This is a genomic window from Candidatus Zymogenaceae bacterium (assembly GCA_016931225.1).
Classification (GTDB): Bacteria; Desulfobacterota; Zymogenia; order Zymogenales; family Zymogenaceae; genus JAFGFE01.
Genome location: JAFGFE010000024.1, coordinates 1 through 57671 on the forward strand (window position 1 = coordinate 1; position 57671 = coordinate 57671).

Here is a 57671-nt window from a genome sequence, read left to right on the forward strand (position 1 = left end):
ACGGTAGCCGAGGAAAGCGTAGCGTAGTATAGTAGAACCGTCTTGCAGGAAGGCAAACTGTCAACACAACTCGTGACTACCGCAATTCATAGCATTCAATAGGCCAATACATCTTAATTCTCTTTCCTTTGTGTTTGACAATATATTTCAGTAATCTCTCTGATTTAATCGATGAATATACAAACCTTTCTGTATTTACCATTGTCCCAAAATTGAGATCTCTTGTAACCTTGTTGCTTGTTTTGAAGTGAGCAATTCCTTTTAACTCACCTCTATATGCAATACTGGGCGTCATAGGAAATGTAGCTATCACATTCTGACTTTTCAATCTTTCAGGATCAAGGGACCAACTATTTCTATCAGGAACTTTATAAAATAACGGACTATCTGAAGTAAAGAATTTCTCACTATTCGCCTCAATAAAAGTCCAATTCATCATATAAAATAGTGCTGAGTAATAACCTGCCTTTTTTAAACCCAATATCAAGCTATCCTCACTCTTGAGAGATAATTCATGACCACTTACAACAAATTCTTTGAATTCTTTAAAAGAAGGAAATCCCTCTATTTCACCGAAATCATCCTCAAAACTTTTTTTAAACTTATCATATTTTTTTTCATCTTGAGCAACTATACGGTTAGTCATGTTCATATGTTCATAACAACTCTCTTCGAGCCCTGATCTAAAATGCGGTGTTCTAACTGCAGTTAAACCAAGAAATCGTGAAAATATTTTTCTTTCCTTATCAGTAATTCTGATTTTTTTTAGTTCTTTTGTGCTACAGATTTTGTTAAAAAACTTTTTTGTTTCACTCTCAATAACACTAAACTCATCTTCAAGTGTATTCGTATCGCGTGTGCCATCAGGTAAAGTTATAGCATGATAATATTTTCTATATCCTTCATTTAGTGGTGTAGATTTTCTTATTTCCTCTTTTTCCTTATCATAGACCCACAACGTATCCTTACCCTTGTATGGGTCAATAAAGTATTCTAAATAGAATACTGGTACGTAATGATGCTTCTTTTTCGTGTTGCTCATAAGAGAACCATCATTTTAAACACTGCATCAAGTATAACACACTTTATACTCAACCATTATGAATAAACACGAAAGAAAAAGCCGCCTTATCAGGCGGCTTACAATCCCTTCCCCGTCTCAACAATCCCTGCCCTTTCCTACGCAAATTCGTTGAACTTCTCCTTGGGCACCCCGCACACCGGACACTTCTCCGGCAGGACGCCGTCCGAAACGTAGCCGCAGACGGTGCAGACGTAGTAGGTGGTCTCCTCCTCCTCCATCAGGTGCCCCATGGCCTCCTTGTAGAGCTTGGCGTGCACCTCCTCCACGTCCCGGGACTGGGAAAAGATCGTCAACGCACGCTTGTCCTCCACTTTTGATGCCAGCTGTATCAGGTTGTCGTAGGCAACTCCCGCCACCTTGGTTTCTGATTCGAAGCTCTCCTGCAGGTTCTCCTCGGTGCTCTTGATCTCTTTCAGATACTTCAGCACCCGGGCGCCGTGGATGGTCTCGGAAAAGGCGATCACCTCAAAGAGCTTCGCCATCTGGTCGTAACCCTCCTCTCTCGCCTTTTCGGCGAAGAGACGAAGCCTCAAAACCGCCTTCGCCTCACCGATGTACGCCTGGAACATCCCATCTTTTATTTTCTCGTCCATACGTCCTCCCGATTCGTGTGTTCGTGCGAGTATGGCTTCCGTTACAAAGCGGGTGCTATTGTATCAAACGGCGGACGTCTTTTCCAGATGAAAATCAAAAGATGAATGACCAAGAGGGATAAACTTCCTCCCTTCGGGGATACACCGGAATCAGCATGTCGTATTGTGTTTCTATTGCACGGCATGCGGATAGTCTCTCATTTCGCCCCGGTTGGATTCGCCTCGCCCGTTGACTTTCATCGTTAAAAGACATAGAATGATATATTATTTTAAAATCAAGACGGCGGCGATCCACGCCCTCACATTCCAGTCGCCGTCACACGAGAACATGTACACAAAGGATTGGTAAATGCTGTTTCAAAACATCCTCAACGACGTGACCGGTTTTTTTACCATACTCCCCTGGCTTCCCCCCGCTCTGTTTATTGTGGGAGGGCTTGTTTTGGGGATCATTTTCGAAAAAATCATCCTCAAAAAGATAAACAAATTCGTCAGCAGGACCGATTGGGAGGTCGATGACTTTCTCGTCCAGTCACTGAAGGGCGTGACCGTCCTCTTCTTCGTGGTGGGCGGCATTTACGGCGCCCTGGCGTACTTCGACCTCCCGGAGAAAACAAGCATCATCGCAAACAAGGCGCTTCTGGTCATTCTCATCCTGGCGATCACGATCGTCGCGGCCCGGATTGCCGTCGGTCTGACCCAGTTTTACAGCAACCGCATCAAGGGGGAGTTTCCCTCGTCTTCGATACTGACGTATGTCATTTACGGGATTGTGATCATCATCGGGGTGCTCATCATCCTTCAATCCCTGGGTATCTCCATCGCGCCGCTCCTCACCGCCCTGGGCGTCGGCGGCCTGGCGGCGGCCCTTGCGCTGCAGGATACGCTCTCCAACGTATTCGCCGGGATACAGATTATCATCTCCGGCCAGATCAAGCCCGGGGACTACATCGAGCTCTCCGGCGGCGAGGCGGGATACATCACCGATATCTCCTGGCGTTACACCGTTATCCGGGCCATCTCCAACAACATGATCATCGTGCCCAACTCCAAGCTCTCCACATCGATTATCACGAACTACCACAAGCCCCAGCAGGAGATGTCCGTGCTCATGCCGGTGGGTGTTGCGTATGACAGTGACCTGGAGCATGTTGAGCGGGTGGCCATCGAGGTGGCCCGGGAGGTGATGAAAGAGGTAGAAGGGGGGGTGCCGGAGTACGAACCCCTGGTGCGCTACAACGAATTCGGCGATTCTTCCATCAACTTCAACATTGTGATGCGCACTCAAGAGTACACCAACCAATACCTGCTCCGACACGAGTTCGCAAAGCGGCTCCACCGCCGGTTCAACCAGGAAGGCATCGAGATACCGTTCCCCATCAGGACCATCTACATGGCGGAAGACAAAGATGACACCTCGAAGTAGACATCGGCTTTCGGTGCTCATTGGGCTGGGAGCAGCGGTGGTGTTCTTTTCTTTCGCATCCGCCCAACAGACACCTCCTCTCGAAACCTGGGGAAGCGTACAGGGAGTCACCCTCACCGCACCGTTTTCGGATATGGAAACGCGCGAGCTCCTTGACATTTCCCTGGGCGCCATGCCCCGGGACCTGGTACGGGACGGTCTTCCCTGGTTCGGGGCGGTCAGGGATGATTTTCTGGGAAAGCCGAGAAGCCACCGGGGGCTGGACTTTTACGGGGAGGGAATGGAAATCCGCGCCATGGCCGACGGCCGGATCATCGCCAACAGCACGACCAAGACGGCGGGGTACTACGTGAAGATCGACCACGGCTCCGGTGTCAAGACCATCTATATCCACCTGGATGAACCGTACGACGGCCCGGACACGATCAAGCGGGGAGACGTCCTGGGCATAACCGGCACGAGCGGAAACGCCGTCTCGCCGCAGCTTCACCTGGGCGTCTCCGTCGACGACGTCTACATCGATCCCATCGACATCCTGTATGAATCGTCGGGCGAGGAGGCGAGGGAGACGATCGATTATTACCGATCCCTCATGAGCGCCAAGGAGGCGGCCCGCGATCGGCTGGTGGCGGCCTTTTTAAGCGATGATGAGACGACGCGGACGGCCGAATATGAAGAGGCGTTATTCATCCTCTCGATCATCGCCCACGACCGAAACATCTCTCTCTGGCTGGAGAATGCGGATCCGCCCACCGATCGATGATCGCAGATCAACTCTTAACCGGCTCGCTTGGAAAGGATTCTATCCATCAGGAGCGCCCTCCCCTCGTTCCGGTTCACATCTTCCGTGTTCATCATGGCGGGCCGGGCCACCACAAGACCGATATCGTCGAAGCGGGAATGCGCCGATTCGACCAAAGCCACGATCCTCGCTGAAATCCGATGGGGACAGCCGATATCCTGGGGGAGGGCCACATGTCGGGTAATGAAATCCGCGGTGTTCAGCCCGTGGGATCGGGCGAGATCGGTGATCCCGTCGGTGGAAAGCACAACGATACTCCGATCATCGAGGGATATCAGCTCCGTTTGAAAAAGATGCGGCGATCTGCCGATAAGAAAATGGTTGGTGTGGGAAAGCTGCGTCACCTCGCCGGTGTCCGACGAGAGGGCGTATACGAGGCTGTCGCCGGTGTGAAGGAGTATCGTCTGCCCGTCGGAGCCGAAGATCAGCGCCGAAAATGTGGTGCTGTCGTGATAGTCGGATTTCTTGACCAGCTCGTTCGTCCTGGTGACGATGTCGTCAAACCGATCCCCGACAGCGATCCGCGCGTCTCCCGCACAGCATACATCTATTACTTCCGCGATGAAGCGCTTCAAAAACCGGGACGACGCGGTGGGATTCTTGTCCGGACCATCGGCCACCGCAAGCACGCCCGCGACCAGGTCCACGAAGACGGCATCACCCACGTGCCCGTTGTACGATCCCCCGGGGATGACACGGCGTGCGCCGGGGATCAGCGAAGCGGAAACCGCCCCCTGTCGTGTAAATATGTCAACATCATCAAGATTCATAGCGAAAGGCCGTTCCCCCGTCCCACCCCCGCTCGTGCGGGATATTCAAAAAACAATGGAAGTAAACAATCTATTGTACTCGAACCTGTGCAAAATGCAACCCGAATCGTAACTCCAAAAACAGAGTGGTCATACCGCACGCTGGGTGAGGAGATCTCCTTCGTATCACCCCGACCGTAACCGGTGAAAAACAGTCTTGCCAAGCCCTTCCGATCCGAATTTGAAGCGATCGAATCGCGCGCACATTATTCGATGCTTCCACCCGTCCCGTCTGGAGGTACCCTCCCCCGCCGGACGAAACATGATATACCGACCGATCGCTAAAAATTTCCTCAACGAAACGAATGGAGTGGACAGGCGGGCCGTCGCCGGGGAAGGAATCGATCAACGGCCGCTCATGCGGTATTTCCTGATAAACGAGGCAAGGAATAATCCGAGGAACATCAGGAGAAGGAGTATTTCACAGGTCAACGCGAACGAGCCGAGAACCGGATCGATCACGCTGTATGAATGGTTGATGACCCTGTTGAAAAAGAGGGAAAACACCACCGAGACACCCGCACTGTAATCCCCGAGGAAACCATCCAGGAAGAGCACCCCATTGCCGAATCCCTCATACTTGATCATTCCTCCAGGGAGATATGACGGGACGGGCTCCGCCATGGGATTGAGGACGATGATCGATCTGTTGTCGGGCCCCTCCACTATTTCCGCGGTGATATTGTTGGGATACGTGATGGGATCGACACCCTCCGGCGCGATACCGATCTTCAAGAAGACCAGGCCGAACAGCGCCACCACCGCCGCCGCCCAGAGGAGGGCGCGAAACGGCCGCTCGCCGTAGAGACAGAAGAGGCGATACAGCCGCAATACAATCCTGGACCACGGTTTTTCCCCCGCCTCCCGACGGCGCATCTCCAGGGAGCCGGCGAAAAAGTCCCCGGCGTCGTGATATCGATGGGCGGATATGTAGTTCTGGCCCATCTGGTTGTACAGGCCGTATACGTCCCAGTGGTTATCCTCTTTCGGTGCTGTCAGAACCAGAAGCCGGTTTCTCAAACGAAAAAGCCCCCGTTTCACCGGAGATGAGAGTATCTGGTTGTCAACGGAATACTCCGGCATAACCCGTTCAAGGGCGCGCCGGATACCGTCCCAAATCGGTATGCCCTGAATGAATCCCGCCAGGTGCCGTACAAATCTCCCCCGGTGCTGAAACAGCTCGTCGAAGAGCTTCATCCTTCCCGGGGCGTATGAGGAGCCGTATGATCGCCCGTTCCAGGTAACATCGACAAAATGTATGCCCTGAAGGTTTGTTCGCAGGAATCGACACCGCCCCAGGTCAACCCGCTCGAAGGTGACACGATGCGGGTGCTCGAACAGGATGTCTGTAAATTCCCCCCAGACGCCGGGCCAGAATATCCTCCCCTCGAAGACGGTCCTGCCGGTTCCGGAGAACTGGGATCCCGAAAAGGAGACGCCGCCCTGACAGGCGAAATCCGGATTTTTGAAAAATACCGCCCCATCTCCCAGAAACTGGGCCTTGGAAAAGTTCGCCTGGCCGCTCCCCTCAACGACCATGCCGGAAAAATCGTTCTTCGCCTTCGAGGTAAACTGGGCCATGGAAAAATTCACCCCGCCGTCGCAGGAGAAATTGGCCTTGCTGAAATTGACGCCGCTCCGGGCGGAAAACGTCGAGAGGGAAAAATTCGCCTCGCCGGCGCCCTGGAACTTGGCGCCGCCGAAATCGGCTACGCCGCCGCCCCGAAACTGCACCAGGGAAAAATTCGCCCCGCCGTCGCCCAAAAAACGGGTTCCGTTGAAATGGATTCCCTTGCCGTCGAATTCGGCGAAATGGAAGTCAACGATGACGGCGCCCGAAAAATCCGCCAGCTTGAAGTCCGCCCCCCCCTCGGCGGTGAACTTCGCCCAGGTAAAATCAACCCGGCCGCTGCCGGTGAATTCCGTCCGGGAAAAATTAACGGCACCTGTGCCCTCGAATCGTCCCATTCTGAAATTCGCGCCGCCGTCACCGGTGAAGTGCGCCCCGGAAAAATTGACGCCGCCGTCGGACAGGAAGGCCGCCTCGATAAAATTCGCGCCGCCCTCTCCGGTAAACCGGGCGCCGGAAAGCTGAACCGGACAGAGGAAGGTGGCCTTGGAGAACGCAGCATTGATGAACGTCAGTACGCCGTCCCCTTCAGCCTCCCGGGTGAAATCGGGAAAAGAGAAATCCGCAGGGAATACAAATCCGACAAACAGGTGTTCGCCGGTTTTGTACAACTTCAAAAGCTCTTTGGTAAAGTCGTCTGTGTTCTTTTTTTCGCTGGTGCTGTGGAATATGCAGAATGATTCGCCGGAGGGATCTTTCTTCGGCATTGCCTTGTGCGGACACTGATAGGAAACGTATTTTTCCTTTGTCAGATCGAAGTAGTTCGTTGTATAGTCGCACATGGGTAAAACCGCCTCCGCGCATACGTCAGACAGGCGCACAAAACGCCACAGTCATGAGAGCACGCCGTCTGCATATATTTATAGCACAGAAACGGGCCTTGCGTAAACAAAAACTACAAAAAACTATTACGTTTTCTCTCAAGTCAAATGGTAACTTCCGATTTTAGTATACGGTGGGTACGATTTTCGGTGTTATGATCGGATGGATGACCGACCGTACACAAAAAAGGACAAGAACGTGCGCTTCGGTGCGGGGTCATGACAATGGGTATCAAAACGGTTTTATTATTTTTCCTTTTTCCGGAACACCTCTCCCGTGCATAAAAGCGTTTGCCTTATTCGTATAATCAAGATATAGTATACCCCAATGTCATTTTTTTATCGGGAGGTGGACATGAAAAAGGGAATGATCCTCATTATATGTATCCTTATGCTTGCTTTTTCCTCCTTCGTAATCGCCCAGGACGCGGTGACTCCGCAGGACGTCGTCGACAAGGTCACAGAGGCCGCGGCGTTCCTGGCGGAAAACGGAGAAGAGGGCCTGAGCGCATTCAACCAGGCCGACGGTCCCTGGGTCTGGGGCGGCACGTATGTGTTTGTATTCGACTGCGATGCGGGAGTCATCGCCGCCCATCCGAACAACGATCTCGTCGGTGTGGAGCTGGGATCCCGGGAGGATGTGAACGGCTTCAAATACAACCTCGCCCTGTGCGAGGAGGCGGGCAAGCCGAACGGCGGCTGGGTTGAATACTGGAGGCCCACCGATACCATGGACGCCGAGGGAAACCAGGAATACCGACGGAAAATCTCGTACATTGTGAGCGTGGACGGACAGCCCTATCAGGTGGGCGCCGGCATCTACGAGCCGGACATGACCGTCGACGAACTGAACGCCCTGACCGAATAGTTCTGAATACCATTCATACGGATACAAGACGGCCGGTGAATCGAGCGAAAGCGGCGATGATTTACCGGCCGTCATATGCCTGTAGTGAAGCGCTCGGCGGGGGAACATTGATGACCCGGTACCGCCTCCGGATGTCGTGGTGCAGGGTGATCAATTCGATACAGTAAAAAAATATGGAAGAGACGAAAAAAAGACGCATCATCGTCGGATCCGCGCCCTTTTTCCCGCCCCTTGAGGCGGGGGAACGGCTCACCGTCGTCATTGAAGGGATACGGCTGAGAGAGGTCGTCAAGGCCATTGAAACCGCAGATGAAGTCGTCAGCTTTTGCGGTCACGAAGACTCGGCGCATTACCTGGGAGTCGAGCTGAATCGGGAGGCGGCGCCCCGGGAATATTTCAGACACGGCATCGTATGGGTGGGAATTCGTCCCGTCAAGCGGCCCATGCCCGGGGAGGAGGTTGATGTCTTCAGCGAACGATTCGTGGGATGGCGCATGACATTCCTTGAAGAAGACCGGTAAGCGCACGTTATATCAGCCCGATACACAATCGAACATCGAGCATTTTCCGATACAGGAGTTCTTCATGAAACGGATCGGAGCCGCAGGCAGAAAATGGCTCAACGGAACGCATATGTTTTTTGCATCGGCATGGGTGGGGGCGGCCGTCAGCTTAACGACTCTTCGCTTGTTTTCACTGAACACCGGCGTGCAGGCCAACGGCGATATCCTCTATGCCGTGAACGCATGTATAAAGCTGATCGATGATGCGATCATCATACCGGCGGCACTGGGGACGCTCCTGACCGGTTTTTTGATCAGCCTGTTGACTCCCTGGGGTTTTTTCACGTATCGGTGGGTGACGGTCAAGTGGGTGGTGACACTCTCGACGATTCTCTTCGGCACTTTTTTTCTCGGACCCTGGGTCAACGAGCTGACGGCGCTGGCCGATACCCTCAGGGCGGCGGCCTCGTCCGAACGGATATTTCATATCCTGCTTTTTCGCCACACCCTCTGGGGCGGCGTTCAGACCGTGATTCTCATCGCCGCGGTGTTTATCTCCGCCGTCAAGCCATGGGGCAAGAAAGGGTAAAAAGGCACCGCCGGGCCGGCGAATTGATCGATGGGGGATCTCTTTTTTATGATAGTATCTCGATGGGAGCGTAGCCGGTGACCACCTTCTTTATGCCGATGCCGGAAAACAACACCGTCAGCTTGTATCGATCCCCCTGGGGCTCGATCCCCTTGATGACGCCGATACCGAACTCCGGGTGCCGGATGCGCCCGCCGATTATATAACCACCCCCGCCGCCGGTATCGTCCGAGAAGTAGTCGTCGACGGTCATGTCCCGCTGGGCGTAGGATCGATCTATCACCAGATCTCCGCCGTAACTTTTTGGAGTGCTCTCCCACGTTTCTCCGTCATCCCTCCCCCACAGGTGAGTGCCGGAAGATTCATATTTCAGGTATGCGGGGTCGATCTCACCGATGAATCTCGATACAGCATTAAATCTCTGGGAGCCGAACACCCTCCGGCGCCGGGCCGACGTCGTGTAGAGCCTCTCCTTCGCCCTGGTCATTCCGACGTAACAGAGCCGCCGCTCCTCCTCGATATCGTCCTGGGATTCCAGGGTTCTGCTGTGGGGAAACAGCCCCTCCTCCATACCGACCAGGAAAACCACCGGAAACTCAAGGCCCTTCGCGCTGTGTATGGTCAAGAGCGATACCCGGCCGATTCTCTCATCCATTTCATCAACGTCACTGACCAGAGCCACCTGGTCCAAAAAATCGATCAGCCCGGCCTCGGGATTTTGTTCCTCGTACTCGCTGACCGCCGTGGCGAATTCCCTCAGGTTGTCCACCCTTCCTTCCGCCTCCACCGTCCCCTGGGATCGGTAATGATCGAGAATACCGGATTCGTTTATGGCCGTCATGACCGCTTCGTACGGGCCGCCCGCCACAGACACCCGCTCGACGGCATTGAGAAACGACGCAATTCCCTGAGCCGCTTTTCCGGCTATCGTCTTTTCCGCCAAAGCCCGTTTGCACGCGCTGAACAGCCCCACGTCGGCGTCAGATGCGATACGCTCCAGCCGCTCGATGGTTTTACTCCCCACCCCCCGGGGAGGGGTGTTCACCGCCCTGAGAAAGCTGACGACATCACTCGGCGATGCGGAGAGCCTCAGGTACGCCAGGACGTCCTTTATCTCCTGACGCTCATAGAAGCGGACACCTCCCACCACCTGGTACGCTATCCGGGCGGACAACAGGGCGTCCTCGAACAGTCTCGACTGGGCGTTTGTCCGGTAAAACACGGCGAAGTCGGCCGGATCGTATTCCTCGCCGGAGATCAGATCATCAATGGTCTCCACCACGAAGGCGGCCTCCGCGTGCTCGTCCTCCCCCTCGGCATAGACGACCGGCTCCCCCGTGTCGTTCTCGGTATAGAGGGTCTTCCCCTTTCGTCCCAGGTTCTTTTCCACCACGGAGTTCGCGGCGGCGAGGATGTTCTTCGTCGACCGGTAGTTCTGCTCGAGCTTCACCACAACGGCGCCGGGGAAATCCCGTTCGAAATCCAGGATGTTGTTGAGATCCGCCCCCCGCCAGCGGTAGATGGACTGATCGTCGTCACCCACGACACACAGGTTTCCGTGGAGGGCCGCAAGCCGCCGCACCAGCTCGTACTGGGCGGTGTTGGTGTCCTGATACTCGTCCACCAGCACGTGGAGAAACCGCTCCTGGTATCCGGCCCGCACCTCCGGGTGTTCATCAAACAGCCTCACCGTCTGCATGATGAGATCGGAAAAGTCCATGGCGCCGGATTTTTCCAACTCGCGCTGGTATCGTGTGTAGACCTTCCCGATCCGGGCCGTCATCGGATCCCGGGCCTGATCGAGAAACGCGATGGGTGTAACCAGCTTGTTTTTCGCCTGCTCGATGTAGTAGCCTGCGAGCTGGTGGCTGAGGAACTTTTCGTTGATCTCCAGCTCCTTCAGGCACCGGCGCAACAGGGAGCGGCGGTCGGCGTCGTCGAAGATCACGAAATCAGGGTTGACCCCGAGGATGTTCGCCTCAATCCTGAGAACCCTCAGACAGAAGGAGTGGAAGGTCGAAAGCCACATCCCTCCCGATCGATCGGGCACAAGACTCAGCACCCGCTCTTTCATCTCCCGGGCCGCCTTGTTGGTAAAGGTGACGGCCAGTATGCGGTCGGAAGGTGTGCCGTTTTCGATTAGATAGGCGATGCGGTGGGTCAGTACCCTGGTCTTGCCGCTGCCGGCCCCGGCCAGTATTAAAATAGGGCCGCCGGGCATGGTCACCACCCGCCTCTGGGTTTCGTTGAGATGTGAAAGAATACGCTCTGAGTGTGTCACGATGGTATGATGTCCGCCGTCCGGAAAGGACGGTGTGTGTTGAATGAATTGAGAGTGGGCTACAGGTTTTTCAGCTTGTCGAGGTCCTGGTCGCGGCCCAGAATGACCATGATGTCGCTGTCCTTTAGAACGAAATCCGCCTCGGGGTTGAGCACCAGGCGTTCGGGCACCAGCTCCTTGATGGCGATGACATTGATGTCAAAGCGCTTCCTCAGGTTGAGTTCCAAAAGGCTCTTTCCCGTAAAGGCCTGGGGAACCGATGTTTCCTGGATACTGTATCCCTCCGATACCGGGAGATAGTCCAGGACGTTGGGCCGGGAGAGGTTATGGGCGACTCGATGGGCCATGTCCTTCTCCACATGGATAACCTCGGTCACGCCGAGGCGCTTGAGGATCTTCCCGTGGTCCTCGCTGATGGCCTTGACCCATATCTCCTTCAATCCCAGCTCCTTCAGGTGCAGAGAGACGAGGATAGACGCATCCATCTTTTCGCCGAGGCTCACGATCGCCACGTCGGCGTCCTCCACCCCCAGGGCCGTCAGGTTCGCCGACACGGTGGCGTCGGTCACCACCGCCTGGCTGGAATGATCCTGGATGCGCTGGATGACCTCCTTGTCCATGTCGATGGCCGTCACCTCCTGCCCCAGCTGGTACAGGGTCTTGGCGACGTTGAAGCCGAACTTCCCAAGACCGATCACCACGAAACTTCTCATACGTCTCTCCTATCCCACCAGTATGTTTTCCTCGGCATACACATAATCGGCCGTGTGCGCCCTCCGTTTCAGGGCCATCAGCACCGTCAGAGGCCCCAGGCGCCCTACGAACATGGTCAGGGCGATGAACGCCTTGTTGATCGTCGTCAGGTACGGGGTAATTCCCGTGGAAAGACCCACCGTTCCGAACGCCGATATCACCTCGAATAAGGAGGCGACGAAATAATCCCGCTCCATGAACACCCCGGTTCCCTGCCGCACCTCCGAGACGAGGATGCACATGGTGACCACCATCACCAGGGCCATGGATGTTGCCAGGATGGCCTGGGCCTGAGATATGGTCTCCTCCGGTATGGTGCGACGAAAGGCGAAGACGTGATCCTGTCCCTTGTATCGCGATATAATCAGGAACCAGATCACCGCCAGGGTGCTGGTCTTGACCCCTCCCCCCGTGGAGCCGGGAGAGGCGCCGATGAACATCAGAATGATGAGGGCGAAGATCGTTGGATTCGCCAGCTCCGAGACCCGGATGGTGTTAAAGCCGGCGGTTCGGGCGGTGACGGACATGAACAGCGAATCCATGATCGACGGGATCAAACCCTCGCTTTCGAGGGTATTGTATTTCTCGAAGACGAATACCAGCGCCGCACCCGCCACGATGAGCAACAGGGAGGTGAGCAGAACCATCTTTGAATGAATCGTAACACGATGCGCCCGTTTCATGCGGATATACTGCATCACGTCGTCGATTACGAAAAAGCCGAGCCCGCCCGTAACAATGAGCACCATCAGCGTCCCGGTGGCCAGGTAGTCGGTCCTGAGCCCTTCGAAGCTGGTGCTCATGAGGGAAAAACCGGCGTTGCAGAATCCGGAAATTGAATGAAACAGCGCATAGAATATCGCCTGTGGGAAATCACCGTCGGTCACGGACAGCATGGGGACGAACAGAAACAGCGCCCCCAAAAGCTCCACGGCCAGGGTGAAGGAAACAATGGTGCGAAACACCCCCCAGGCGTCCAGCGCCGCATGGGGCGTCATCAGGGCGGAAAACATCGACTTCTGTCCCACGCTTGCGCGCCCCATAAACACCATCGCAAACAACACCGAGAAAAACACGATCCCTATGCCGCCCAACTGGAACATCGCCAATATCACCACCTGGCCGACCAGGGTAAAATCGGTTCCGGTGTCCAGCACCGTCAGGCCGGTCACGCACACGGCGCTGGTGGCGGTAAACAGGGCGTCGATGAAAGAGATGTGTCCCGCCGTCGTGAAGGGAGGTAACAGAAGCACAAACGTCCCCGTCAGGATGGTCAGGATAAACCCCGACAGCATCAGGCGGGAGGGATTTGTTTTGTAATAAATGATCATCTACTCTACGGTGACGCTCTTGGCGAGATTCCGCGGCTGATCCACATCGGTCCCCTTGAGATCCGCAACATGATAGGCAAGAAGCTGCAGAGGAATCGCCAGCACGATGGGCGTCAACATCGGATCGGTCTCGGGTATGTAGATGATATCGTCCGACAGCACTTCATCGCCCTTCATCCGTATTCGGTCGTCTCCGGTATTGGCGATGGAGATTACCATACCGTCCCTGGCCTTGACCTCCTCAATATTGGCCAGGACCTTGTCATAGGTGCTGTTCCTGGTGATCAGAACCACCACCGGCATCTCCTCGTCGATCAGGGCGATGGGACCGTGTTTCATCTCGCCGGCGGGGTACCCCTCGGCATGGATATATGAAATCTCCTTCAGCTTCAGCGCTCCCTCCAGAGCGAGGGGATAGTTAACGTTTCGTCCCAGATAGAGAAAATTCCTGGCGTTCATATACTTCCTGGCGGTATCCCGGATGGTGTCGCTGTCCGACAGAACCTTCTCGACATATCCGGGCACCTTGATCAACTCCAAAATCCGCTCCCGCAACTGGTTCTGGTTGAGCCTCCCCAGCACCTGGGCGAAATAGAGGCTCATCAGATACAAGGACACAAGCTGAGTGGTGAACGCCTTGGTGGAAGCAACACCGATTTCCGGTCCGGCGTGGGTATAGATAACGCCGTCGGCCATCCGGGCGGCGCTGGACTCCACCGCGTTGCAGATGGTCATCAGATAGCATCCCTTCTCCCTCGCCTCCCGCATCGCCGCCAGTGTATCGGTGGTCTCCCCGGACTGGGTGATGGAAACCAGAAGCGTTTTCTGTCCAACGATGGGATCACGATAGCGGAACTCGCTGCCCAGCTCAATATCCGTTGGTATCCTGAGCATCTGTTCCATAATGAATTTGCCCACCAGTCCCGCATGCCACGAGGTCCCGCAGGCCACGATCATGATCTTCTCGATATCTTTTATCTGGTCGTTGGAGAGACCAATCTCCGGCAGGATCACCTCGCCGCGCTCCTCGGAAATCCGTCCCCGAATCGTATCGATGATGCCCTGGGGCTGCTCGAAGATCTCCTTGAGCATGAAGTGCTTGTATCCCCCCTTCTCGGCCATGACCGGGCTCCAGTCGATACGGCGGGGGCTCTTCTCCTTGACGTCGCCGTTGAGATCGGTAATGGTAATTGCGTTGTCCCGGTACTGAACCACTTCGCCGTCATCGAGGAAGATGAAATCCCTGGTGTGACTGATGAGGGCGGGCACGTCGGACGCGATGAAAAACTCACCGTCGGAGAGGCCCACCACCAGGGGGCTCTCGTTGCGTGCGCCTATCAGCGTGTCCGGCTCGTCCTCGTTGAGAATTCCAAGGGCGTAGGATCCCTCGATCATCTTCAACGCGTTTATCACGGCAATGCGAAAATCGTCTCCCTTCTGGATGAAGCGATATATCAGGTGAGTGATGACCTCGGTATCGGTTTCGGAGGAGAAGACGTGTCCCTCGTCCAGCAGGAGCTCCTTGAGCTGCAGGTAGTTTTCAATAATGCCGTTGTGAACCACGACGACCGGCCCGGCCTTGTGAGGATGGGCGTTTTCGTCCGACGGCTTTCCGTGGGTCGCCCAACGGGTGTGCCCGATGCCGACGTTCCCATCGAAGGAATTGGCGGACACCATATCTTCCAGTACGGCCAGCTTCCCCTTGCTGCGGGTGATTTTCACCTCTCCACCATCGACGACGGCGATACCCGCCGAATCATACCCTCGATATTCCAGCCGCTTCAAACCGTCCAAAAGCAGCCTCGTCACCTTCTTGGGACCTATATAGCCAACAATGCCGCACATCGTCTGCGCTCCATTATGAATGAAAAAACATATTCCACAATCCACCGGCAGTGCCGGCCCACTTTATAGCGGCGGGCCAAAGCGTATGGGCAAAAAGAAATGGTACGGGAGCCGTGGGCTTGTTGCATTGTTGCCGCATTGCCGCTGTGTATCCCCCATCCTTGTCTCCACCCCTGTCATCACGTTTCACTGCTATATTGACCGCAGGCATCGCCTGCCCACCACTACCCCGGCGGCCGACCCTGTCGGTCCATTATATCGACAGTCGGCACTGCCGACCCACCACTATAACGGCCGCAGGCACCGCCTGCTCACCACTATATTGGCGTCCTACCCTGTCGGCCCACCCCCACTTATTATGTGTCTTTTTTCCCTTTTCGTGAACGAACCCCCCGCTCTGGGTAGTTCGTCTGCCGCGATCGGGATACCGCCAGGGCGTTCGGCTCCACATTCCTGGTGATGGTCGAGCCGGCGCCGATGAGGACGTCATTCCCGATCGTCACCGGGGCGACGAGCTGGGTATCGGAACCGATAAAGACGCGATCGCCGATGACGGTTTTGTGTTTGTTGACACCGTCGTAATTGCAGGTAATGGTTCCCGCCCCCACGTTCACGTCTCTTCCGATCTCCGAATCCCCGATGTAGCTCAAATGGTTGACCTTTGAGCCCTGTTCTATTTTTGACTTCTTCGTCTCGACAAAGTTCCCGATCTTCACCCCATCGGCCAGTTCCGTGCCCGGTCTCAGGTGGGCGAAGGGCCCGATGGCGACGTGGTCGCCGATGGTGGACTCGGTGATGTAGCAGCACATCTTCACCGTCACCCCGTCACCCAGCATTGCATCCCGAATCATCACATTGGCCTCGATGACACAACCGCTCCCAATGCTCACCTCCCCCTCGATATAAACATCCGGATAGATCAGCGTGTCGGCGCCGATGGATGCACCGCCCGTGATATACACCCGATTCGGATCGATGAAGCGAACTCCCTCACGCTTAAGGCGCTCTATGGTCTTTTCACGGTCTTCAAACGGGTCGTGTGGTTTTTCCTGTCTTTTTTTATCTCCCGGTGTCATATATATTCCTTGAATATTTCCGACAGTATCCGGCCGTCAGGAGCCGACTTCTCAGATAGTGGTAGACCAGCAGGGCTGGCTGTCAATAGAGTGATGGAACAGAGCGCTTGGGGCGGGAAGAATTCTCATGTAATCCGCGGGCTTGTTGCATTGTTGCGAAATTATCGCTGTGTATCCCCCATCCTTGTCTCCGACCCTGTCGTTTCACTCCACCACCACAACGGCCGCAGGCACCTCCGACCCACCATATAAAAAAGGGCCGTATATATGCGCCGCAGCGTAAGTCGTATATCCAAACTCCGCTGGGGACAGGCCCGTTCCAACTGGTTATACTATCTCTGAAACGGATGGAAAGTCAAGAACTCTTTTTCCGGTGGGCGTCGGAACAGGGGACAGACACGGTCCGCTCAAAAAAAAATACGGATATACGGGAGAAAAAGCACGGGAGCAATGTGTGGCGTTGAAGGAAGGCATAATGCCCTCATGTGCTGCGGGTATCGTTATCTGACGGCGGATCGCAGGATGTTTTTTATAGGGCATGTTTCCACGACACCGATGATGCTTCGGGCTTGTAATCGTTTTCCGCGAAGAACGACTCACCATGTGTCATGATGTTTTTCAGGATTAATTCCCCTCCCCCTCTCAAGGAAGCGGGATCCCCAGCTTCGCCGGACAGGCTGAACCGGTTAGACAGATTGGACGGACGGATACGACAATCGGGATGATTCATATCTTCGAGATTGTTGTACACTATTCTCACAGCCTGTCCAGCTCAGCTGGGATTTTACTGCATACTATTCTGTACGATTCCCTCCCTATTCTTTTACCTCCACCAGCTCCCGCTCTACCCACAGCGGTGATGCCTCTTTCGCCTTCTCGTATGGTATTCTCCCATCGAGAAACATCGATTTGAAATCATCAAACATATAGATCCCAAGAAAGACGTGCACCAGCAGGAACAGAATCAATCCCCATCCGACAATAAGGTGGAGATGACCGAACCACAGAGTCAGACCCCGGGGCAAAACGTGCGGAAGCGCCCATAATCCCCATCCCGTCCAGAGCAACAACGCACCTCCGATGATGACGCACACCCCGAAGAGCTTTTGCCCGGAGTTATATTTCTCCATGGGGGGAACCTCGACTTTTTTCCTCAGAATGAATTTCTGCGGATAGCCGCCGAGCACCGCAAACCATTTCAAATCGTTTTTGTTTACGGCGAAAACCCTCTTGATAAACAACGCCACCTTGTCAAACCCGATGAGGAGATACCCGATGACATCGATCGTCAGAATAACGCCGAGGACGACATGTATCTTCATCCAGGTATTCATGGCCTGTTCACCGAAGGGGTCGAAAAAAAGCACAAGGCCGGAAAGTGCAAGAACCACGAAACTCGGCGCCAATACATAATGAAACATCCGTACGGCCGTTGAGTGCTTCAATATCCATTCATTTTCGCCCATAGGACATACTCCTTTTACATGTGTCTTCTATTGACGTACGTCGTATGGAACAACTCCTCGGAGACCTCGCTCAAGGGGTGTCCCGCGAATTTCTCATACATCTGCATAACTGATGCATTGTCGTGGCTGACTCTCACCGAAGCATTATTGTCGTCCAAATAGAGTCCCTTCGCCCGTGCCCTGATATATGCCGTCCTCCGCTTTACCGCGGCCCTCGTCCAGATTGCGGGAACTGCCAGGGCGGCGGTCACCACTCCGCCTATGGCAAAAAACTGCCGGCGGGACACCACAAACGGGCTGTCTATGTAGGTATACTGCTTGTCCTTCTTTTTCATTTCCTCTTCTTCTCCTATTTCCAGGCAAGCCAGGGGACCGCCTTCTCAATCCATGATGTTCCGGACTTCGCAATCGGCTGTCCTCCGCCGTTTATACACCCTCCGGGACACGTCATGACCTCGATGAAGTGATACGGGGATCTCCCCTGAACGACGTCGTCCAGAAGCGATGCGGTCTCTTTCTTAAGCCCGTTGACCACCGCCACATTCACGGTGATCTCCTCACCGAATTTCGCATCCGTCAGGGTGATGGAAGCCTCCTTGACGCTCTTCAACCCCCTGACCAAATCGAACTCCAGCGGCACCATCTCAACTCCTGTGAGCACACGATGGGCGGTCCTCAGGGCCGCCTCCATGACCCCTCCCGAATTGCCGAAGATCGTACCCGCACCCGTATAGTCCGCAAGAATTGTACCTCCGTCGACCTCCTCTTGTGAAGCCAGATCGACATCGAGCTTTTTCAGAACCTTCGCCAGGTCCCGGGTCGTTAACACGGCGTCGATATCCGGATAGGGGATATCCGAATCGCTCAGGCCCTCTTTGTCGAGGTAATGATATGCATTGAAAAATTCCGTCCGGGTGGCCTCAAATTTTTTCGCCGTGCACGGCATGATGCCGACGGAAAATACCTTTTCCGGCCGTGCCTTCCAGATTTCCATCGCGCCGTATGTCTTCGCCAATGAGCCGGCCATCTGCATCGGTGATTTAGCCGAGGAAAGATTCGGCAACAGCGTGGGATAATAGAGCTCCACAAACCGAACCCAGGCCGGGCAGCATGACGTGAACTGGGGCAACGGGCCGGGTATTTCCCCACCCTCGCCCTTTTCCCCGAAAAGTGCGTACCGGGCGCGCTCTATGAACTCGGATCCCTCCTCCATGATCGTCAGGTCCGCCGCATAGTTGTTGTCGAGTATCTGAAACCCCACCTTTCTCATCGCCCCGTACATCTGCTTCGTCACGAGACTCCCCTCGGGGAGGCCGAATTCCTCACCGATGGCCACCCGAACCGCCGGTGCGATAATCCCGACAACCGTCACAGAGTCGTCCTTCAATTGCGATATGACCTCGTCCACATCGAAGGATAATTCATACGGTGCGCCGAAGGGGCAGTTGAGAAGACACTGGCCGCAGTTGATGCACTTGTCTACATCGATGGAATGGGTTGCTCCGAACCTGCCCGTAATCGCCCCCGTGGGGCAAAAACGCGCGCAGCTGTCACACCCCTTGCATTTTTTCTCATCGATGGCCAAAACGCCGGCGATTTCTCCTTCTCGATACGTTTTTCCTGCTGAAACCACCATGTACTCCTTTTATTAATGGTATTCACACGGTAACGGACTCATTACGTCATCCGTTATCGGGAGCTGACAGAGAATAATAATGAAAAACAATAAATCAACATTATTTCCCTTCCATATTCCCCAATATTAGTTACGGGGTCGAACAAGAAAGATACGATATACCGGCAAACGCACACTTTGACGACAGAAAGTAGCACGTTTTGTGGATTCGTAACACTGCTTTTATTCCATAAAACTTTTCCCGTGTCAAGCTTTTTCCATTAAAAAGAGAATAAAAGTATGCTCCGGGCAACTTCGATATCAACGCCGCCGATACGGATTCATGATTCTTTTCGGTCGATGGATTATCGGCGGCGCCCTGTCCCGCGGGCGGCGACTCAGATTCATCACGCCCCTTCAAACGGGAATTTCCCACACAAAAGATTGCCATCCGTATGGGATTGGTGTATAACACAATACAAGGCGATGACGATGATACGCCCGGCCGTTACGGCGTATCGCCACCGACATTCCTGCCCATCTCAAAGAGATGGGGCCCCCGATTTTGCCCGGTTTCGATGGACAGACGGATACACCCGGAGAAAAAATATCTTCCCGATTATCGTCGAACATCCCACGGGATGTTCGGCCGAACCGAGAACCATCTCCACAGAGATAAAAAGGATATACGGGATGTCTCCTGCCGACAACAGCAATACGTTTTCACCTTCAGGCGGTGAGTATCGATATGAACGGGATGCGCTGGGAGAACGCGCCGTCCCGGTGAACTCCCTTTTCGGCATCCACACCCTTCGCGCGATCGAGAACTTCCCTCTATCCGGCCGGCGGGTCCACCCCGCCCTGATTCACGCCTTCGGCCGGGTCAAACTCGCCGCGGCACGAACCAATCGAATGCTGGGCGCGTGGGAGGGGGAGCCGGCAAAGGCCGACGCCGTCGAGCACGCGTGCCGCGAGATGGCCGAGGGCATGCTGGACGAGCACATCGTCGTGGACGCCCTCCAGGGCGGCGCCGGAACCAGCACGAACATGAACGTCAACGAGGTGCTGGCCAACCGGGCGATTCTCCTCCTCGGCAAAAAACCGGGTGATTATTCCTCCGTGTCTCCCCTGGATGACATCAATCTGCATCAATCGACGAACGACACCTACCCGACGGCGCTCAAGCTGGCGGCGATAACCCTGCTGCGCGGGTTTGAAGAACGGCTGATCGCCCTGCAGGAGGCCTTCCAGCAAAAAGAAAAGGATTTCGCCCACATCGTCAAGATAGGCAGGACACAGCTCCAGGACGCCGTCCTGATCACACTGGGCCGGGAAATGGGCGCGTACGCCGAGGCGATCGGGAGAGACCGCTGGCGCGTTTATAAGTGCGAAGAGAGGCTTCGGGTTGTAAACCTCGGGGGCACCGCCATAGGCACGGGCCTCGCGGCGCCGCGGGAATATATCTTCCGCGTGGTGGATGTCCTCAGGGAAGAGACCGGCATCGGGCTTGCGCGGGCGGAAAACCTGGTCGAAAACACACAGAACGCCGACGTCTTCGTGGAGGTCTCCGGGATACTCAAGGCGTGCGCCGCCACCCTCATCAAGATATCCACCGACCTGCGCCTGTTGTCCTCAGGTCCGGTCGGCGGTATCGGCGAGATATCCCTCCCGCCGGTGCAAGCCGGATCGTCCATCATGCCCGATAAGATCAACCCGGTGATCCCTGAAGCGGTGACACAGGCCGCCATTCAGGTGATGGGGTGCGACCTTCAGGTCTCCATGGCGGCGGGCGCCGGCAACCTGGAGCTCAATCCGTTCCTCCCCGTGATCGCCGATGCCCTCTTGCGCTCCATCGAGCTGTTGTCCAATTCGTGCGACATATTCCGAAGACGCTGTGTGGAGGGAATAGAGGCGAACGAGGCCGTGTGCCGCGAGAACGCGGAAGGATCCACGGCCGCGGCGACCGCCCTCGTCGCCGTCGTCGGCTATGATACGGCGGTCAAGATAGCAAAGGAGGCCCTCTCTCGGGGATGTACCGTCCGACAGGCGGCGATCTCCATGGGGGTGATCAGCGATGAGGAATTCGACATGATCGTATCGCCCGAGGCGGTTATGAGACTGGGACACGGGCCGAAAAAGGGAAAATCATGACACTTACTACACCGAAGGGATTTCGTTTACACATCGGACTGTTCGGACGACGAAACGTGGGGAAGTCGAGCCTCCTCAACGCCATTACACGCCAGAATGTGTCTATCGTCTCCGAATTCGCCGGCACGACCACCGACCCCGTGGAAAAGCCCATGGAGCTTCTGCCCCTGGGCCCGGTGCTCTTCATAGACACCGCGGGGATCGACGATGTGGGCGCACTCGGCGAGCTCAGGATCGCCACCACGCACCGGGTCTTCGACCGCGCCGATCTGAGCGTCATCGTTACCGACGGCTCGTGGGGGGAGTTTGAGGAGAATATATTGAAAGAGATCGTCGAGCGGAAGATACCGGTCGTCGTCGTCTTCAACAAGATCGATATCAACAAGCCCGCGGCGGAGGCGCTCGACTCCCTCACAAAAAGGGAGATACCGTTCGTCAAGACCGCCGCCTCCGAGGGTATCGGGATATTCGATTTCAGACAGGCGCTTTTGGACACCGCCCCGGCCGACTTTGTCGACAATCCGGCCATCCTGGGCGATCTTGTGGGGAGCGGGGAGACGGCCGTCCTCGTCGTGCCCATAGACAAGGAGGCCCCGAAGGGTCGGCTGATCCTTCCGCAGGTGCAGTCGATCCGCGACCTGCTCGATTCCGACGCCATGGCGCTGGTGGTCAAGGAGCGGGAGCTGCGCGCGGCGTTGGAGAACCTGAAGCGGCCCCCCCGGCTTGTGGTGACCGATTCCCAGGCCTTCCTCAAGGTCGTCGCCGATACACCCCCCGATATCCCGTTGACGAGCTTTTCGATCCTCTTTTCCCGGTTCAAGGGCGATCTGGCGGCGCAGACGGAGGGCGTGATGGCAATAGAAGACCTGAAGACGGGAGACCGGGTGCTGATCGCCGAGGCATGCTCCCACCACCCGATCGCGGACGACATCGGGCGGGTCAAGATCCCCCGGTGGCTCATGCAGTACGTCGGCGGCAAGCTCGAATTCAACTTCGTACAGGGCCACGATTTTCCGGAAGACCTGTCTTCATACAAGCTCGTAATAAACTGCGGGGCCTGCATGCTGAACCGTCGGGAGATGCTCTCCCGCATCCTCCACTGCAGGCGGGTCGGCGTGCCGATCACGAATTACGGACTGGCCATCGCCTACAGCCTGGGTATCCTGGAACGGGCGCTGGAGCCGTTCCCCGCCGCGCTGGAGACATACAAAATGAAAAAGCAGGCAGTGCCTGCTGCCAATATAGTGGTGGAGTGAAAAAACAAGGACACAGAAAGACAGAGGGGACGAAGGTAACCGCCGGGGCGGTAAGAACATGAAGGCCATCGCCCCACCCCACAAGTTCAGGGCCACCATCCTCTGGGAAACCGGCACCGCCTGCCCGCCCCATGTGCTCCGAATCACCACTATCTAGGGAGCCGACCCTATCGTCCAGGCAGGGCCTGCGGCCTGGATAGTGGTGGCTTTTAAGTACATGGGGCGGGAAGAAACGTAATGGAGGCCGTGAGCCTGATGCAATGTTGTGTGGATAACAATCACTCGCTATACGCCCCAATACCTTCATTCTCCCCTGTATCCCTTCTGAACCCCGACAGTTTCAGTCCACCGCTATATAGGTCGCAGGCACTGCCTGCCTTTTTTATTGAAAACCGGTATGGCAACTTATATAATTGAAACTTTTGGTATCTTTTAAACTGGACCAAACACGTTAAAATAAACGTTACATACTGTGACACACTTGCACACCTTTCAATTTTTTAGCACCTCAAAATACCTCGATTATAGTTCAGTCCGAGACTCGATACCCGACTCTATCACTCGATCATAGACGAAAAAGAGGCCGGCAGGATGCCGACCTCTTTCCTATCTCTTTTGCTGGTATCCTAATTCCCCAGTTCCTTGAGAGCGTCGCAGGCGTCGTACTCGCCCATGTTGCACGCCTTCGTAAGATCAGCCTTCGCCTTCGCCGTATCCCCCATGTCTCGGTAGATCAGGCCACGACTGTAATAGGCCCAATAGAAATCCGGTTTCAGCACAATCGCCTGATCAATATCCGCTATCGCCTCGTTATACCGCCCCAGCTCACGGTAGATATTCGCACGGGTGTCGAGGTTATAAGGATCATCAGGCACCCGGATCAGTAAGATGGTAACTTCTTCCAGGGCCTTCGTGTACTCGCCCATCAGGTAGTAGGCCCACACCCGGTTGTTGTAGGCCAGAACATACCCCGGATCCAGCTCGATGGCCTTATTGTAGTCTGCGATGGCCTCGTCGTAGCGGCCGAGATTTCTATATGCCACCCCCCTGTTGTGGTAGGCTTCCTTTATCCCCGAGTCCAGCTCGATGGCCTTATTCAAGTCCGCAACGGCCTCGTTGTAGCGACCCAACATAACATAAGCCCCGCCCCGATTGGCATACGCATTAGCAAATCCCGGGTCCAGCTCAATTGCCTTGGTATAGAACTCGAGCGCCGCTTCGTAGTTACCCGCTCTCCAATTTTCATATCCTTTATTAAACCACTCCTGTGCACTCTGCGCTCCGGCCATCGCCGCCACACATACCAAGACGACCAACACCACACCGATTACCAGTCGTCTCATATCTTACCTCGTTATTTGAATTAACAATCCCTTCCCTTATTCGCTAACCATGTCCCCATGAACCAGTCAATTTCTATACGCGCTAAAAAGGCCGGCGAGCGCCGGCCCCTCTTCTATTTCTTTTTAGTATCTTAATTCCCCAGTCCTCCCAGGGCGTCGCACCCCTCCTCCACTCCTTCATTGCATGCCCTCGTGAGATCGGCTCGGGCTTTTTCAATTTCCCCCATATCAAGGTAGATCACACCTCGGGTGTAGTTCCACCATGGATCTCCTGGCAACAACGCAAAGCATCGCTCAATATCCGCCATCGCCTCGCTATACCGCCCCAGCTCACGGTAGATGTTTGCACGGGTATCGAGTGTATTAGCATTATCGGGCTCCAGGTTCAGAGATCGGGTGACGTCCTCCAGGGCACGGGTGTAGTCGCCTGATAGATAGTATTCCCATCCCCGGTTGTTGTAGGCGAGAGCAAGCCCCGGGTCCACCTCGATAGCCTTCGTGTAGTTGACAATGGCCTCGTTTTGCTGACCGATTTTTTTATAACAGACCCCCCGGTTGTTATAGGCCATAGCATACATCGGGTCCAGCTCGATGGCTTTCGTATAGCACTCTATCGCTTTTTCATAGTTGCCCGCTTCTCCATATTCGTATCCTTTGTCAAACCACTCATCCGCACTCTGCGCCCCGGCCACCGCCGCCGCGCACATCAAGACAACCAACACCATACTGATTACCAGTCGTCTCATATCACCACTCCGTTATTTGAATAAACAGTTCCTTCTATTAGCACACCCCCCTGAACGTGTCAATTTATTTGTAAAATGAACAGGCCGGCAGGAACCGGCCTGTTTTGCCTATTCCGTTTCAGTCCGTGGCTTTGTTTTACACTCCATTCATAATAGATTGATATTATTACTTATTTTATGCCGCTTTTTTCAGTAACTTTTTATTGAAAAACCGGCCGATATCATCCATAATGAAAGTTCGCTTCATGAGTAACAGAGACATACCGTATTCGAGGATCACACCATGACACGAAAACACATCGTACTTTTCCTCTCCGTCGTCGCGCTCTTCGCTCTCGCCTCCTGCGCCACGTCGGAGTCGAAGCCGAAATCATATTACCTCTCGAGCGATTATCTGGCGGAGATCAGGGCCGAGGAAAGCGGGCTGGTGATGAGCGCCTTCTACGACGCCACGGACGCGCTGTCCCGGGGTGATTACGCGGAAGTCATCGAGCGGTCGACCGAGGGAATCGCACAAATACCGACCTACAAGGACCTGTTCGTCTATTTCTACGCGATCCGGGCCTATTCACATATCATGGTCTATGACCTGGACGCCGCCATGGAGGATATCGGCTACCTTTCCGCCCTGGACAAGGATTCGCTGATGGTCCCGTTTCTGTACACCTACTACTACCTCAGCTATGCACCCTTCTTCGAGGATTCGGATTATTACTTCCAGCTCGCCCTGGAGTACCTGAACGAATGGCGGGCGACCCAGCCGACCAACTACTTCGAGACGATGTTCTCAGATCCGGGGCGCATCGCCGAGATAGAATCGGCCATTACCACAGAGCTGAATAAATAGCCGTCCGCGTCCATACCCACCCCGCCGTTCCGGCCCTGTGCACGGAACGGCCCTCGAAACCAGGAATGGGGTGTCACGTCCCGTCAAAAAAGATCGTACCCGCCGTCGCATCCTCATGCGGGGCGGGCCGGCAGTGCCGACGGTAGATTACCTGTCGGCATTCAGGCCTGATCTATCGTTGTCGGGATATCACCCCTCCCCGGTTTTGTTTACACCACTCTCGTTTCACTGTGCCGCTATAACGGCTCCCGGTCCATGACGGGGCTGTTGTCGGTCAACAGCCCGATGATATACGCATCCTCCCTGCCGTCCGCCACCCTTCGGTGTCTTCCCGCCACCACCCGTTTCAGATGACCGACCACGTCCTTTTTCCGGTCGAGAAACGACACCAATCCCTCAAGCTCACGTAAAAACGACAGGCGCTCCTCCCATCCCCAGGCCATCTCATCCGTGATCCGGGCCGCATCGAGAAATCGCCCCCGTTTCCGGTACATCAGCGACAGGTTGTGGGCGATCGACAGGTCATCTTCATCAAGCGTCCGGGCGCTGAGCAGGTGCTCTATGGCCTGATCGGCCCGATCGAAGAGAAACGAAAGATACGCGCGGTTGACGTAGGTTTCCGGCAGGGGAACGGCGGCGTTTCGGGTTACGGTCGGATTGATGCGAAAATCCGCTCGCGCCGGGGGACGGCGACGCCCGCGTCGGGGCGTGGTGTGACGTATACGGGTAAGTTTATCGAGAATACGGGCCGCGTCGGTATAGCGGCCCTCATCTATATGTGACAGCGCCAGGCGATTGAGCACGCACGTGGAGAGGGTCATGCGGCGCACGCCCGCTATCTCGTCCCGGGAAGGGGGGCGGAGTGATGCGGCGCCGTTCGACACGCCCTCTGACGCGTCGATAATGGCGCGGTATGCCTCGGTGACGCGGTGAAACGCCCTGAGCGACGCGGTATCTGTGCCGGCCGTATCCGGGTGATACAAACGGACGAGACGCCGATAGGCGTCCCGCACGGCTTTTAGTCCGGCCCCCGGCTCCAGCCCCAGCACTCTGTAATATCTCTCCGTTCCCCTCATTGTGAAGTGACTCGTCACATGGTATCTGTGAAAGGGCGAATGGCACGTGTGATTGAAGGTCCAGGGATATTGTAGCAGCATCCTTGTATGGAGGCAATCCCCCCCGTCCCATCCCCTTTCAAATCCGACAACAAAACGAGGTGAAGATCACGCGTCCGTTGATACATCCGGCCCCCCGGCCGATACTCCAAGGTGAGGCGTGACGATCTTCGTATGGCACGGTCCGGCATCTTTCAAAGGAGCGAACGATGAACAGTGGAAAAACAGTGTATGAAGCATCCCTTCACTCACGGATGAGATATGGACACTCGGCTCTCCCGTTTCAGTGTACCCGGAGCCACGACGCCGAGGCATCCCCGGGATTCTGGAAGAACAGGGGGGGATTCTACCGCAACATTGCAACAATTGTTGCTGGATTTGTTGCAGGCATACACGGCCGAAATTGACCTATAATAATACTTTATATATATTATAATATATACTATTATATAATAATATCAATAAGTTATGGGTATTCCTTTAGAGGGGAGTTGAAACAGACTGTACTCTGTGTTGCAATGTTGCGGTGTAATCACCGGTCCCTTATACGAACAAACAAGGGAAGTGAAAACATTCGAGGATACGAGAGACGAGATAGTGGTGGCTCTAAACCAATGGGGCGAGAGGACGACGACCTTCATACCCTCACCGCCCCGCCTGTCTCCTTCACGCTCATGTCTCCTTACGCCCCAGTCGTCTCAGGCCGCCGCTCTATCGGCCGCCGGCCCATGCCGGCCCGGCAGACGAGACGGCGGTGTGATGAGACTATCGGATTTCAGAAGGGCTGCTGGATAAAAAAAATATTGGTGTATAGTGAGAGTGGGTGTTATTCCTCCCACAATGCAACAGATCGGCGTCTTCCGTTACGGTTCTTCCCGCCCCATGCGCCGAGGCCCACCGCTATATCGGCCGTCGACACTGTCGACCGGCTACAGCGATCCCAGGGGGAGACCAAACGCCTCGGCCACGCCCCCATGGGTGACCGTTCCCTTGTGGATATTCACACCCCGGCGGAGGTCGGGATTGGTTTCAACGGCGCCGTCAAACCCCTTTTCCGCCAGCTCCAACACGTAGGTAATCGTGGCGCTGGTCAGGGCGAAGGACGAGGTCCGCGGCACCGCACCGGGCATGTTTGGAACCCCGTAATGCACCACCCCCTCCTCCACGAAGAAGGGGTTTTTATTGGTCGTGGGGCGAGATGTCTCCGCCACGCCTCCCTGATCAATGGAGAGATCCACAATGACGCTCCCCGGCTTCATCCGGGAGACAAGGTTCCTGCTGATGAGCATCGGGGTCTTCGCCCCAGGGATGAGCGCCGCGCCGATGACCAGGTCCGCGGTGAGCACCTGTTCCTCGATATTCGCCCGGTTGCTCATCACGGTGACCGCCCTTCCCCTGAGCATGTCTGCCGCGTATCGGAGCTTTTTGGGCGAGACGCCCAGGATCACCACAGTGGCGCCGATGCCGGTGGCCACGGTTGCGGCGTTGAATCCGGCCACGCCCCCGCCGATGATCACGACCTTCACCGGGGGCACCCCGGACACGCCGGAAATCAAGACGCCCATGCCGCCCGAGATCTTCTCCAGGCCGTAGGCCCCCACCTTGATGGCAAGCCGTCCGCACACCTCGCTCATGGGGGAGAGAAGGGGAAGGAGTCCCTCGTCCGTCTGGACGGTCTCATAGGCGATAGCGGTGACGTTGTTATCCAAAAGCTTTCTGGTCAGCTTTTCGTTCGCCGCCAGGTGCAGGTATGAAAATATCGTGTGGTCGGACACCATATCCAGCTCCGGCCCCTCGGGCTCCCGAACCTTCAGGATGAACTCGGCGGACTCCCATACGTCCTTTCCGGTTTTCGCTATATCCGCACCCGCATCTTGATAATCATCATCACCAACGCCGCTGACCAGGCCGGCCCCCGCCTCAATGATCACCTTGTGTCCGTGGCCGGTCAGGGCCTGTACGCCGGACGGGCCGATGGCCACACGAAATTCATCTTCCATGCCTTCTGTGGGAACACCAATGATCATACTCCCTCCTCCATAGCCTTCCATGTATGTTTAAAAAGGCGACCCGTTAAAAAATCTTCTCCCACTATACCGTACATCCCCGTCCCGGTACAGCTTCGTTCCGTTCAACCGGGATGCCCCGAAACCGGGGCATCCCGTACATTACACGACTTAGATTTTTTCACCGTGGGCGAGGATGCGATCCATATCAAGCTCGATCCCCAGTCCCGGCCCCTCCGGAAGATGGATGTATCCTTCATCATCGATACCGAAAGGCTCGGTGAGCATGAAATCCCTCGCCTCGGGAACCCATCCCGGCGGCTCGTATGGGAATTCGCAGTAGGGACAGATATGCACCGCCCCCATCAGCTGGAGATTCGCTGCAAGCCCGATACCGTTGGTCCAGGTATGCGGGGAGAACTGGAGGTTATGCGCCTCGGCCATCCCGGCGATCTTCTTGCCGGCAAGGATTCCGCCGGCGAGCGTCACATCGGGCTGGAGGATATCGAGAGAGCCGTACGCCAGGATATCCCGAAACTCGTAGAGATCGGTGTTGAATTCACCCCCGGCGATCTGGATGCTGGTGGACGCCCTGAGCGCCGCCATCCCCTCGAAGTCGTGCTTGAAGAGCGGCTCCTCGATCCAGCGCACGTCGTACTCCTCCAGGGCGTGGACGGTGCGCATGGCCCGCTTCAGGTCCCACCGGGGCCATTCCACCAGGCCCAGGTGTATGGGCCAGCCCTGGTTGGCGTCGACCATGATGTCGAAATCGTCCCCCACTTCCTTCCTGACCGCCTCGACGACGGCGATATCCTTCTTGAAGTCCATGGAGCGGATTCTGAGCTTCACCGCCTTGAAGCCCATGTCCCGTATCTTCTTGATGTAATCAAGGCGCTTTTTCGGCTCCTGAATTTCACCGGACGATGCATAGGTCTTGATCTTTCCCTCGCCGCCGCCCAGGAGCTTGTAGATGGGAAGCCCCGCGGCCTTGCCGATGATGTCCCAGATCGCCACCTCGATGAAAAACGCCTTGTAGCCCAGGTAATGGGCGCTCCTGATCACCTGGATGATGTTTTCCACCCGGAAGGGATCCCTCCCCACCATGAACGGCCGCATCATCTCCGGAAGTCCCTTGGATTCCGACAGGAATCCCACCATGGCGGAATATCCTTCGATGCCCTCGTCGGTCTTCACCACACAGATCAGACACGAATTGTTGTTCTGCGGAAAACCGGGAATCCACGAGGGATAGAACGTATCCGGCAGTGGATGATGACAGAGATAGAATTCAATGTCGGTGATTTTCATGACATGCTCCTTTCCTCCCTTTTGTATATATCGTCCACTCGTTAAAAGAGTCACTCCTTCGGCGTATCAAACATCTTACTTTCCCTTGAATTCCGGAGGCCGCTTTTCAAAAAACGACATGACCCCCTCTCTGACGTCTTCGGTGGAGGCCAGGATTCCCTGGAAGGCCGCTTCGTAATCCATGGCTTCCTGGATGTTCATTTCGAAGGATCTGTTGAGCATCTTTTTCATCATGCCCAGGGCACGGGTGGGTCCTTTGGCAAGCCGCTCGGCGTACTCCATCGCCGCCTCCATGAGCTTCTCACTCGGAACCACTTTATTGACCAGGCCTATCGCCAGGGCGTCTTCCGCCAGCAGGTTATCGCCGAAAAACATCAGCTCCTTCGCCTTTGGAAGACCGACCAGACGGGGAAGGATGTAGCACCCTCCCGCGTCCGGGAACATGCCCCGCCGGGCGAAGACCTCAATAAACTTGACGCCTTGTGCCGCAACGATGATGTCTCCCCCTAACGCGAGGTTCACCGCTGCTCCCGCGGCGGTGCCGTTTATGGCGGTGACGATCGGCTTTTCGATGGTGTTCATGTAATAGAACACCCGAAAATAGAGGTGGGTGGAGAGCTTCATTCCCATGGGTGTCTGCACATCTTCCCGTCCGGCGCCCCCGGCCAGGTCGGCGCCCGTGGAGAAGGCCCGTCCTGTGCCGGTGAGGATGATGGACCGTATGGAATCATCCTGTTCGGCCTCGGAAAAATAGCCGGTCAGATCCTTGATCATCCCGGCGGTCAGGGCGTTCATGTGGTCAGGTCTGTTGAGGGTCACGATTCCGATGTTGCCGTCTTGCTCAATGAGAATGTCGGACATGATTAACTCCTTTTTGTGTGATGTGACATCAAAGGTGAAATTGATCTTCTATATTTTCAGTCACCTGACTGTTGTCTATAATACGTCCCAATCCGCAGGGGTAATATACCATCTCGCACGGTCGCCGCCGGCGCGCTTCGCACCGTCCGAGAGAGATCGAACGACAAGCCTGAGGCGCCTCGGATTCATTGCGTGCGGCACCGGAAAGAAGCCGCAGCGAAAGAGCATCGTCCCGAACCGGTTCGTCAGGGTCAGCATGAGCGCCGCCCCGTGCCTTTCCGAAATGCTCCGGGAGCGGGAAATCACGGCACCCAGGGCCCGCCTCCCGGCGTCGGTGGGGGCACACGCCATGTCCATCAGTACGCCGCAGGAAAGGCCGAAAAATGCCCCCCGGCCCACCACCGCGTATGCCTGCGTCTCGCCGTCTGTGGATCGGGCGATGATCAGTGTGTAGTCGCCCCCGGGGCGGCGGAAAAACCGCCAGTCCAGATACGCCCCGTCCCGCACCAGGCCTGTGCCGATATGTTTTCCGGCACGCTCCCACAGTCGGTCAAGGGATGCCTTTGTGTCGTCCGTCAGCTCGGAATGCTCCGTGATGGAGAGGTTACCGCCCTTCTTCTTGAAAAACGAGAGGCACAGGCGATCAAGGGGCCGCAGGATGCGTGTGAGAAATGTCAGCGGGAGTTTGGCCGCCAGCACCCGGGAGGGGGACAGGGGCGATACCCTGAGGCGGATGTCCCCATGATGCCTATAGCCGTGATGGGTGATGAAACCGGGGAATGACCGGTGATTCGGAAAGGCGTAGATCAGGTCGTATCCCAGCTCACCAGCCAGCTTTACCGCCCAATCTCCCATCCGCCGGAAGACCCCCCTCCCCCGCATATCCGACCGGGTTACCAGATCCTGGATCACCGCCGCCTTCAGCGGCGCTCCGTCCGATACCAGTCGGTAGGTCGTCAATGGGTAATGCCCCACGATCTCGCCGTTCATGTGAGCGATGACCACGGGGCTTTTTGTCTCTTCATATTGCCATCGATAAAACGTCTCATTCAGGAGCGAGCGCTTCTGGGCGTCGGTCTCCCCGAAGACATCCTTCAAAAGTGCTGTGGCCTTTTTGATGTCCCCATCTGTGAGGACTTCGATGACAATATCGTCAGCGGTCATGAAGACTCGCCCTTTTCAAACGCGTCGACCAACTCCCCAAGGGAGGCCGCGTCGCAGAGAGAAAGGAGTTTTTGAAATCTGGGCGCCGTTCGGGAAAGATGCGTATAGTGTGTGATGCGGGGCAGCGTCGGAAGCTTGACCCTCGGGTGCCTTGGGTCGAACTCCCAGGGGTGGAGATACAGGATGCTCCCCTTATCGGCGGCGTCTCGCCGTCGTATTCCCCGAAGCGTCATCCAGAACGGCAGGAGGCGGAAATACGCCCCGCCGATGCCGATCCGGCGCCCCATGATCTCCATCACCGAGACCGGAATCTCCACCAGGCCACTCTCCGGAAGGCGATGGATGGTATCCGGGGAGCCGGGGATGCCGTAGCGGTAGTTGTATCCGGGATAGATGCTGGCATCGTACCGGTAGCCGTTCTCCGCCAGGATATCCAGCGCCCAGATCGATTTGTCGGTAATGGAGAAATAAGGTGCGCGAAAACCGACCGGTTTGGTTCCGGTGATATTCGCCAGCAGTCGATCGGTGCGGACGACCTCACTTCTGAAGTCGTCCGGGGAGAGGCGATAGACCATCGTGTGGGAGTAGCCGTGGGACGCGATTTCATGGCCGGCGTCGGCGATGGCCCGAACCGCCTCGGGATGCATCTCGGCCACCGCCCCGAGGATGAAAAACGTGCCCCTGACCCGACGCTCCTCCAGGATGGAGAGTATCTGGTCCAGGCCCATACGGAGCCTTTTTTCTCGGTTGTCCCATGACGTTCCCGGCAGGTCAAGTCCCATATACCAGTCTTCAACGTCAATGGAGACCCCCAGCCGCATGTTACATTCTCTCCAGAAGCTTGTAGGCGCTCAGAGCCTCGTTGAAACAGAAAAGTCTGTGTTCCGGTATGGGGGTCCAGCCCCTTCCGTCGCTGTTCATGGCCAAAAGCAGCGCCTTCTCCACCGCCTGGCGGCCGTCTTTGGTCAGCTTGTGCCCCATCCGGAGATACAGTTCACGCACCTCGGCGACGAAATTATTGAGGCGCACATTGTCCGGGTCGGCGTCCCACAGACCGAAATCACCGTCGGTGCTCCAGCTTGCGGCGCGGAGATAATGACGATCGAGCTGTTCGTCGTCGAGGCTTTTTACATGCGTGGACGGCAGAGTGAATTCGAGATGCGGGCTTTCTTCGATATACCGCAGCAATTCCTCAAGGCGGGACACCGGCGTGGGGTTCGCGTTGACATTACCGCCGAAGCCGTAGAACTCGAAATCGGTGGAAAAGGGAAGAAAATATCCCTGAAGGTTCGGCGTCACCCGGTCAAGCATGTTGTAGAGCTTCTTTTCATTCATGATGGCCATTCGACCCAGGCACGAGAGGGTATAGCCGTTCCAGACCTGGAAGCTCCTGAGGGCCGTCATGGAAGCCCCTCCCGCCCCCTCCCATACGAAGGGACGCATGTCCGTGATCGAGCGCATGAGCCCCTTCATTTTCCGTAAAAACAGAAGCTGGGAAATCGGATTTTTATCCGCCACCCGGGCGGTCTTTTTCAAGAAGGATTCCGGCGGCCGCTTGAAGTCATTCGCCGTATTGAGGGCGTCAAGAGTTGTGTAGCGTATGGCGTCATGATCAACGAAGCACCAGTCATACCCCAGCTCCGTCAAAATCGGGGGTAGCAGTGGATCGATCCCCAGCTCGGGCGGAAAGAACCCGGTGGGCCGCACCCCGATGACACGCTGTACGGTATCGAGATACAGAAGAAGATCCCGCTTGATATCGGCCACGGTGCAGATGGGAAGCACCGCATGGGCCCAGCTGGTTCCGGTCAGCTCCACCTGTCCCCGATCAACGAGGAATTTTATCAGGTCAATAACCTGCGGATATGTACCATACTCGGGGTATTCTCCGTTGAGGACGTCAAGGGTAAAGCCGGTCCAGTTCAGGATGACCTTGAAGTTCGGATTCGATTTTAGCATCTTCAGCACCGGAAGATAGCTTTGATTCACCACATCCGGGATTTTGGAAAAGGGTATCTCCGCGTAGAGGAGATTGGCGTGAAGTAAAATTGCGCTATTGACCATGTCTGACTCGGTTATATGGTTACTGATGGAACAGTCTGCTACCGCTCACAATAATACAAATACCTGTCGGTGTCAAGAGAACCCCGCACGCTGCCGGTCTTTTCGGCGGCCCGAATCCCGAACACGGAAGGCTACCTGCCGGTAAATTTCGGCTTTCGCTTCTCCATGAACGCGCTGACACCCTCCTGGAAATCCTCGGCGCCCACGGTCAGGATGTACTGGTCGACATCCATATACGTGGCGGTCCTGTCCAGGGCCGTGGCAACCGCATTGACGGTCTGTTTGGTCATCGCCACCGGAACCGGCGGTTTTTCCAGGACCTTTTCCGCCAGAACCATCGCTTCTTTCAGGGCGTCTCCGTCGGGACTCATTCGCTGGGCGAATCCCCAATCGTAGGCGTCCCGTGCCGGAACTCGCTCCGCAAAGATGATGATCTCCTTGGTTCGGGCGGGCCCCACCAGGTGCACCAGCCGGGGGATGGACGCCCAGCTCATATTCATGGCCAGGGTCAGCTCCGGCACACGGATGAAGGACGATTCGGCCATGACCCGAAAATCGAGGGACGCCGTCAGCGCCACCCCGCCCCCCACGCAGAATCCCTCAATGGCCGCAATGGTGATCTGGTCAAGCTCCTCCCATGCCCGGCACATCCGGGGGCCGAATTCAATTTTCACCCGTTTCTCGGAGAGCCCCGCGCCCATTACCTCAAACAGCTCCGAATCCCCCAGGTCCATGCCCGCACTGAAGAAGTTATCTGTGCCGGTCAGGATGATGACCGAGATGTCATGACGCATGCGAAACTCCACCGCGAGATCGTGAAGCTCCTTGAGGAGCTTCACGCTCATGGTGTTTTTCTTGTCGGGACGGTTGATGCGGACCGTCGCCAGGCGTCCCGATTCCTCAATAGCCAGATACTCATATCGATTCATGCCGACCTCTCCATAGGGTGTCACGTAAGAGATACGATACTACGGTCCGGGCGCTTCTGACGGCGCCTCATTCCGCTCGGACTGTGATGTTTCGAGCGCCTTTCCCAGATGATCCCGACCGAGAAAATAGTTGCTCCAGGAAGACGTCTTCCACAGGGCCCAGTCGACAGGGGGAACCATGTTCTCCGCGATAGCCTCCTCGGTACCGGTTCGCATCATACGGCGATACGCCCGCACCCAGACGCATTGCTTTTCGTCCGGGTAGACCTCGCACCAGCCGTTTCTGCTGCCGCCGCAGGGACCGTTTCGCTGAGACTTGGGACACTGGGACATGGGACAGAGATACGCCACGTCGAGGAGGGCGCAGTCCCCGCAGTCCATGCAGTCAAAGAGCGTTACCTTCATCAATCGCTCACACAGCCCGAAGGTTTTTGTAAGAAAGTGCGATGATTCGACCAGCTTGAAAAAGGCCCGGGCGGGTCGGAAAAACGGGCTCCTCGGCTCATAGAACAGGGTGTGCACCAGGCGGGAGAAGGCATACGAAGGGGAAAACCGTTCCCGGTCGCCTCGTACTGACTCCGAGGCCCCGTTCAGCCCGGTGGCCTCATCCTTCGTGAAGTAGTAAAAACCGCCCTTCTGGGGATAGTCGAATTCATCGAGATATCGCTCCCAGTCCCCGGAAAGCTCTTCCCCGCGCACCACGATCTCCTCGACCATTTCAACGGGGATGTTGTGTCCCCCGATGTGCGCTCCGGCGCATCCCATACCCCGGGCCAGGGCGTACTGTTTCGCCGCCCGCTCGATGCGCTTCTGTTTTCCCTTGTCCGGTGCTTCCCGCTCCTGCGTCAATTGTTCAAGGAGCCTCTCCGTCACCACGCAGCCTGGAATACCCCCCCGGTGCATGACCCGGGCTGCGGGATAGGTCAGGATATAGATATTCGCCACCACCGGAATATTCAGGTCGAACAGCTGTATGTATGAAAGCAGCTCATGGAGCTTTCGGGCGTCATACCCGACCTGGGAGACGACGAATCGGGCGCCGGCCCGGACCTTTTTTGAGAGCTTTCCGTACTGACCCATCAACTCCGCCTCCAGCACCTTGAACGGAGAGACGGCCACGCCGGGGAAAAAATCGGTGGGAACGAGCTTCTGGGGCTTTCCGAGATATTCGTATTCCAGCCCCTCATTGAGGCGGCTCATGAAATCCATCACCTGCACCGGATCCAGGTCGAATACCGGACGGGCGGTGCCGCCGAATCCCTCGGGCGAGGGATAGTCGCCGCTCAGCACCAGGACGCTCTGCACGCCGACCCGCGCCAGGCCGTACAGCATGCTCTCCAGCTCGTTTCGGTTTTTGTCCCGACAGGCGAAGTGAACCAAGGGCTCAACCCCGCGGGCAAATATTTCCCGGGCGGCGAACTCCGCCGAGAGTGCCGGATTCCCCCCCGGATTGTCGGTAATGCCCACACCGTGGATGAGGCGGCTTTTCCCGGCCCGCTCCGCCGCTTCCATCACGGCCTCCTGCTGAACCTCCACGGCCCCCCGCCCCGGGATCAGCTCCCAGTTGACGGCGAATATATCAGGATCCGTCAGGGCGTTTCTAAATGTATACAGATTGGATGTCATCGATTACGCCTTTCGTCAATACACATACAGGTGACACGAATGTATCATTGCAAGTATTACATGTGACGCACGGAGCAGGAGCTCGGCAGCCGCCCGTTCCCGGTGCGAAACTGCCGCTGTCTTTTTCCAGCCGTGCTTGAATTTTTTCAACTCTTGGTATATTATATCGATTTACGTCAGATTCAAACCGTACAGTTCCAGGCGCGTATAAAAAACAACGGAGGTGTTCTATGCACGTTGATGTGAAAAAGGATGTCCCCAGTGATATCGACATATCCCAATCCGCTCGCATACAACCGGTGACGGAAATCGCCCGAAACGCAGGAATTGACGAAAAATATATCATACCCTACGGCAATTACAAGGCAAAGATTAACATATCGCTGTGTGACACCCTTGATTCCCGGCCCAACGGCAAGTATGTCCTGGTCACGGCAATCACCCCCACTCCCCTGGGGGAGGGAAAGACCATCACCACAGTGGGCCTCAGCCAGAGCCTGAAGTACATCAACAAGCCGGTATTCGCCTGCATCCGTCAGCCGTCCATGGGTCCCACCTTCGGCATCAAGGGGGGTGCCGCCGGCGGCGGTTATGCCCAGGTGATCCCGATGGAGGAATTCAACCTGCACCTGACGGGAGACATCCACGCCATCAGCGCCGCGCACAACCTCATGGCCGCGGCCATAGACGCCCGCAGGCTCCACGAAAGCCGCCATACCGATGGAGAGATGTTCGACCTGCTTATCAGAAACGATGCCTTTACTCCGTCCCAGAAAAGAAGACTTGAAAAATTGGGGATCGACGCACAGAAAAAGCCGGGGAAACTTTCCGAGGATGAAAAGCGGCGTTTCGCCTTTCTGGATATTGAAGACAACTCAATCGACTTCAACAGGGTGGTGGACATCAATGATTCATCCCTCAGGTATACCGTGATCGGCCTGGGAGGGGGGCTTGACGGCCGGACCCGGCAGGCCCAGTACGACATCGCCGTGGCGTCGGAGCTGATGGCCATCCTCGCCCTGACCACCAATTATCGCGATCTCAGGGAGCGGCTGGGGCGTATCATCTTCGCACACTCCCGGAACAAGGCGCCCCTCACCGCCGAGGACCTGGGGGTGGCGGGAGCCATGGCCGTTATCATGAAGGACACCCTCCACCCCACCTTGATGCAGACGCTCAACGGATCACCGGTCTTCGTTCACGCGGGACCTTTCGCCAACATCGCCCACGGAAACTCCTCGATCATCGCCGATAAGATGGCCCTCAAGCTTGTGCCCGACGGCTTCGTGGTGACCGAGGCCGGATTCGGCGCGGATTGCGGCATGGAAAAGTTCATGAACATCAAGTGTCGCTACTCCGGTCTGAGGCCGGACTGCGTGGTGATGGTCGCCACCATCCGGGCGCTGAAGATGCACGGCGGGGGTGAGGCGGTTTCTCCAGGAAAGCCGCTGCCGGACTGCTACCGAACGGAGAACACAGAACTGGTCAAAAAGGGCGCGGCGAACTTGACATTTCACATAAAAAACATTATGAAGTACGGCGTGCCCGTGGTAGTGGCGATCAATCGGTTCACGGACGACACCGAACGCGAGATCGACATCGTCCGAAACGCAAGCCTCGACGCCGGCGCCGTGGACGCCTGCATCAGCGACGTCTTCAGCAAGGGAGAGGCCGGCGGCGCCGTCCTTGCCGAGGCGGTGGTGAAGGCGTGCGAGGAGCCGTCGGATTTTAAATTTCTCTATCCTCTGGAAATGCCCATAGACGAAAAAATCAGGGTCATCGGCCATGAAATGTACAACGCCGGTCGTGTGGGCATCTATCCGGAGGTCATGCAATTGATCGAATACTATACGGATCTCGGGTATGGAGAGCTGCCGATCTGCATGGCGAAGACGCACCTCTCCATCTCCCATAATCCAAATCTGAAAGGAGTGCCGGACGACTATCGTCTGCCGGTCAAGCATATCCGCTTGAGCGCGGGCGCCGGCTTTCTCTATCCCCTCTGCGGCGACATGCGTACGATGCCCGGTCTCCCGTCTCGACCGGCCTTCATGGATGTCGAGCTGGATACCGACACCGGCAGGGTATTGGGGCTTTTCTAATGCACTGCACACACACGGATCTCTGAAATTATTCCGAGGAGCACAACATGGATACTCTCATAGACGGTAAAGCGATAGCGGCCGATGTCAGGAAGGAAGTGGCAAAAAAAGTCGCCGAGATGAAGAAAAAAGCGGGGATCGTCCCCCGCCTGAAGGTCATCATGGTGGGTGACGATCCGGCCTCGAAGGTATACGTGAACCTCAAGTCCAAGGCGTCGATTGAGGTGGGCATCGACGAGGAGACCATCACCCGTCCTGCGGATTTCTCCCAAGAGGAATTGATCGACCTGGTCCATTCCCTCAACAACGACGATACCGTCAACGGCGTTTTGGTGCAGCTCCCGCTGCCCGAGGGTATCGATGCAGAAACAGTCACAATGGAAATCGACCCGGAAAAGGACGTGGACGGGATTACGCCGGCCAATTTCGGCAGACTCCTGACCCAACGCGCCCCCCTGGAACCCTGCACTCCCTTGGGAGTGATGGAGCTGCTTCATCGGCACAATGTGGAGATAAAGGGAAAGGCCGCAACCATCGTGGGACGGTCCAACATCGTCGGGAAGCCCGTCGCCCTGATGCTGATGCGGGAACATGCCACCATCACCATCTGCCATTCCAGAACGGTCGACCTCGACCGGAGGGTGTCCGATGCGGACATCCTCATCGCCGCCACCGGGGTCCCCCGGATGATCAAGGGGGAATGGATCAAGGAGGGGGCGGTGGTGATCGATGTGGGCGTCAATCGGCTGGAGGACGGGAGCCTGGCGGGGGATGTTGATTTCGATGCGGCCAGGAAACGGGCGTCACTCATCACGCCGGTACCCGGCGGCGTCGGCCCCATGACCATCGCCATGCTGATGAAAAACACCCTGGCCGCCGCACAGAGACAGAACGGCCTGTGAGAATTACGGCCGATATCCCGGCGGAATCAACCGCTATGGACATCATCCACTCCGGAAAAGGCGAAAAGCCGGCCCCGGGGCCCGCTCTTACATCTGGAATTTTTTGTATAAGAATCCGGTTGACATTCCTCACAATCATACTACAATGATCTGTCCACATCACGAACCACCATATGGGGCCAGAGATCGATGACCAAACGAATCCGAATTCTCGCTGCGTTTCCGCTTGCCGATTCGGCGCTTCAAAAACTCGCTGATACCGGCACATTTGATGTTACCGTGAAGGCGAACATCGAAGGGAAAGACCTTGCCAAGGCCGCCTCGGGCGTCGATATCCTAATCGTTTCGGACACCACAATTATCGACAGCTCAATCATTGAGAAAGCCGACTCCCTCAAGGTCATCGCCGTTGCCGGTATCGATACCGAAAACATGGACCTCGACTCCATCACCTCCCGGGGTATTCTCGTAATGAATACCCCCAAGGCCCGCACCATCGCCATTGCGGAACACACCATATCGATGCTCATGGCTCTCTGCCGGAACATCCCCCAGGCCACCGCCTCCATGAAAGGGGGAAAATGGGAGAAGAAAAAGTTCATGGGCACGGAAGTATACAACAAGACCCTGGGCATCCTGGGACTGGGGAATGTCGGGCGGGATGTGGCGACGCTGGCCATGCGCATCGGCATGCGGGTGATCGCCCAGGACCCCTATGTCTCCGAAAGCGTGGCCGCCCGCGTCGGCGTGAAACTGGTGGACCTGGATCACCTGCTGAAGCATTCCGATTTCATCACCATCCACACCCCCCTCACCGATCGCACAAAAAACCGCATCGACGTCAAGGCGTTTAAAAAGATGAAGAAGGGCGTGCGCATCATCAACTGTGCGGGCGGCGGCATCGTATCCGAAAACCACCTGCTCTGGGCCCTCGAAAAGGGGATCGTTGCAGGGGCGGCACTGGATGTGTTTGAAGGTGAACCGGAAATGAACAAGGAGATCCTCGAAAACGAGAAAATCATTCTGACGCCCCACCTCGCCGGCGCGACAGAAGAGGCCCACGAAAAGGTTTCGATGACCGTGGCCGATCAGATAATCGATTACACGGGCGACGGCACCGTCACAAGTCCCGTCAATTTTCTTGCCATCAGCCCGGACACTCTGGATGTGATACGGCCCTATCTCCACCTGGGAGAAAAGATCGGCAGCTTCGCCGGGCAGATTATCGACGCCGAAACGCACATCTCCCAGATCGAGATATCATACCTCGGCGCCATGATGGAGCTCCCCGTCTCCCCCATCACCCCCCATATCCTCAAAAACTTCCTCGGCCATGTGACGGACCGCAAGGTCAACGGCGTCAACGCGCCGGTTATCGCACAGGAATCGAACATCTACGTGCGCGAGAGGACATCCCGGGAGACCGAGGATTACTCCAGCGAGCTCGTTCTCTCCCTTACGGGAGACCACCTCTCCCTGACGGTCATCGGGGCCATCATCGGCAGTCGTCCCCGCATTGTCAAGGTGGATGACTACTTCGTCGAGGCGATACCCGAAGGATACATGCTCTATGTCTCCAATGCGGATTTCCCCGGTGTTGTGGGGAGCGTGGGAAGTGTTCTGGGCGAGGCGGGGGTAAACATCGGCCGCATGCAGCTTGCCCGGGACAACAATAAACAGCAGAATCTGATTCTCATCAACCTGGACAGCCCCGTGGACGACGCGGTCATCGAAAAGCTCTCGGCCCTTGAGAACGTCCGTGACGTGTGTATGCTGAAGTTTTAGCGGCCTGAAGAGTTCCGCCGCCCCTTAGGCTTCCCGTCCGCCCGGTCTCCATCCCTCCCGGAAGGTGAGAGGATAAGCTCCATCTCTACATCCCCGTCCGTCGCCTCTCCCCGGAACTCAAATCCCCGTCTTCTGTGCAGCCTGATGACCGGGATGTTTTGTCGATCCACCACGATCCACAGGCGTCTTTTATTCATGTAACGGACCGTCTCGATGACCGATTCCATCAAGAGACACCCCACCCCGGCATGTTGCTCCGTGGGCAAGAGCGCCATGAAATACTCACACGATTCGGTGTCCGTGGGAATGACCGCTGCATGACCGATGACCGTCCCATCTGGATCCATTACCACGATGTTTTTTCTCTCGCCGGCAAAGAATCGTCGGACCCATTTGTCAAGGGATTCGGGATCGGCGGGGGGAAGCCCCAGGATACCCTTCTTCGGAGTGTAGGTCTGGTACATCTGAAGGATCGCCGGAAGGTCTTTGTCTCCGGCGAACCGGCAAACATGTTCACGATGGCGGGAATCGTAAAAATGTTCCACCGGTATGTGTTCATACCACGAAAGGCCGTCCGCCCGATCTTCCATGACGGCTCTCCCATAGATTGGTTGGTATGAATGAATATAAAACAGCCCGCCGCGCCCGGACAGAGGAGGATCTGGTCTGACGATGCGGCACAGGTGAGGTCGGATTTCAATACATCGGATGCGTATTAGTGTACCACCATCGGAGATAAAACGCAATATTGTCTTATCACGGTGCGATAATCACGGCCCGCTCCCCGATGCGCCGGGCAAGGGCACGCAAACGCTCCCTGGGCGCCGCCAGGTGACGGACCCTGGGAGATGTCGGCGTATCGATATGCACGTGATCGGGATCGATGGACAGCACCCTTTGTGCAAGGGCGTCCAGTTCCGGGTCGCTGTCGGTTATACCTGAGCATACCATCACCTCCAGCCAGAGCCTCCCCGTCATTTCCCCCTTGATGTGGGAAAGCCCCGCACACACATCATCGAAGCGAACATCGGGGTGGGGACGATGAACGAGCTGAAACGTCTCAGGGCCCCCCGCGTGCAGGTATGCGATGACGATATCGAAACCCGTCATCTCCCGCCTGAGCGAAGGGCGCGCCAGGAGACCGCCGGAGGTCAGGATCGCCGTGGGAAGGCGTGTCTCCCGCCGAATGAGCGCCTCGATCTCTCCAATGTGGAGATTGAGGGTCGCCTCGCCGAAACCGGCGATGGTGATCGTGTCTATCTTTCTATCCTGTGCCTCGAGCTCCGAAAGTCTGTACGTCAGCGCCTCGATGACATCATTCGGCGCGATATGGCTTTTCCGATCAACGGTCAGGTCGGTCGTCGGCCCCAGGGTGCAGTGGATGCAGTCGTACGGGCAGGCCTTTCTCGGGACCAGGGATATACCCAGGGACCGCCCCAGCCTCCGGGACGTGACTGGCCCATATATGGGAGAAACATCCGTCATGGTGTGAAACGTGAAAAAACTGTCGGGATGTGATTGTATAACGACATCAGAAGAGACAATGGTGTGGTGAGCGAGATGGCACGCTGTATCACCGTATACGGTCGATGTCCTCGAGCCCGCCCGCTTCCAGCGCGTCCCTGATAACACGGCGCCAGCGGCGATAATCCGGCTCCTCTATTTTATCCGGCTCGATTTCGGCGGCATCCGCCAGTATCTCAACGGCCCGATCAAAATCCCCCAGCGCCTGATAACAGGCGGCAAGATACACCACGGCCCGAAGGAAGTCGGCATGTGTCGTTCGGGCCTCCTCCGCATAGAGCAGGGCCTTTTCCTGACTGCGTTCCGGCCAGGGAGCCAGGCGATAATATGCAGACAATCCCAGCGGCACCAGGCCGTTTTCATACGCCGGGTCTTTGCCGTAACACCACAGAAGCTCCGAAAGCACCTCCTCGAATACGCCGCTCTGCATGGCCTCGAGGGTGCCGACGCCGTATACATAATGGGAGGCGCACAGGGCGTAATAGAGATGCCCCTCCAGTGCGTCCGGAGCCATCAGCCGGGCGCGGTCCGCCAGTTCCATGCCCATACGCGACAGCTCGATGTGGTCTTCGGGATCGTTCGACACTGCAAGCATCTGGTCGGACATCCACCAGCAGGACCGGGCGGCCTTCCAGTGGGATTCAAAATGATACACGTCCTCATCGGCCGCGGCGACGTAGGCGTCCAGGGCCTTCTTGTTGTTTGGGTCGCCGTACGCGCCCCGCCCGTCCCACGCCTCGTCCCCCGTGTTCAGAAAATCGGACACATCCTGGGCGGCGACGGAGACGTTGAAAAGCGCAGGAATCACCAGACATAAAAGAACAATACGATAGGCTCTCTTCATGCATATACACCGGATAAAAGTTTTTACTATTGTACCCTCCCCGATGCGTGCAATCAACTCTTTTATTGCCCATCCTTCACCTTTCACATTTTCCCGGCGGTGCCTCAGAGAGCGCGGACGGTATTGGGTAGGGTGAGTCATGTGTTATCGTATGCCCCGAAAAAGACAAAACGACGCGCGGGCCGATCTCCGTCCGACATCTCCCGATGGTGCACCCGTACGGTTTCCCCTTCCCCCACTCCGTATCACAAGAAAACTATTTCTTTTTTACAGTGTCTATGGTATACAATGTGATTTGGTTCACGTCTTTTTTGACCCATCGTTTTTAGTTTTTTATTTCAAGCATGCAATCGCTCTCCAAACGCATCACGCATATTCTCGATAGATTCGAACAAACCGAGCACGCATTTCTCTTTATCAACGCCATTCTCATCGGCATTATGGCCGGTTTCGGAGCCGCGGGATTCCGCTATCTCATTTATCTGTTTCAACACCTCTTTTACGGCCCCTTCGACAACTATCTGTGGCGCATCAGCGAAATTCCCTGGTACTACAAGCTCCTCGTTCCGACGGTCGCAGGCCTGATCCTGGGACCGATGATCTACCACTTCAGGGAACTGAAGGGACACGGCGTCCCCGAGGTCATGAACGCCGTGGTGCTCAAGGGAGGGCGGCTCCCCCCCCGGGCGGTGTTGCTGAAGGCCCTGGCCTCGGCCCTGACGATCGCCTCGGGCGGCTCGGTGGGGCGGGAGGGCCCCATCGTGATGATCGGCTCCACGATGGGTAGTAGCTTGGGACAGCTTTACGACACCTCCACCCAGCGCATGCGGACGTTCGTGGCCTGCGGGGCCGCGGGGGCCATCGCCGCCACCTTCAACGCCCCCATCGCAGGGGCGATCTTTTCCATCGAGGTCATCATGGGGGAGTTCGCCATCGAACATTTTTCCCCCATCGTCGTCAGCTCGGTCATCGCCACCGCCGTTTCACATCAGCTCACCGGGAACATCCCCTCGTTCATCATCCCGACATACGAGCTGATCAGTGTGGTGGAACTGGGCAACTACGCGGTACTCGGCCTTGCCGCGGCCCTGGTGGCGCTTCTCTATACGAACGTCCTGTATAAGACCGAAGACCTGTTCGACCTCCTCCCCATACCCCTGTACCTTCATCCAGCCCTGGGGGGACTGGCAATCGGCACCATAGGCATTTTCTTTCCCCAGGTTTTCGGCGTCGGGTACGAGACCGTCGATATGGTATTGAGCGGCCAGCGTATCGCGTGGACATTTCTTCTCTCTCTGACCTTCATCAAAATACTGGCGACATCCATTACCCTGGGATCCGGGGGGTCGGGCGGCATCTTCGCCCCGTCCCTCTTCATCGGGGCGACACTTGGGGGGGCGATGGGATACCTCTTCCAGGCCGTGCTGCCGGAAATGACCGCTCCCATCGGGGCCTACGCCCTGGTGGGAATGGGGGCGATGGTGGCCGGGACGACTCACGGCCCCTTGACGGCGATTTTGATTATTTTCGAGATGACCCATGATTACAAGATCATACTCCCCCTGATGATCGCCTGTATCATCAGCACCGTCGTCGCACGCTCGATCCAGATCGACTCCATATACACCCTCAAACTGGTCAGGAGGGGAATCAACATCTACAAGGGGCGGGAACTGAACGTCCTGAAGTCCCTCTATGTCAAGGAGGTCATGCGCACCGAGTTCGAAGAGGTGCCGGAGCATACCCCCTTCTCCAGCCTGATGGACCTTATATCCGAGAGCACCTTTTCATACTTCCCGGTGGTCAACACCGAGGGCCTTCTCACCGGCATCTTTTCCCTCAACGATCTGAGACGTATCGTCAGGGAGGAGGAATCCCTGCATCTTCTGATCGTTGCCGAGGACATCGCCGCGAAGGACGTCATCACGACTCATCCCGATGAAAACCTGAGCGATGTGATAAAGAAATTCGGCCGACTGAACATCGAGGAGATACCGGTCATGGAGCGGGAGGGTTCCCGGAAGGTGGTGGGAATGATCAAAAGAAAGGACGTCATCGAGGCCTATAACCGAGAGATGCTCACCAGGGAGCTGGCGTAGCGGGACACTCCATTTTCGGAGACATCCGGTCCTCCCCGTCATTCCCCGCCCAATCGTCCCGGGCATCACCCCGTTTTTTTTGGATATCCAATCACGGTTTCACGGCTGTGGCACGTCAATCACGCTGAAACGAACGGGGTGACGATATCCCGTCACCCCGTTACTATTTCGCCGCAGCGAAAAATCCGCTGCATACCTCAGCCGACTCCCTCCCCTCACACGGCGCCTTCCCTACTCACTTCGAGCCAGCTTCTCCTTGATATCCTCCACGACCACATAGAGGCAGGGAATCACGATCAGGGTCAGCACCATCGCGAACAGGAGCCCCCACACGATCGATACCGCCATCGGCGTGAGCATCGGCTCCCTGCCGCCGATCCCCAGAGCCATGGGTAACAGCCCCCCGATGGTCGTGAGGGTGGTCAGGATAATCGGTCTCAGTCGAACCTTTCCGCTCTCAATCACGGCATGTTCAACGTCCATACCCTTTTCCCTGGATCGATTGATAAAATCGATCATGACCAGGGAGTCGTTTATCACGATGCCGACCAGGGCGATGACACCGACAAGCGCCATCATGGAAAGCTCCACGTTGGAGATAAACAGGCCGTATACCACGCCGATGAAGGAAAGGGGAACCGTCGCCATGATAATCAGCGGTTGCACATACGACCTGAAGAGGGCCACCAGGATCACATAGATAAGCAGGATGGCGACAAGAAACGATTGATACAGAGACGTCAGGGATTCCCCGATACGCTCAAACTCTCCGCCGTAATCGAAGGTGTATCCCGGATACACGTCGCTTCGATAGCCGAATGTATCGATGAGGTAATTATTGACTTCGCTCGATGTCGTGACACCTTCAATGACGTCGGCTGAAACGGAAATATCGCGCATCCTGTCGGTACGGCTTATTCTCAACAATCCCTTGCCGAACTCGATATCCGCAAACGCCTTGACCGGTATCCTCTCTCCGGTATCGCTGGTAACGGAAAAGTTGAGCAGATTATCGATGTTCTGCATGTCCTCGTCGTATTTCACCTGGATCTCGATTTTATCGCTCCCCTCCCGAATATCCCCGGCGTCGCCGCCGGAAAAGGCGCTCCTCAGCTCCGATGAGACGTTTGTAATGGATAACCCCAGGGTCCCCATGACATACTCATCGAAGTAAAATCTGACCTCTTCTTTCCCCTTCACGAAATCGTCATCGATATCCGTCACCCCCGGGATCTCCGCCAGCGTGTCCTTGAACATGTCCGTCAACACCAGGAGGGTGTCATAATCGTCACCATGGATATGTACCTCCACCGCCGAACCGCCCGACGGGCCCGATCCCCGCTCCTGATAGGTAATGGACGTGGGACCGGAAATCAGGTTCGTCTTCTCCCTGAGCTCATTGATGAATACATCGGAGCCGACCTTTTTATATCCGTGCTCGGTCAGCTCCACCTGAACCCTGCCGCTGTTATCGCCGACCGAGGTAATGACGCCCGCCACCTCCTCTTCGGGAAGCTCCTGGGCGTATTTCTCCACCTCTCTGACGATGCGATCGGTCTCCTCCAGGTTTGTATCCACCGGCATGGTAATGTTGATGTTGAATTTCTCCGCGATCATTCTTCCCATAAAGGTTATCTTCAGCGTCATAACGCCGAAGATGACGGTGAACACGGCAAGGCCCAGGGCACCGAATACGACCATATAGCGCCTATTGATCAGCGATGCAATAACACTTCCATAGTACTCCCTGATGTTGTTGAACCAGGCCTTGGTATCCCTCTCGTTCCTTCTTCCTTTTTTGCCGAATTCCACCAGGTGTGAGGGGAGAATGAGAAACGCCTCGAGCAGGGACGCCAAAAGCACTGTGATCACCACGATGGCGATGGTATTCATGATCTTGCCGAGGATGCCCACCATGATGGTGAGGGGGATGAACACCACAATATTGGTGGCGATGGCGGCCGTCACCGGCATGGTGACCTCGTTGGTGCCGACGACCGTGGCCTCCGCCAGCGTATGCCCCTCCTCAAGGTAGCGAAAGGTGTTTTCGGCCACGACGATGGCGTCATCGACGACGATGCCGAGCACAAGTATGAGGGCGAACATGGAGAGGAGGTTGAAGGTAATCCCCATCGCGTACATGACGATGATCGTGGCTAAAAACGAGAAGGGAATGCCTATGGAAGACCAGAAGGCGACCCGCGAATCGAGAAAGACGTAGAGCACAAAAATCACCAGGATCATGCCGAAGAGCCCGTTTAAGAGTAAAGTCTTGAGCCGGGCTCTCACGTATTTCGATTCATCCATCAGGAGGGTAATGTTCGCCCCTTCCGGGAGGTATGCGGACTCCTCCTCGACGAGCACCTTGACGTCGTCGACGATGTCGATGACGTCCCCGAGGGCCTTCTTCTTGACCGACAGCGTGACCGCCCGGTGTCCGTTGAGCCTGGAGAGGCTCTCTTCCTCCTCGAATGTCTTGGTGACCCGGGCCAGGTCCCCGACGGTGATATTGACACCGTCGTGTGATGCGACCACGACGTCCTCGATATCCTCCACGGTCTCCACCTCCCCGATGGCCCTGATGAGGATCTCCTTCGTGCCGTTGTCGATACTGCCGCTGGGGGTGTTCAGGTTGCGCCGTCTGATCGCCGAAATGATCTCGGACAAACTCAGGTTGGTCGCCTCGAGCTTCAGGGGATCCACCTCCACCCAGAATTCCCGGTCGCGGTATCCGCTTATATCAACGGAGCTGACCCCGTCTATCAGCTCCAGCTCGTCCTGCATCCAGTCGGCCAGGTCACGAAGCTCGCTCTCCGGGATGTCTCCCCACAAGGCCACCGAGATAACGCCGAATTCCGGATCGAACTTGACGCAATCCGGGTCATCCGCGTCCTCGGGGAGGTCGCCGACCTTGTCCACCTCGTTTTTGATGTCGTTGAGAAGCTGGTCGAGCGCCGCCCCCTCGATGTCCGCCTCCGCCTGGACGTTAATAACCGACATCCCCTCGGAGCTGGTCGACGTGATCTCGTCGATGCCGTCCACATCGGAGATCTCGTCTTCGATGGGAATGGTGACAAGGTTCTCCATTTCCTCCGGCGATGCGCCGGCATAGCTGGTGGAGATGGTGATATACCCAAAATCAAACGAGGGGAACACCTCCCTGCTGAGATGGGTCGAAAAATAGAGTCCCAGTATAAACACGACGATGGTGATGACGTTCACCAGGGCGGAGTTCTTTATCGAAAATCGTGCGATAGACATAATGCTATGTTACCCATGGGATTATTCGGTGACGATAACCAGCCCGCCGTCTTCCAATCCCTCCTGACCGGAGACGACGACACGTTCGCCGATTTCGACGCCGGAGAGGACCTCGATCAGGTCGTCGGAGACAATGCCGATCTCCAGTGAGCGGTGGTGCGCCGTGTCATCCTCGATCACAAAACAATACGGTTTTTTCCGTCCCTCCTCGTCATACAGCACCGCCAGGGCGGGAACGCAGACGACGTCGGTCTTCTCCTCGACAATAACGGAGACATACCCGAACATGCCGGCAACGAGGCTCATCCCTTCGTTTTCAAAAAGGATCGCCATCCGACACGTCCTGGTATCCGTATCGAGGACCGGGCTGATTTCGCTCACCTCCCCGGTGAACACGTGGTCCTCGACAGACGGCACCGTGAGCTCCGCCTTCATGCCGAGCCGTATCTTACTCATTTCCCCCTCCGGCACCTTGATGACCGCCTTCATCTCGTCTCCCGCAACGATCAGGACAAGGGGGGTCGACTCGGTCGCCAGTTCTCCCGCGTCCAGATAATTGCGGGCGACTATGCCGGAGATGGGCGCCCTGACGGTCACAGGCATATAGACGTCCCACGTCTCCTGACGCTGGAGGGTGACCAGTATCTGGCCCTTCCGCACGGCGTCCCCTTCGTCGCAATGATACGAAATGATCGTGCCTGCTGCGACGCTGTAGACCTCCGCCTCGGCGAGGGCATGGATATCTCCGGTATAAAAGAGGGTGTCCTTGATTGTTCCGGGGGAGACCTCGCTTACGGCGACCGGCGTGCTGTCCCCGCCGGGAGCAAATCCGGGAGGAAACCCCTGGGGGGTGTGATTGAGGACAAACCTGACAATCGCCAGCACGATCATCAGTACGATGATGACCGCCGCCCCGATCTTTACATACGTCTTTTTTTCCATAATTCCGGGAGCCTTCCTTGCTTCTCCATGTAACCGCTCTCTGTGCCTCCGTCGGCGGATGCGTCACGGAACGTCATACATCACAAAGTCGACGCCCACGATCATTTCCAGCCGGGCCAGCGCCTCCTCATAGCCGTACAGAGCGGTGTAATAGTTTACCAGGGCGTCGGTCAGCGACAGCTGGGCGTCCAGCAGCTCAAGGAGGGTGTCGATGCCGTTCTGATAGCGAATCTCCGCGATCTCAAGATTCTTCCGCGCAAGCTCGATGTTCTTCTCCTGCAGCTCGATGACCTTCTTCGCCTCCGTAAGATCCAGGTATGCGGTCGAGACGTTCAGCCTGATCTGGCGTTCCGCCTCTTCCCGGGCGATCTTCGTCTGCTCATACTGCGCCTTCGCCTGTTTTGTCTTCGCCGTCGCCACTAAAAACTCCGATATGGGAAATTCGACCATCACCCCTGCGGTGAACTCCCAGTCGTCCTTATTGAAACTGACATCGAACGTGTCGCTGTTCGAGTAATCATAATTGGCGAAGGCGCTGACCGTCGGAAAGAACTCACCGACGGTCATATTCAGGTTCTTCTTGGCGATGTTTTCGTTGAGCTTCGCCAGTATCAGCTCGGGGCTTTCCGTCTCTGCGATCAAGAGATACTCCTCCAGGGTCAGCTCCCTCGATTCCACAGGAAAGCTCCCGTCGATGTCGATAGGCTGGGTGATATCGACGGCAAGGAGCATCTTGAGATCCTCCAGCGCCGTGGAGAGACTGTTCTCGGCCTGTATCAGCGACGTCTCCGTATTGATCAGCTCCACCTCGATGCGCATCAACTCGTATTGGGAAACGAGGCCGTTTGCGAATTTGTTCCGGGTAATCTCGACGTTTCGTGTAATCACCTCCAGCTCCTCGGTCCGCATGGCTGTCTCCTCCCGGGCAAGCAGCACCGAGTAGAAGGCCGTCTTCGTCTCATAGATGATGCTCCCCACGCTGCTTCGGAACTCCTCCAGGGCGAGGTCCTTCTGGAGATATGATGTATTGATGCCCCAGAGCGTCCTTCCACCGGTAAACACGGGGATAGAGGCGCTGAGCCCCAGGGTGTAGCTTTCACTGTAGGACGAGCCGCCGCCCGACAATCTGGAGGAGCCGGCCGTGAAATCGGTGTAGGTGTATCCCCCGTTGGCGCCGACAGACAGGATGTCGGCCCAGGTTTCAAGCACCACCCCCGAGGCAACTTTTATCTCCTCGGCGGCGATACGGATATCGGCGGATCGCTTGAGGGCGATCTCCAGACATTCGTCCAGGGTATAGGTGAAGGTCGGCTTTTCTTCCTGTGCACAGACCGCACGGGGAAAGACCACACAGAAAGAGACCCACACGATATATATCAATATGCTGTATTTTTTCACGATCTTCTCCTTTTCACATCGCCGATACATCGGCACAGGATACAGATATGTGATTTTCGGCCTTTCACTCTCTTCGCCGTCAGTCAACGGTGAGATAGCTCTTGACCTGTTCCAGTCGGGAGGCTACCGCGAGCCATAGGATTATGCTCACCAGACCGGTACACAGGGTCAGCACCCCCAGCACGGGGACGAGGTTGTTCCAGTCGAGGGAAATCAACAGCATGCCGATGCTGCCGCAGATAATGCCGCAGAATCCGATCAGCGACGATGCAGATCCCGCGTCCTCCTTCTGCTGCTCAAGCAGCAGGTTCGTCCCCGGCGGGCGTACCATACCGCCGAAAATCGTCGTCGGGATGATTGAGGAGATCAACAGCCAGGGACTGACGGTGCCGAGACAGAGAATCAGCACGCCGCTGATGATGATCATGATGAAGCTCACCAGGATGAGCAGATTTCTCTCAAATCTCCTCGACAACAGCACATACAACAGCGGCCCGACGGGACAGAAAACGGCGTTCATAACGAAGAAGTAACTGAACTGCATCTCGGTCAATCCGAAATGCTCTATGAACACGTACGACGATCCGGCCACATACGCCATCATCGGAATTCCCATGACTGAGAAGACGGGGAGCAATATCGCAAAGCTTGGATTCTTAATGACGACGCCCAGCCGGCCCAGGGACTCGACGATCGTTCCCGTTTGCCGGGTACGCAACGTCTCCGTAATGGTGAGGGCGCCCAGGAATCCGGCAACCCCCAGCCCGGTCATCACCCAAAACACCCCCCGCCACGAGGTCCATTGCAAAATGATTGCGCCCGGAACGGGGGCAATAATCGGGGCCAGGAGCATCATGGATTGAACCACCGCCAGGATCGACTCCCGCCGGCGACCCGAATAGGTATCCTTGATGATGGCGATGGCCACGGCGGCCACCGCCCCGGAGCCCATCGCCTGGAAAATGCGAAAGACGATGAGCTGATGAATATCCACGGCGAACGCGGACAGGACGCTTGCCGCCGTATAGAGGCCGACGCCCACGAGCAGGATCGGTTTTCGACCGTATTTGTCGCTCAGCGGCCCCCAGAAAAGCGTTCCGATGCCGAAAAAGAAAAAAAACGCGATGATGGTCATGTTCACCTGAGACATGGGGGCGTCGAAGGATTCCGCCATGCCCGGCAGCGCCGGAAGATACAGATCGGTGGAAAAGGGAGTGAATGCAGAAAGATAGGCGAGAAGGTAAATCAAGCCTCTCCGTCCCAGTATGCGTTGTTCCGTTCTGTCCGTCAGTTCGCGTGATTCCATATCCGTATTATACCGCCTTTCGAATTCGTACCAACCAAAGAGAGTTCGTGATGCCCGAACAAACCGCGTCGTCCCCGATGGGACGGGTGCGATGGGGGAGCGCCCTTCGGAAGCATGCCGTATTCGGCACGCCTCCGAAATAGCGAACGCCGGGAACCCGGCACCGTCCTGAGACGATGAAACGGCCCCGTTCATGCTCAAGCCCTCTTTTTATGCCATTGTGAATGCACTAGCAACTCCGACTGCGGCACACAGGGATATACAATCTATACATTTCTGCTATATTGTATACTTCCCCGGGCAAAAAAAACCTCTCTTTTGATACGACAGAAACGGTATTACATCCGCTTCATTAGACGTTCCAAACAGACAAAAGGTTATGCAGTGGAGCTGAAAAACCACACGGTGCTCGTTTTACGCCGCCGTATGTCTCACGGCGATCCCGATCGACGGGGCAGGATGCCGTTGAACAGAAGCTCGAGCATCATCTCGATCTCCCGGTGTATCTCCTCGGCCGACTTCCTGTTCATCATCGACACCGCGCCGATGTCACGGGAGAAGCTTAAAACCCCCCTAACGGCGATGTCCATGTCTTGAATATCAAGGCTGCCGTCAGCCATCCCCTCGGCCAGTATCTTCTTGACTATCTCACCGTAGACGACGAACTGTCGGTGCATTCGCGCCCGGGGAATCGGCGGGAGGACGTCCAGTTCATCAAATCGAACCGATACGAAGAATTTTCTCATGCCGGTTATCTCGGCCAAAAGGAACGCCCTGAGCTTCTCGAACGGTCCCGTCTCCTGGGCCACGGCGAACTCGATACGTTTTGTGGTCTCTTCGAGTTCCTGGTCGAAGAGGGTATCGACGACATCATTGGTATTTTTAAAATATTTGTAAAATGTCGCTCGGGAGATACCGGCGTTATTGAGAATATCCTCAACCTTCAGCGACCAGAAGCCGTACGTGTTGCACAACTGATACGAGACATCGAGTATCTTGTCTCTCGTTTCTTTTCTCATGACACCGTAAATTTTACAATATAGACAAATTGTATGTATTGTTTACACTATTTCGAAAACAGCCACCTGTCAAGCGAAATAGTCTTCGGCAGCGTATCGACAGTACAGTATCTCGATACGGCATCAGGCGAGTGGGGTCATGTATCTGAAGAGCCTTATACATCCTGCTGGCGATCCGGGGTCGGTGGCGGATATGCGGAAGTGAAAAACAGACCCGGCTCCGACCCGAAACATTCACCGCCGCACGGGCGCACAGATGCGCCGGTGCGGCCGTCACGGGCTTTCCCCAAAATGCTGGGGTGTTCTGGGATATCTCGGTTGGAGGGAGAATTGTATCGTGTGAAAAAGGGGGGGGCTGTAATGAGACGCCCCCGGGCGGTGGGCATCTCCCATCATGCCGACCCCCTCCCGCCGCAGTGCGTTCGACGTCATATCCCGGCGGCCGGCATGTTTTTTCTGACGAACAACTGATGTGTTACATCACTCCGACGTGTCGGCGGGGAGTTTTGAGCTTACGTACTCCAGATAGACCTGATACTGTGTCTCATAGGGATTCATCTCCCGCGCACTTTCCAGGTATTCCCGGGCCGTCTCCCAGTCCTGAAGGGCGATATACGACAGCGCCAGTCGGAAAAAAAGCGTCTCATCGTCGCCGATGAGGTTGAGGGCCCGCTCGTAATTCTCAATGGCCAGATAATAGAGGCCCAGGGCATGATAGGTCACCCCGATATTATGATAGACGGTCACGTACGACGGATCCCGATCCAGCGATGCAGAAAACGCGTCGAGGGCGCCCTTGAAATCCCCCAGGTGATAGCGGGCGATACCCAGATAGTTGAAGACGTCCGGATCGTCCAGACGCACCTCAGCCGTCTCTTCGAAAAACAACGCCGCCTCGTCATAACGCCCCTCATCGATCAATTCCAGGCCCGGGGAAAGCAGTGGATCCACCTCTTCCTGGGCCGGTGCACCGGCGGCGAAGAGGCCCACGGCCAAGAGACCCGCGGCGGCCACACCAACGATTCCGGAAATGCGTTTGCCGGACGGGGCGGGACCATGAGAGAAAAATAATGTCATATCTCTTTACAGAAATTGATAATCCGTGCTACAGTAAATCATAAAACATCACCGGCCGATAAGTCAAGCCGGTTCACACGCAGAACGGATGGGACCCGGCCGTATCACGGAATATTCATCGGAAAAAAAACCATGACCGAAAAAAACAACTTCATCGTCAAGACCAATGACGCCAAGGCGGGGGACATTACCAAGGCCCTGAAAGCCGCCGGTGTGGACGTCGTAAGCGTCGCCCTGGTCCACAGCGAAACGTCCGAAACGGAGAACAACCAAGCGGCGGAATAGTCCGGGACCGATCCGACACCCGCTTGTCTCCGGGGGGAAGAGAGGGAGGAGGAATATGGGCGCTGATGCTACAAAAAAGGGGCAAAAGGGACCCGATATATGCCTCCACGGACGGCTGACCCGACGGGATTTCGTAGCCTGTGGCGCCGTCCTCTCGGCGGCGACGCTGGCAGGAGGGCTGGTCGCCCTGCCCCGCCGGGCTCACGCCGCCGTACCGTTTCTCTCCACCGCCACCGGGACAAACTATAAAAACATCGTCATCGACGCGGTGGACGGCCTCGGCGGCATGAAGATCTTCGTCACGTCCGGCGATGTGGTTGTGGTCAAACCGAACATCGGCTGGAACAGTACGCCTGAGCTGGGCGGCAACACCCACCCTGACGTGGTCAGGACCCTGGTGGAGCTGTGCCTGGACGCCGGCGCGTCCAAGGTAAAGGTCTTCGACCGCACCTGCCACGACGCCCGTAAGACCTACGATTCCAGCGGCATACAGGCCGCCGTCGAGGGACTGGGCGACTCCCGGGCGACCATCAGCTTCATCGACGACCGAAAGTTCGTCAGCATGCCCATCCCCATGGGCACGGCGCTGACCGAGTGGGAATTCTACAAAGACGTCCTCGATGCGGACCGCCTCATCAACGTCCCTGTGGCCAAGAACCACGGCAGCACCACCCTGACCCTCTCGATGAAAAACCTCATGGGTGTCATCGGGGGAAACCGGGGTCAGATACACTGGAATATCGACCAGAAGCTGGCGGATATCTCGAGCCTCATCAAACCGAACCTGATCGTGCTCGACGCCACCCGGGTGATGCTCAAGGGCGGCCCCAGCGGCGGCGATATCAAAAACGTCTCGGTACAAAATCATGTGGTCGCGGGCACGGACCCGGTGGCCGTTGACTCATACGGCGCCACCCTCTTCGGGATGAAGGGGACGGATATCGGCCACATCAGGGCCGCCCATGACATGGGCCTGGGGGAAATCGATCTTGCAAAGATCACCGTAAAGGGCACGTAGGGGCACGGAGGAGTATCGCCGTGGCGGTCGGGCGACACACAACATCCATCCCCAGGAGAATCACCCAGAGCGTCATCCTGTGCGCGTTTCTGGTCCTCTTCATCACCACCACCTACCGGGGCGGCACGGAGATTCACTACCCCATCAACCTCTTCTTTCAGGCGGACCCCCTGGCGGCGGCGGGAACGATGCTCGCCTCCCGGACACTCAACGCCTTCTTCCTCCCTGTGCTCCTGGTATTGTTGGCGACGTTGCTCTTGGGACGGTTCTTCTGCGGCTGGTTCTGCCCCATGGGGGCGCTGTTGGATACATTCCGCCCGCTCATGAAGCCGGTGGATGTGAAAAAAGTCCCCTCCCGGAACCTGAAATATTACCTGCTCTTCCTGCTGCTTGTTACGGCGGCCTTTTCGATCAATCTCGTCGGCATATTCGACCCCATCAGCATCCTCATCCGCTCCCTGACGCTTTCCGTCTATCCGCTTCTTTCGGCTGCGGCCTTCGCCGTCTTCGACCAGCTCTATTACTGGGACATCCCGGGCGTCACCGCCGCGTCAGAGGCGGTCTACGGCGTCCTCCGAGAGACGGTTCTCCCCTTCCGGCAGGGCTTCTTTCTGCTTTCGACGACAAGCCTCGTACTCTTTGGTGCGATCCTCTTCGCGGAGAAGATCCGCCCCCGCTTCTGGTGCAGGTATCTCTGCCCCCTGGGGGCGCTCTTGTCTCTGTTCGCGGGGGTGTCGCTTTTGAGGCGACGGCCGACGGGATTGTGCCCCGACTGCGCCGAATGCAATGACGTGTGCGAGACAGGCGCCTTCGACGACGACGGGAATTTTCTGAAGGGGGAGTGCATCCTGACCATGAGCTGTGTCCGCTCCTGCGAAAAGAAGCGGGCCGCCTATACCGTCGGGTTCCCGCCCAGGGCATCGGCCCCCTCCCTTGTCCGCCGCCACGTCGTCACCTCCCTCGTCGCGGGGCTGGCCCTCTCACCGCTCCTTTTGATTCACCCGAAGCGGAAGCTGAAGGAAAGCCTCGGTATAGACGCCGTCATCCGTCCCCCCGGCGCCCGGGAGGAGCCTCTGTTTCTCTCCCGCTGCGTCAAGTGCGGCGAGTGCATGATGGTCTGTCCCACCGGGGGTCTGCAGCCGGACCTCGTCCGGGGGGGGCTGGAGGGGATGTACTCGCCCATCCTCGTGCCCCGCATCGG

Annotated in this window: 47 protein-coding genes (1 of these 47 running past the window's edge); 15 read left to right on the plus strand and 32 right to left on the minus strand. The window is 56.4% G+C overall.

All coding sequences use genetic code 11. The annotated features are described in order from the left end of the window. Positions 1-76: 76 nt before the first annotated feature. Together JW885_10085 and JW885_10090 are read right to left on the minus strand one after the other, a co-directional pair. Positions 77-1042, minus strand: coding sequence for a DUF4238 domain-containing protein (locus JW885_10085; protein ID MBN1882509.1), 966 nt, complete (start codon positions 1040-1042; stop codon positions 77-79). Between the two features lie 137 nt (positions 1043-1179). Beyond that, positions 1180-1677 (minus strand): rubrerythrin family protein, encoded by a 498-nt coding sequence (locus JW885_10090; protein MBN1882510.1) that lies wholly within the window; start codon positions 1675-1677, stop codon positions 1180-1182. A 349-nt stretch (positions 1678-2026) separates the two neighbouring features. Between JW885_10090 and JW885_10095 the strand changes: the two genes are divergently transcribed. Then, positions 2027-3103 carry a mechanosensitive ion channel family protein gene (locus JW885_10095; GenBank protein MBN1882511.1) on the plus strand — a complete coding sequence of 359 codons (1077 nt, stop codon included), beginning with the start codon at positions 2027-2029 and terminating at the stop codon, positions 3101-3103. After that, positions 3087-3866: a M23 family metallopeptidase gene (locus JW885_10100; GenBank protein ID MBN1882512.1), complete on the plus strand. Its 780-nt coding sequence runs from the start codon at positions 3087-3089 to the stop codon at positions 3864-3866. Before JW885_10095 ends, JW885_10100 begins: the two co-directional genes overlap by 17 nt. Positions 3867-3880: 14 nt before the next feature. On the opposite strand, the gene JW885_10105 is transcribed toward JW885_10100, so the two are convergent. Together JW885_10105 and JW885_10110 are read right to left on the minus strand one after the other, a co-directional pair. Then, the gene (locus JW885_10105) at positions 3881-4675 is read right to left on the minus strand and encodes a SpoIIE family protein phosphatase (protein MBN1882513.1); all 795 of its coding nucleotides are present in this window, start codon (positions 4673-4675) and stop codon (positions 3881-3883) included. 384 nt (positions 4676-5059) lie between these two features. Then, the gene (locus JW885_10110; protein ID MBN1882514.1) at positions 5060-7126 is read right to left on the minus strand and encodes a pentapeptide repeat-containing protein; all 2067 of its coding nucleotides are present in this window, start codon (positions 7124-7126) and stop codon (positions 5060-5062) included. A 394-nt stretch (positions 7127-7520) separates the two neighbouring features. On the opposite strand from JW885_10110, the gene JW885_10115 reads away from it, so the two are divergent. From JW885_10115 to JW885_10125, 3 genes are all read left to right on the plus strand, one after another. Further along, positions 7521-8033 (plus strand): cache domain-containing protein, encoded by a 513-nt coding sequence (locus JW885_10115; GenBank protein MBN1882515.1) that lies wholly within the window; start codon positions 7521-7523, stop codon positions 8031-8033. Positions 8034-8206: 173 nt separating this feature from the next. Continuing rightward, on the plus strand, positions 8207-8554 hold the full coding sequence (locus JW885_10120; protein ID MBN1882516.1) for a hypothetical protein: 348 nt from the start codon (positions 8207-8209) through the stop codon (positions 8552-8554). A gap of 64 nt (positions 8555-8618) precedes the next feature. Continuing rightward, entirely contained in the window at positions 8619-9125 is a 507-nt protein-coding gene (locus JW885_10125) for a hypothetical protein (protein ID MBN1882517.1), read from the plus strand. Between the two features lie 46 nt (positions 9126-9171). Here the strand turns inward: JW885_10125 and JW885_10130 are convergent, their stop codons facing one another. The 8 genes from JW885_10130 to JW885_10165 all read right to left on the minus strand — a co-directional run bounded on the left by JW885_10130 (position 9172) and on the right by JW885_10165 (position 19513). Then, positions 9172-11406: a UvrD-helicase domain-containing protein gene (locus JW885_10130; protein MBN1882518.1), complete on the minus strand. Its 2235-nt coding sequence runs from the start codon at positions 11404-11406 to the stop codon at positions 9172-9174. Positions 11407-11465: 59 nt separating this feature from the next. Then, positions 11466-12119 (minus strand): TrkA family potassium uptake protein, encoded by a 654-nt coding sequence (locus tag JW885_10135; protein MBN1882519.1) that lies wholly within the window; start codon positions 12117-12119, stop codon positions 11466-11468. Between the two features lie 9 nt (positions 12120-12128). Beyond that, entirely contained in the window at positions 12129-13490 is a 1362-nt protein-coding gene (locus JW885_10140; protein ID MBN1882520.1) for a hypothetical protein, read from the minus strand. Beyond that, the gene (gene glmS, locus JW885_10145) at positions 13491-15335 is read right to left on the minus strand and encodes a glutamine--fructose-6-phosphate transaminase (isomerizing) (protein MBN1882521.1); all 1845 of its coding nucleotides are present in this window, start codon (positions 15333-15335) and stop codon (positions 13491-13493) included. It abuts the gene before it with no gap. 356 nt (positions 15336-15691) lie between these two features. Continuing rightward, positions 15692-16411 (minus strand): hypothetical protein, encoded by a 720-nt coding sequence (locus JW885_10150; protein MBN1882522.1) that lies wholly within the window; start codon positions 16409-16411, stop codon positions 15692-15694. An 815-nt stretch (positions 16412-17226) separates the two neighbouring features. Next, the gene (locus tag JW885_10155) at positions 17227-17877 is read right to left on the minus strand and encodes a cytochrome b/b6 domain-containing protein (protein ID MBN1882523.1); all 651 of its coding nucleotides are present in this window, start codon (positions 17875-17877) and stop codon (positions 17227-17229) included. Between the two features lie 14 nt (positions 17878-17891). Then, positions 17892-18212: an iron hydrogenase small subunit gene (locus JW885_10160; GenBank protein ID MBN1882524.1), complete on the minus strand. Its 321-nt coding sequence runs from the start codon at positions 18210-18212 to the stop codon at positions 17892-17894. Between the two features lie 14 nt (positions 18213-18226). Continuing rightward, positions 18227-19513 (minus strand): 4Fe-4S binding protein, encoded by a 1287-nt coding sequence (locus tag JW885_10165; GenBank protein ID MBN1882525.1) that lies wholly within the window; start codon positions 19511-19513, stop codon positions 18227-18229. Between the two features lie 672 nt (positions 19514-20185). Between JW885_10165 and JW885_10170 the strand changes: the two genes are divergently transcribed. Both JW885_10170 and hydF read left to right on the plus strand, forming a co-directional pair. Then, positions 20186-21643 carry an aspartate ammonia-lyase gene (locus tag JW885_10170; GenBank protein MBN1882526.1) on the plus strand — a complete coding sequence of 486 codons (1458 nt, stop codon included), beginning with the start codon at positions 20186-20188 and terminating at the stop codon, positions 21641-21643. Next, positions 21640-22899, plus strand: a complete 1260-nt coding sequence (gene hydF / locus JW885_10175; protein MBN1882527.1) for a [FeFe] hydrogenase H-cluster maturation GTPase HydF — start codon at positions 21640-21642, stop codon at positions 22897-22899. Before JW885_10170 ends, hydF begins: the two co-directional genes overlap by 4 nt. A 626-nt stretch (positions 22900-23525) precedes the next feature. Here hydF and JW885_10180 read toward each other — a convergent pair. Further along, complete coding sequence (locus tag JW885_10180) at positions 23526-24242, minus strand: tetratricopeptide repeat protein (GenBank protein ID MBN1882528.1); 717 nt, start codon at positions 24240-24242, stop codon at positions 23526-23528. Positions 24243-24373: 131 nt separating this feature from the next. After that, positions 24374-24988, minus strand: coding sequence for a tetratricopeptide repeat protein (locus JW885_10185; GenBank protein ID MBN1882529.1), 615 nt, complete (start codon positions 24986-24988; stop codon positions 24374-24376). 283 nt (positions 24989-25271) lie between these two features. Between JW885_10185 and JW885_10190 the strand changes: the two genes are divergently transcribed. Further along, positions 25272-25835: a hypothetical protein gene (locus JW885_10190; protein MBN1882530.1), complete on the plus strand. Its 564-nt coding sequence runs from the start codon at positions 25272-25274 to the stop codon at positions 25833-25835. Between the two features lie 236 nt (positions 25836-26071). Here JW885_10190 and JW885_10195 read toward each other — a convergent pair whose 3' ends face one another. From JW885_10195 to JW885_10235, 9 genes are all read right to left on the minus strand, one after another. Further along, positions 26072-26911 (minus strand): J domain-containing protein, encoded by an 840-nt coding sequence (locus JW885_10195; protein ID MBN1882531.1) that lies wholly within the window; start codon positions 26909-26911, stop codon positions 26072-26074. Between the two features lie 968 nt (positions 26912-27879). Further along, the gene (gene ald, locus JW885_10200; protein MBN1882532.1) at positions 27880-28977 is read right to left on the minus strand and encodes an alanine dehydrogenase; all 1098 of its coding nucleotides are present in this window, start codon (positions 28975-28977) and stop codon (positions 27880-27882) included. A 150-nt stretch (positions 28978-29127) separates the two neighbouring features. Next, positions 29128-30264, minus strand: a complete 1137-nt coding sequence (locus JW885_10205) for a mandelate racemase/muconate lactonizing enzyme family protein (protein MBN1882533.1) — start codon at positions 30262-30264, stop codon at positions 29128-29130. 75 nt (positions 30265-30339) lie between these two features. Then, the gene (locus tag JW885_10210) at positions 30340-31125 is read right to left on the minus strand and encodes an enoyl-CoA hydratase/isomerase family protein (GenBank protein MBN1882534.1); all 786 of its coding nucleotides are present in this window, start codon (positions 31123-31125) and stop codon (positions 30340-30342) included. Between the two features lie 75 nt (positions 31126-31200). Continuing rightward, positions 31201-32289 (minus strand): GNAT family N-acetyltransferase, encoded by a 1089-nt coding sequence (locus JW885_10215; protein MBN1882535.1) that lies wholly within the window; start codon positions 32287-32289, stop codon positions 31201-31203. Further along, positions 32286-33110: a DUF3473 domain-containing protein gene (locus tag JW885_10220; protein ID MBN1882536.1), complete on the minus strand. Its 825-nt coding sequence runs from the start codon at positions 33108-33110 to the stop codon at positions 32286-32288. Before JW885_10220 ends, JW885_10215 begins: the two co-directional genes overlap by 4 nt. A 1-nt stretch (position 33111) precedes the next feature. Next, the gene (locus JW885_10225; protein MBN1882537.1) at positions 33112-34353 is read right to left on the minus strand and encodes a hypothetical protein; all 1242 of its coding nucleotides are present in this window, start codon (positions 34351-34353) and stop codon (positions 33112-33114) included. 131 nt (positions 34354-34484) lie between these two features. After that, positions 34485-35282 carry an enoyl-CoA hydratase/isomerase family protein gene (locus JW885_10230; protein MBN1882538.1) on the minus strand — a complete coding sequence of 266 codons (798 nt, stop codon included), beginning with the start codon at positions 35280-35282 and terminating at the stop codon, positions 34485-34487. Positions 35283-35321: 39 nt separating this feature from the next. Further along, positions 35322-36908: a methylenetetrahydrofolate reductase C-terminal domain-containing protein gene (locus JW885_10235; protein ID MBN1882539.1), complete on the minus strand. Its 1587-nt coding sequence runs from the start codon at positions 36906-36908 to the stop codon at positions 35322-35324. A 230-nt stretch (positions 36909-37138) separates the two neighbouring features. On the opposite strand from JW885_10235, the gene JW885_10240 reads away from it, so the two are divergent. From JW885_10240 to JW885_10250, 3 genes are all read left to right on the plus strand, one after another. Next, on the plus strand, positions 37139-39010 hold the full coding sequence (locus JW885_10240) for a formate--tetrahydrofolate ligase (GenBank protein MBN1882540.1): 1872 nt from the start codon (positions 37139-37141) through the stop codon (positions 39008-39010). 47 nt (positions 39011-39057) lie between these two features. Continuing rightward, positions 39058-39912, plus strand: coding sequence for a bifunctional methylenetetrahydrofolate dehydrogenase/methenyltetrahydrofolate cyclohydrolase FolD (folD, locus tag JW885_10245; protein MBN1882541.1), 855 nt, complete (start codon positions 39058-39060; stop codon positions 39910-39912). 189 nt (positions 39913-40101) lie between these two features. Further along, positions 40102-41697: a phosphoglycerate dehydrogenase gene (locus tag JW885_10250; GenBank protein ID MBN1882542.1), complete on the plus strand. Its 1596-nt coding sequence runs from the start codon at positions 40102-40104 to the stop codon at positions 41695-41697. Here JW885_10250 and JW885_10255 read toward each other — a convergent pair. The 3 genes from JW885_10255 to JW885_10265 form a co-directional block, all read right to left on the minus strand. Further along, the gene (locus JW885_10255; GenBank protein ID MBN1882543.1) at positions 41694-42287 is read right to left on the minus strand and encodes a GNAT family N-acetyltransferase; all 594 of its coding nucleotides are present in this window, start codon (positions 42285-42287) and stop codon (positions 41694-41696) included. The two genes, JW885_10250 and JW885_10255, sit on opposite strands and share 4 nt — an antisense overlap. A gap of 166 nt (positions 42288-42453) precedes the next feature. Further along, positions 42454-43182, minus strand: a complete 729-nt coding sequence (locus tag JW885_10260; GenBank protein ID MBN1882544.1) for a radical SAM protein — start codon at positions 43180-43182, stop codon at positions 42454-42456. Between the two features lie 88 nt (positions 43183-43270). Continuing rightward, positions 43271-44065, minus strand: coding sequence for a tetratricopeptide repeat protein (locus tag JW885_10265; protein MBN1882545.1), 795 nt, complete (start codon positions 44063-44065; stop codon positions 43271-43273). Positions 44066-44409: 344 nt separating this feature from the next. Here JW885_10265 and JW885_10270 point away from each other — a divergent pair, with 344 nt between their 5' ends. Further along, positions 44410-46164, plus strand: a complete 1755-nt coding sequence (locus JW885_10270) for a chloride channel protein (GenBank protein ID MBN1882546.1) — start codon at positions 44410-44412, stop codon at positions 46162-46164. Between the two features lie 231 nt (positions 46165-46395). On the opposite strand, the gene JW885_10275 is transcribed toward JW885_10270, so the two are convergent. The 6 genes from JW885_10275 to JW885_10300 all read right to left on the minus strand — a co-directional run bounded on the left by JW885_10275 (position 46396) and on the right by JW885_10300 (position 55167). Beyond that, on the minus strand, positions 46396-49425 hold the full coding sequence (locus JW885_10275; GenBank protein ID MBN1882547.1) for an efflux RND transporter permease subunit: 3030 nt from the start codon (positions 49423-49425) through the stop codon (positions 46396-46398). A gap of 21 nt (positions 49426-49446) precedes the next feature. After that, positions 49447-50367, minus strand: a complete 921-nt coding sequence (locus JW885_10280; GenBank protein ID MBN1882548.1) for an efflux RND transporter periplasmic adaptor subunit — start codon at positions 50365-50367, stop codon at positions 49447-49449. A 63-nt stretch (positions 50368-50430) separates the two neighbouring features. Further along, positions 50431-51765, minus strand: coding sequence for a TolC family protein (locus JW885_10285; protein MBN1882549.1), 1335 nt, complete (start codon positions 51763-51765; stop codon positions 50431-50433). A gap of 79 nt (positions 51766-51844) precedes the next feature. Beyond that, a complete protein-coding gene (locus JW885_10290; protein MBN1882550.1) occupies positions 51845-53071 on the minus strand; it encodes a multidrug effflux MFS transporter in 1227 nt (408 codons plus the stop codon). A gap of 431 nt (positions 53072-53502) precedes the next feature. Beyond that, positions 53503-54090, minus strand: coding sequence for a TetR/AcrR family transcriptional regulator (locus JW885_10295; protein ID MBN1882551.1), 588 nt, complete (start codon positions 54088-54090; stop codon positions 53503-53505). A 480-nt stretch (positions 54091-54570) separates the two neighbouring features. Continuing rightward, positions 54571-55167 carry a tetratricopeptide repeat protein gene (locus tag JW885_10300; GenBank protein ID MBN1882552.1) on the minus strand — a complete coding sequence of 199 codons (597 nt, stop codon included), beginning with the start codon at positions 55165-55167 and terminating at the stop codon, positions 54571-54573. A 132-nt stretch (positions 55168-55299) separates the two neighbouring features. Here JW885_10300 and JW885_10305 point away from each other — a divergent pair, with 132 nt between their 5' ends. The 3 genes in view from JW885_10305 to JW885_10315 are tightly spaced (at most 55 nt apart) and all read left to right on the plus strand, a layout consistent with a single transcriptional unit that may run on beyond the window. Then, the gene (locus JW885_10305) at positions 55300-55452 is read left to right on the plus strand and encodes a hypothetical protein (protein MBN1882553.1); all 153 of its coding nucleotides are present in this window, start codon (positions 55300-55302) and stop codon (positions 55450-55452) included. Between the two features lie 55 nt (positions 55453-55507). After that, positions 55508-56470, plus strand: coding sequence for a DUF362 domain-containing protein (locus JW885_10310; GenBank protein ID MBN1882554.1), 963 nt, complete (start codon positions 55508-55510; stop codon positions 56468-56470). Between the two features lie 20 nt (positions 56471-56490). After that, positions 56491-57671 carry the 5' portion of a 4Fe-4S binding protein gene (locus JW885_10315; GenBank protein ID MBN1882555.1) on the plus strand. 355 nt of this gene lie beyond the right edge of the window, so only the first 1181 of its 1536 coding nucleotides appear in the window; the start codon lies at positions 56491-56493; the stop codon falls past the right edge of the window.

Coding starts and splice junctions, on each gene's coding strand:
- JW885_10290 (MBN1882550.1), bottom strand. CDS start 53,071: ATGGAATCACGCGAACTGACGGACAGAACGGAACAACGCATACTGGGA.
- JW885_10195 (MBN1882531.1), bottom strand. CDS start 26,911: ATGAGGGGAACGGAGAGATATTACAGAGTGCTGGGGCTGGAGCCGGGG.
- JW885_10140 (MBN1882520.1), bottom strand. CDS start 13,490: ATGATCATTTATTACAAAACAAATCCCTCCCGCCTGATGCTGTCGGGG.
- JW885_10295 (MBN1882551.1), bottom strand. CDS start 54,090: ATGAGAAAAGAAACGAGAGACAAGATACTCGATGTCTCGTATCAGTTG.
- hydF (MBN1882527.1), top strand. CDS start 21,640: ATGACACTTACTACACCGAAGGGATTTCGTTTACACATCGGACTGTTC.
- JW885_10280 (MBN1882548.1), bottom strand. CDS start 50,367: ATGGAAAAAAAGACGTATGTAAAGATCGGGGCGGCGGTCATCATCGTA.
- JW885_10225 (MBN1882537.1), bottom strand. CDS start 34,353: ATGGTCAATAGCGCAATTTTACTTCACGCCAATCTCCTCTACGCGGAG.
- JW885_10110 (MBN1882514.1), bottom strand. CDS start 7,126: ATGTGCGACTATACAACGAACTACTTCGATCTGACAAAGGAAAAATAC.
- JW885_10240 (MBN1882540.1), top strand. CDS start 37,139: ATGCACGTTGATGTGAAAAAGGATGTCCCCAGTGATATCGACATATCC.
- JW885_10310 (MBN1882554.1), top strand. CDS start 55,508: ATGGGCGCTGATGCTACAAAAAAGGGGCAAAAGGGACCCGATATATGC.
- JW885_10150 (MBN1882522.1), bottom strand. CDS start 16,411: ATGACACCGGGAGATAAAAAAAGACAGGAAAAACCACACGACCCGTTT.
- JW885_10095 (MBN1882511.1), top strand. CDS start 2,027: ATGCTGTTTCAAAACATCCTCAACGACGTGACCGGTTTTTTTACCATA.
- JW885_10260 (MBN1882544.1), bottom strand. CDS start 43,182: ATGACGGATGTTTCTCCCATATATGGGCCAGTCACGTCCCGGAGGCTG.
- JW885_10255 (MBN1882543.1), bottom strand. CDS start 42,287: ATGGAAGATCGGGCGGACGGCCTTTCGTGGTATGAACACATACCGGTG.
- JW885_10210 (MBN1882534.1), bottom strand. CDS start 31,125: ATGTCCGACATTCTCATTGAGCAAGACGGCAACATCGGAATCGTGACC.
- JW885_10135 (MBN1882519.1), bottom strand. CDS start 12,119: ATGAGAAGTTTCGTGGTGATCGGTCTTGGGAAGTTCGGCTTCAACGTC.
- JW885_10250 (MBN1882542.1), top strand. CDS start 40,102: ATGACCAAACGAATCCGAATTCTCGCTGCGTTTCCGCTTGCCGATTCG.
- ald (MBN1882532.1), bottom strand. CDS start 28,977: ATGATCATTGGTGTTCCCACAGAAGGCATGGAAGATGAATTTCGTGTG.
- JW885_10125 (MBN1882517.1), top strand. CDS start 8,619: ATGAAACGGATCGGAGCCGCAGGCAGAAAATGGCTCAACGGAACGCAT.
- JW885_10105 (MBN1882513.1), bottom strand. CDS start 4,675: ATGAATCTTGATGATGTTGACATATTTACACGACAGGGGGCGGTTTCC.
- JW885_10115 (MBN1882515.1), top strand. CDS start 7,521: ATGAAAAAGGGAATGATCCTCATTATATGTATCCTTATGCTTGCTTTT.
- folD (MBN1882541.1), top strand. CDS start 39,058: ATGGATACTCTCATAGACGGTAAAGCGATAGCGGCCGATGTCAGGAAG.
- JW885_10190 (MBN1882530.1), top strand. CDS start 25,272: ATGACACGAAAACACATCGTACTTTTCCTCTCCGTCGTCGCGCTCTTC.
- JW885_10120 (MBN1882516.1), top strand. CDS start 8,207: ATGGAAGAGACGAAAAAAAGACGCATCATCGTCGGATCCGCGCCCTTT.
- JW885_10160 (MBN1882524.1), bottom strand. CDS start 18,212: ATGAAAAAGAAGGACAAGCAGTATACCTACATAGACAGCCCGTTTGTG.
- JW885_10215 (MBN1882535.1), bottom strand. CDS start 32,289: ATGACCGCTGACGATATTGTCATCGAAGTCCTCACAGATGGGGACATC.
- JW885_10205 (MBN1882533.1), bottom strand. CDS start 30,264: ATGAAAATCACCGACATTGAATTCTATCTCTGTCATCATCCACTGCCG.
- JW885_10230 (MBN1882538.1), bottom strand. CDS start 35,282: ATGAATCGATATGAGTATCTGGCTATTGAGGAATCGGGACGCCTGGCG.
- JW885_10170 (MBN1882526.1), top strand. CDS start 20,186: ATGTCTCCTGCCGACAACAGCAATACGTTTTCACCTTCAGGCGGTGAG.
- JW885_10305 (MBN1882553.1), top strand. CDS start 55,300: ATGACCGAAAAAAACAACTTCATCGTCAAGACCAATGACGCCAAGGCG.
- JW885_10185 (MBN1882529.1), bottom strand. CDS start 24,988: ATGAGACGACTGGTAATCAGTATGGTGTTGGTTGTCTTGATGTGCGCG.
- JW885_10220 (MBN1882536.1), bottom strand. CDS start 33,110: ATGCGGCTGGGGGTCTCCATTGACGTTGAAGACTGGTATATGGGACTT.
- glmS (MBN1882521.1), bottom strand. CDS start 15,335: ATGTGCGGCATTGTTGGCTATATAGGTCCCAAGAAGGTGACGAGGCTG.
- JW885_10180 (MBN1882528.1), bottom strand. CDS start 24,242: ATGAGACGACTGGTAATCGGTGTGGTGTTGGTCGTCTTGGTATGTGTG.
- JW885_10300 (MBN1882552.1), bottom strand. CDS start 55,167: ATGACATTATTTTTCTCTCATGGTCCCGCCCCGTCCGGCAAACGCATT.
- JW885_10275 (MBN1882547.1), bottom strand. CDS start 49,425: ATGTCTATCGCACGATTTTCGATAAAGAACTCCGCCCTGGTGAACGTC.
- JW885_10090 (MBN1882510.1), bottom strand. CDS start 1,677: ATGGACGAGAAAATAAAAGATGGGATGTTCCAGGCGTACATCGGTGAG.
- JW885_10165 (MBN1882525.1), bottom strand. CDS start 19,513: ATGGTGGTTTCAGCAGGAAAAACGTATCGAGAAGGAGAAATCGCCGGC.
- JW885_10270 (MBN1882546.1), top strand. CDS start 44,410: ATGCAATCGCTCTCCAAACGCATCACGCATATTCTCGATAGATTCGAA.
- JW885_10265 (MBN1882545.1), bottom strand. CDS start 44,065: ATGAAGAGAGCCTATCGTATTGTTCTTTTATGTCTGGTGATTCCTGCG.
- JW885_10100 (MBN1882512.1), top strand. CDS start 3,087: ATGACACCTCGAAGTAGACATCGGCTTTCGGTGCTCATTGGGCTGGGA.
- JW885_10235 (MBN1882539.1), bottom strand. CDS start 36,908: ATGACATCCAATCTGTATACATTTAGAAACGCCCTGACGGATCCTGAT.
- JW885_10085 (MBN1882509.1), bottom strand. CDS start 1,042: ATGAGCAACACGAAAAAGAAGCATCATTACGTACCAGTATTCTATTTA.
- JW885_10155 (MBN1882523.1), bottom strand. CDS start 17,877: ATGGGCGAAAATGAATGGATATTGAAGCACTCAACGGCCGTACGGATG.